Here is a 55254-nt window from a genome sequence, read left to right as displayed (position 1 = left end):
TCGGTAGTTTTAATACTCATTATTGGGGAATTAAAGCCGGTTTTGATTGGTTGAATTTAAGAAATAATTGGATTAATTACAACGGAATTTCAGTCGAGAATCTAAATGCTTCCACATACCCTAAACGCTTTGAAGGTAAAACAAAAATATCCGGTAAAGGCATTGGTATTTATTCTACCTGGTTAAATAAAAATAATGATATTTACATTGATTTAGTCGGTAAGATGATGCGGTATAAAGGAAAATATGACATTGTGAATTATTCTAATGAAAATGTTAAATCAAATAATGCAAATATTAATTCTTACTTATTATCTATTGAGACTGGGAAAAGATCTTATCTTTTACATAAAAAAGAAAAAGCATTTTATATTCAACCTGAAATGCAATTGATTTATCAATTTGTAGATGATTATATACTTCATTCTTCAAATGGTTTGAAATCAATGGCTAAAAATTCAAATAGTTTAATTGGACGTATTGGATTTAGAGCTGGATTAGATTTTTATGGCGATAGTGTGTTAAGCCCTTATATTAAACTTATGTATAATAAGGAATTTTTAGGCTCAGTCCTTAATGATCTAAATACAGCTAAAATAGAAATGAATAATAAGGATGATTGGTTTAATTACGGAGTAGGTATCAGCCATGAAAATAAGAAAAAAGGAAGACAGATTTACTTGGATGTTCAGCGTTCTAATAAACATCTAATTAGACAAGATTGGCAAGTTAATTTAGGATTAAGATACAGCTTCTAATTTGACTAGTTGAGATAAATCATTCTACGTTCTATGCTAATAGCCTTTCTTCGGAAAGGCTTTATTTTTCCCTAATGATTTTTTTCTTCAGCGTATTCCGTTATAATCGCCCGACTAAAATCAATCTAAAAATCCACCGTACTTTATGAAACTTTACGCGAATAATAAATGTCTTGATTTAAGCGTTCCCCAAATTATGGGGATCCTTAATTTTACTCCTGATTCTTTTTCTGATAGCGGACAGTTTTTTAGTTTGGATAAAGCGCTTTTTCAAGTTGAAAAAATGTTGGAAGAAGGTGCGACAATTATTGATATTGGTGGTGAATCTACGCGCCCTAATGCAGATGAAGTATCTGAACAAGAAGAATTGCATCGTGTTGTGCCAGTAGTGGAGGCGGTGCGAAGCCGTTTTGATTGCTGGATTTCTGTCGATTCTTCAAAAGCAGTTGTGATGCGTGAAGCAGCAAGTGTTGGAATGGATTTGATTAATGATATTCGTGCTTTGCAAGAGCCAAATGCGTTAGAAACGGCGGTAAAACTGGCTTTACCTGTTTGTATTATGCATATGCAAGGGCAACCTAGAACGATGCAGGTAAATCCTCATTATGAAAATGTCGTACAAGATGTATTAGCTTTTTTACAGAAACGTACTAATGAATGTCTTTCTGCTGGTGTTAAAAAAGAAAACTTAATTTGGGACATGGGATTTTGTTTTGGTAAGTCTGTACAGCATAATTATCAATTATTACAAAATCTGGATGAATTTTGTCACATAGGCTATCCAGTATTAGCGGGATTATCTCGCAAATCAATGATTGGCGCTGTGCTTGATAAACCCGTCGATCAGCGAGTGATAGGTAGTGCGGCAGGTGCGCTTATTGCAGCGCAAAAAGGTGCAAAAATTTTACGCGTACATGATGTTGCTGCAACATCAGATATGCTCAAAGTTTGGCAGGCAACAGAAAATGCCTGATGGTTTTATAACGATAAAAAATTAAAGGAATTTTATTATGGCAAATCGTAAATATTTTGGAACAGATGGTGTACGTGGAAAAGTGGGCACTTATCCAATCACACCAGATTTCGCATTAAAATTAGGCTGGGCTGCAGGAAAAGTATTGGCTTCCCAAGGTTCTAAAATGGTTTTAATCGGTAAAGATACCCGAATTTCTGGATATATGTTGGAATCAGCCCTTGAAGCAGGTTTGGCTGCTGCGGGTTTATCTGCTGCATTTACTGGCCCTATGCCTACACCTGCTATTGCTTATTTAACCAGAACTTTCCGTGCTGAAGCGGGTATCGTGATCTCAGCTTCACATAATCCTTATTATGATAATGGGATTAAATTCTTTTCAGCAAAAGGGACTAAATTACCTGATGAAATTGAAGAAGCAATTGAAGCGATGTTAGAGCAACCTATGGATTGTGTGGAATCTGCTGAATTAGGTAAAGCAAGCCGTATTAATGATGCGGCAGGACGCTACATTGAGTTTTGTAAAGGCACATTCCCCGCTCATTTAGGCTTGGAAGGTTATAAGATCGTGGTAGATTGTGCGAATGGTGCAACCTACCATATTGCGCCTAACGTGTTGAGAGAGCTAGGTGCGGAAGTCATTGAAATTGGTACAGATCCAAATGGTTTGAACATTAATGAAAAATGTGGCGCAACTGATGTGACAGCATTACAAGCTAAAGTTGTTGAGACTAAAGCTGACGTTGGCTTAGCTTATGATGGCGATGGTGACCGCATTATGATGGTCGATCATTTAGGAAATAAAGTCGATGGTGACCAAATTCTCTTTATTATTGCGCGTGAAGCATTGCGATCAGGTCAATTAAAAGGCGGTGTCGTTGGCACATTAATGAGTAATATGAGCTTAGAGATTGCGTTGAAAATGCTTGGCGTTCCTTTCTTACGTGCAAATGTAGGCGACCGTTACGTATTGGAAAAAATGGTTGAAAACGATTGGACGCTTGGTGGTGAGAATTCAGGACATATTATCATTGCGGATAAAAATACAACTGGCGATGGCATTGTTGCGTCATTAGCTGTATTGGCGGCGATGGCACAGCATAAATTATCATTAAATGAATTAGCGAGTGCGGTTAAATTATTCCCTCAAGTGTTAATCAATGTACGTTTTGCAGGTGGGGAAAATCCACTTGAAAGTGACGCCGTGAAGTCTGTTGCCGCAGACGTTGAAAAACGTTTAGAAGGCAAAGGTCGTATTTTATTGCGTAAATCGGGTACAGAACCACTTATTCGCGTTATGGTGGAATGTCAAGATGCCACACTTGCACAACAATGTGCAGAAGAAATTGCAGAAGCAGTTAAATCTCATTAATTTTTTAACCGCACTTTATTTAGTGCGGTTTATTTTTATCAAATACTTAGGAAAGCAAAATGAATATTTTTATTATGCGTCATGGCGAGGCTGAAGTAATGGCTAATAGTGATAAAGCTCGTCGCTTAACTGCTTATGGTATTAAACAAGCTTTTTCTCAAGGAGAATGGTTAAAACAGCATTTAAGTACGCTATTAATTAATTCACTAGACCGTATTTTAGTGAGCCCTTATGTCAGAGCTCAAGAAACCTTTCATCAAGTTAATCAAACGTTTGATTTGGAGTTAGAAAATAAACTTGAAACTTGGGAGGGAATAACCCCTTATGGCCATGCTAATTTAGTCATTGATTATTTAGAAGTGCTGAAACATGGTGGGGTTAAGTCTGTGTTGATTATTTCTCATTTACCTTTAGTTGGAGAAATCGTTGCTGAACTATATGGAAAACGAAATCCAATACCATTTTATCCTGCAACTATTGCTCAATTATTATGGGATGGTAATAAATCAGAAATATTGATGCATCAAGCATCTAGAGAAATTCATAAGATTGATTAAATCTAAAACATATATTCATATACATTTCTTTATAAAAAATAAAAATTTTCTATGGAACTTTTTTAAAATATATTTAATATCAATGTGTTAATGCTATTTTTTACACTTATGTATTTATCAGAAATGTAAATTTTTTTATTAGCTATTTTCTTTTAATAAAATTTCCGTAAACTACGCCATATCAAAGCAATTGGGCTTTGCCGTAATCAAGATTTATTCTATGGAGAAAATTATGAAAAAATTAACACTAGCATTAGTTTTAGGTTCAGCTTTAGCGGTAACTGGTTGTTTCGATAAAGAAGAAGCGGCACAAAAAGTTGACGCTGCTAAACAAGCGGCAACATCAATGGTTTCTGAAGCAAAGGACGCAGCAACTAATGCTGTTGCTGATGTTAAAGATGCTGCTAAACAAGCTTCAACTGAAGTGAAAAACACTGCAGTAGAGAAAGCTACTGAAGTTAAAGATGCAGCAATGGCACAAGTTGAACAAGTAAAAGATGCTACAGCAGCTAAAGTTAGCGAAATGAAAGATGCTGCTACTTCTAAAATGACTGAAGTTAAAGAATCCGTTTCTGAAAAAGCAACTCAAGCAGCTGATGCAGTAAAAGAAGCTGCAAAATAATGCTTTAATCAATTTAATAAATGATAAAATCCCTGTTAAAGAAATTTAATAGGGATTTTTTATTTAGGAAAACAAAATATGTTATGTGCTATTTATAAAAGTAAAAAGAAACCGGGAAGCTATCTGTATATTGCGAAAAGAGAGGATTTTTCTCAAGTGCCAGAAGTGTTGCTGAGCCACTTTGGAAAACCAGAATTAGTGATGATGTTTAATTTACTTGGGAGCAAGCCTCTACATAATGTAGATTGTAATGAGGTATTGGAAAAAATTAAACAACAAGGATTTTATTTGCAAATACCAAAACAAGATGATGGTTTATTTAATAGCTTGAGTGAGATCAAATAAATTGTTTATTTTTGATACGAAAAAGAGAAAATTTGCGTTATCTCAAATTTTTAAAGAAAAAATTCTTTTAAAATCCACCGCACTTTTTAAAGGAGAGAAAAATGAGCAGCTTTTTTGTTGCGGGGACAGATACAAATGTGGGAAAAACCACGGCAACCCGCGCGATTATTCAAGCCTTGCAAAAACAAGGTGTGCAAGTGGTTGGCTATAAACCCATTGCTTGTTGCGGTGAGGAAAGTATTTACCCTGCGATGCAAGAAGAAAATACATCAGATTATGATAATTTATCAAATTCAGATGTATTAACATTAATGGATTCAACCAAAGAAAATGTGTCCTACAAGGATATTAATAGTTATACCTTTAGCCATAGCGCGCCGATGCTGACACAAGATAGGACGCGTATTAAGTTAGATAAAATTAATCATGATTTAACTCGATTAAATCAAAATTATCAGTCTGTGGTGGTTGAGGGGTCGTTTGGTTTAATGACTCCAATGGCGGAAGGAAAAAGTTTTGCTGATTGGGTTGCACAACGAAAAATGCCTGTAGTTCTTGTGGTTGGTATTAAAGATGGTTGTGTGAATCACGCGTTGTTGACTGTGCAAGCGATTCAACAGCTAGGTGTGCCTCTATTGGGCTGGATAGCTAACCGTGTTAATCCATTATTAAGCCATTATGCAGAAATTGTTGATTTGCTTGTTGAGCATATTGATGCTCCACTTTTAGGTAAAATTCCTTATTTGCATAAAGCAGAAGAGCAAGAATTGGGACATTATTTGACGGATATTGATCGATTAATGTATATGCAAACAGAGTTAGTCAAATAATAAAGTGCGGTTAAAGTTTTTTATATTTAGATAAGGGCGTAAATAACGCCCTTATTTCATGGAAGAAAGATATCTTATCTTTAAGTTATTCTGGTCTTACACCTAACATATGACAAATTGCATAAGTTAATTCACTACGATTTAGTGTATAGAAATGGAAGTCATTCACTCCTTCGCGAGATAAAATTTTCACCATATCCATTGCAACACTTGCTGCTACAAGATTACGAGTAGTTTGATCATCGTCTAATCCTTCATAAGCGTTAACAAGCCATGCAGGAATTTTCACATTAGTGAAAGAAGCCATTTTTTGTAATTGCTTAAAGTTAGTTACAGGTAAAATACCCGGCACGATTTCAGTATCAATACCAATTGATGCACAACGATCACGGAAACGTAGGTAGTTTTCAATATCAAAGAAAAATTGAGTGATAACATGATTTGCACCTGCATCAATTTTACGTTTTAAATTAATCAAGTCTGCTTGTGCTGATTTTGCTTCTGGATGAACTTCTGGATAAGCTGCTACAGAAATATCAAAATCAGCGACAGAGCGGAGTAATTCCACAAGATCTGACGCATAAAATGGTTTTTTAGCATATCCTTTAGGTTCGTCACCGCGTAACGCAACGATGCGACGAATACCACTGTCCCAGTAATCTTTAGCAATTTGTTTTAATTCTTCAGGTGTGGCATCAATACCAGTTAAATGCGGAGCCGCTTCTAATCCAGTTTCTTGTTTGATTGCTTTTACAATGCTATGAGTGCGGTCACGTTCTCCAGAGTTTGCGCCGTAAGTAACAGAAACGAATTTAGGTTTTAACACTTTTAAACGATGAATCGAATCCCATAAAAGCGTTTCCATTTTTTCATTTTTTGGTGGGAAAAATTCAAAAGAAACATTAATTTTTTTATTGAAGTCAGCGATGTGCTGGTTAAGCGTGTCAATTTCTTTAGCGTAGCTCATAAAAATTCCTATAGCTAGTATGATGATATTTGAGTTAACAATAAAATAACTTTATGTATGAGTCAATTTTAATAAATTCATTAAAAATATTAATTTAGTTAATGTAAATAGGTTTCAGTAAAAATACTAAAATTTTGCATAAAAAATTAGCATATATGAAATAAATATGTATAATACACCGACCCTGTAAATGTGCGAATTCCCATCGTACATTATTTTATCGAGATCTCATTCGAAGGGGTGACGATTAAGATCAATGGTTGTGTTCGTAAGAACACTGGGTATCAAACTAATTTTTGGTAATTAATTAATGAAAACTTTTGTAGCAAAACCAGAAACGGTTAAACGCGACTGGTACGTAGTAGATGCGACAGGTAAAACTTTAGGTCGTTTAGCGACTGAATTAGCACGTCGTCTTCGTGGTAAACACAAGGCTGAGTACACTCCGCACGTAGATACTGGTGATTACATCATCGTTATCAACGCAGACAAAGTGGCAGTAACTGGTCGTAAAGAAACAGATAAACTTTACTACTGGCACACTGGCTATGTAGGTGGTATTAAACAAGCGACTTTCAAAGAAATGATCGCTCGCCGTCCTGAAGCAGTGATTGAAATTGCGGTTAAAGGTATGTTGCCAAAAGGTCCATTAGGCCGTGCAATGTTCCGTAAATTAAAAGTGTACGCGGGTGCTGAACACCAACACGCTGCACAACAACCACAAGTATTAGATATTTAATCACGAGGTTTAGAAAATGGCAGAGAATCAAAACTACGGCACAGGCCGCCGCAAAAGCTCTTCAGCTCGTGTATTTATCAAACCGGGCAGTGGTAAAATCACTATCAACCAACGTGAATTAGACGTTTACTTCGGCCGTGAAACTGCACGCATGGTAGTACGTCAACCATTAGAATTGGTTGAGTTAACTGATAAATTAGACCTATACATCACAGTTAAAGGTGGTGGTGTTTCTGGTCAAGCGGGTGCGATCCGTCACGGTATCACTCGTGCATTGATGGAATACGATGAAACATTACGCCCAGCACTTCGTGCAGCTGGTTTCGTTACTCGTGACGCACGTCGCGTTGAACGTAAAAAAGTGGGTTTACACAAAGCACGTCGTCGTCCACAATACTCAAAACGTTAATTTTTATTTTCGTTTCGAAAAAGAAAAGCAGAGAAAAATCTCTGCTTTTTTGTTATCTAACTTATTGATTATAAAACAATAAAAAAGAATTATTTGGCAAATGACTTACGCTTTGTGGTAGAATACACACCCCTTATAAAATATAGAATATTTTTGGATCTTCGGAGGAATAAATGTCCAGCGCATCAAGTAAACGTTCAGTAATGACCCTTTTTTCAAATAAAGATGATATTTACTGTCATCAGGTAAAAATTGTTTTAGCTGAAAAAGGTGTACTTTATGAGAACGAAGAAGTTGATTTGCAAGCATTACCAGAAGATTTAATGGAATTAAATCCGTATGCTACGGTGCCTACGTTAGTTGATCGTGATCTTGTTTTGTTTAGTTCACGAATTATTATGGAATATCTTGACGAGCGTTTTCCGCATCCACCATTAATGCAAGTGTACCCAGTTTCTCGAGCAAAAGATCGTCTTTTGATGTTACGAATTGAACAAGATTGGTATCCAACTCTCAAGAAAGCAGAAAATGGTACAGAAAGTGAAAAAGCTGAAGCGCTCAAACAATTAAAAGAAGAACTTTTAGCAATCACACCAGTTTTCCAGCAAATGCCTTATTTTATGAATGAAGAGTTTGGTTTAGTGGATTGTTACGTTGCGCCATTGTTATGGAAATTAAAACATTTAGGTGTGGAATTTACAGGTCCAGGTAGTAAACCAATTAAGGGATATATGGATCGTGTATTTAGTCGAGATTCATTCTTGCAGTCTGTAGGTGAAGCTGCACCAAAAAATTTGATGGATGATAAATAATGGAATATAAATCTTCCCCTAAGCGTCCTTATTTATTGCGCGCCTATTATGATTGGCTAGTAGATAATAGTTTCACGCCTTATTTAGTTGTTGATGCGACTTACTTAGGTGTGAATGTTCCTGTTGAATATGTAAAAGATGGGCAGATTGTATTGAACTTGTCTGCCAATGCTACGGGCAATTTACAACTGACAAATGATTTCATCCAGTTTAATGCGCGCTTTAAAGGTGTTTCTCGTGAGCTGTATATTCCGATGGGCGCAGCGCTTGCGATCTATGCTCGTGAAAATGGTGATGGCGTGATGTTTGAGCCAGAAGAGGTTTACGATGAACTTAATTCTGAGCCAGATACTGAACAACCAACTAGTTTTCATGAGGCTGTAGATAGCCCTAGAAAACGAGAAGAAAAAAAGAAAACAAAATCAGTTTCCCATTTAAGAATTGTTGATTAAGAAAAAACGCGATGAAGTTACCATCGCGTTTATTTTTATAAATTGTCCTGTTTTGCAATAAAGTTGAGAATTTTGTCTTCAATTCCTTTTGAATCTAATCCCAAATCTTTTAATGCCTCTTGCTGTGTTGCTTGTGGAATAAAATAATCTGGCAAACCAAGCTGTAAAAGTGCTGTTGATTTTCCAGATGAATTTAGTACTTCAGCAACCGCAGAGCCAGCTCCACCTTGAATTGCATTTTCTTCTAATGTAACTAAATAATCATGAGTTTGTGCAAGCACATTAATCATTTCAATATCAATCGGTTTCACAAAACGCATATCGACAACTGTTGCATTGAGTTTTTCTGCTGCCTCTAACGCAGATGGTAACAGGGTACCAAAGTTTAAAATCGCAATTTTTTGACCTTCTCGAATTAAACGTGATTTACCGATAGGAAGCATTTCTAAAGGTGTTAGTTCAACACCAATGGCATTTCCGCGAGGATAACGCACAGCCGCAGGTTTTCCACATTGATAACCTGTATAGAGCATTTGACGGCATTCATTTTCATCACTTGGTGTCATGATAATCATATTTGGAATGCAACGCATAAAGCTGAGATCAAATGCCCCTTGGTGTGTTGGGCCATCAGCCCCTACGATACCTGCGCGATCAATCGCAAATAATACAGGGAGATTTTGAATGGCAACGTCGTGAATTAGCTGGTCGTAAGCACGTTGTAGAAATGTTGAGTAAATCGCAACTACAGGTTTATATCCACCAATAGCAAGTCCAGTGGCAAACGTGACGGCGTGTTGTTCAGCAATCGCCACATCAAAATATTGTTCTGGGAAACGTTGGGAAAACTCCACCATGCCAGAACCTTCGCGCATTGCTGGTGTGATACCAATAATTTTGGAGTCTTTTTCTGCCATTTCGCATAGCCAATCACCAAAAATTTTTGAATAAGTTGGTTTGCTATTATTTTTAGGCAATTCTCCACTGATTGGGTCAAATTTTGGTACGCCGTGGAATCCAATCGGATCTTTTTCTGCGGGCTCGTACCCTTTACCTTTTTTCGTTTTGATATGTAAGAATTGTGGTCCCTTCAGATTACGCATATTCGTAAGTGTTGCCACTAATTCGTCAATGTTATGCCCGTCTACAGGGCCAATATAATTAAAACCGAGTTCTTCAAATAATGTACTTTCTGGCGAGAACATCACTCCTTTCATATGTTCTTCGGTTTTTTTCATAAAGTTTTTTACAGGTGGAACTTTATCGAGAATTTTTTTACTTCCATCTCGTAATGTGGAGTAGATAGAACCAGAGAAAATACGAGCGAGGTGATTATTCAATGCGCCAACATTTTCTGAAATAGACATTTCATTGTCATTTAAAATGACCAGCATATCGGTATGAACCGAACCTGCGTGATTCAAAGCTTCAAAAGCCATTCCTGCAGTAATTGCGCCGTCACCGATTACGCATACCGTTTTTCTACCTGCATTTTCTCGTTCTGCGGCGACAGCAATACCTAATCCTGCACTAATAGAAGTAGAGGAGTGGCCAACGCTTAATACATCAAATTCACTTTCTTCACGCCAAGGAAAGGGATGAATGCCGTCTTTTTGGCGAATTGTGGACATTTGATCTCGACGACCGGTTAAAATTTTATGTGGATAAGCTTGATGTCCAACATCCCAAATTAACTGATCAAATGGTGTTTTATATACGTAATGTAGTGCAACGGTTAGCTCTACAGTGCCTAAACCTGATGCTAAATGCCCGCTAGTTTGACTAACAGATTCTAAAAGATAACCTCGTAATTCTTGGCAGAGTTGTGGTAGCTGATCTTTATTTAAAAGACGCAAATCTTCTGGTGAATTAATCAAAGATAATAAGGGGTAATTGTTCATATTGTTAGTCATTTTAAAAACGTTATAATTTTTGACCGCACTTTGTGAGCATTGATGCGGTCGGTATTAACTTTTTCTAGTAATAATGAATTCAGCTAATGCACGAAGTGCGGTCGTATCAAAAGGAATTTTTTCTAATTCAGACAAAGCACTTTGATATAGATCTTGCGCTTTTTGTTTTGCGCCGCTTAACCCAAGTAATTTTGGATATGTACTTTTATCTAAATCAAGATCGGCGCCGACTTGTTTGCCAATTTCTGCGCTATCACCCTCAATATCTAAAATATCATCTTGAACTTGAAAGGCTAAGCCAATGGCTTCCGCATATTGTGTTAAGGATTGTTCTAACGTTTTATCGGTAAAATGCGAAGAACAAATGAAACCTAATTTTAATGCAGTAATCAGCAATGCGCCCGTTTTGTTACGATGGATTAATTCTAATTCGCTTAAGCTAATTTGTTTATGCTCAGAAATAAGATCTAAACTTTGCCCTAAGCACATTCCTTGTACGCCAGAGCCTTGCGCTAAAATTTGAACTAAAGCCAGTTTTTGTTCAGAAGAAATATTTGGCGTTTTAGTTAACATTTCAAAAGCAAAACTTTGCAGCGCATCGCCCGCAAGAATAGCCGTAGCTTCATCAAATTGGATATGACAAGTAGGATGCCCACGACGTAGATTGTCATCATCCATTGCAGGTAAATCATCGTGAATTAAGGAATAGGCATGAATGGCTTCAATAGCAGCGGCAGCGTAATCTAAGGTTTGTTTCTCAGCCCCAAGCATTTGACCTGTTGCGTAAACTAAAAAAGGTCTAACCCGTTTACCACCAAGTAATAATGCGTATTTCATCGCGTCAAGCAAAGGTGCATTATAACTTTCAATACCCTCAAATTGGGCTTCTAAAAAGCGATTGATACGAGTTTGAACTTGCTGTAATTCTTCAGAAAAGTTACCCATTAAGCATTCCCTTCATAATCATTCAGTGGGGCATCTTCAGTTTTTTGCAATAAGATCTGAATACGTTGTTCTGCTTGTTGTAAACGTTCTTGCCCTAACTTAGCCAGTTGCACACCTTGTTCAAATTCTTTTAACGCTTCTTCTAACGGCAGATCGCCATTTTCTAAATGTGTAACAATATTTTCTAACTGTGCTAACGTTGTTTCAAAATCTTGTGAAGATGCGGGTTTACGCGCCATGGAATTATCCTTTTTCACGGTAAAAATTGCTTGCCATTGTACTGTATTTTACTTGCGTTGTTAAAAAATTATTTCAAGCTAGGACCAGTGGACTTTTCACTATCTTTGCGTAAAATACTCGCCACTTTAAATACCCAAGAAATACCCAAGCTATTCATATGAAATTTATCGTTAAACTTTTTCCTGAAATTATGATTAAGAGCGAAACTGTTCGTAAACGTTTCGCAAAAATTTTAACCTCTAATATCCGCAATATTTTACAGAAATATGACGAAGAAACCGCGGTTGTACGTCACTGGGATTACATTGAAGTGCGGTCAAAAAATGAAGAAAATCGTGAAGAATTAATCGCCTTATTACAACGTATTCCTGGTATTCATCATTTTTTAGAAGTTGAAGAAAAACCGTTTACCGATTTACATCATATTTTTGAATTGACGCTTGCTGACGTCGCTCAACAACTTCAAGGCAAAACCTTTTGCGTTAGAGTAAAACGTAAGGGGAAACATAAATTTAGTTCGATTGAAGCAGAACGTTATATCGGCGGTGGATTAAATCAACATATTGAAAGTGCAAAAGTGCGGTTGAAAAATCCAGATGTGACTGTTCGTATTGATATTGAAGATGACAAAATGATGTTAGTTAAAGCACGTCACGCAGGGATTGGCGGTTATCCGATTGGGACGCAAGAGGATGTGCTTTCTTTGATTTCTGGGGGATTTGATTCAGGGGTATCGAGTTACATGCTGATTCGTCGTGGTTCCCGAGTTCATTATTGTTTCTTTAATCTTGGCGGTGCCGCCCATGAAATTGGCGTAAAACAAATGGCTTATCATATTTGGCAACGCTATAGCTCTTCACATAAAGTACGCTTTATTGCGATTAACTTTGAGGGGGTTGTCGGTGAGATTTTAGAGAAAGTCGATAACGGCCAAATGGGGGTCGTATTAAAACGGATGATGGTGCGAGCCGCAAGTAAAGTCGCTCAACGTTTTAATATTGAAGCGATTGTGACAGGGGAGGCTTTAGGGCAAGTTTCTAGCCAAACTTTAACCAATTTACGCTTGATTGATGAAGCCGCTGATGCCTTAGTATTACGCCCGTTAATTACGCATGATAAAGAACAAATTATCGCGATGGCGAAAGAAATTGGCACTGACGATATTGCAAAATCTATGCCGGAATTTTGTGGAGTGATTTCAAAAAATCCTACAATCAAAGCGGTTCGTGAAAAGATTCTAGAAGAAGAAGGACATTTTAATTTTGAGATTCTTGAAAGAGCGGTACAAAATGCGAAATATTTAGATATTCGCCAGATTGCAGAAGAAACAGAAAAAGAAGTGGTAGAAGTTGAGGCAATTTCTGTATTAGGTGAAAATGAAGTAATTTTGGATATTCGTAGCCCAGAAGAAACAGATGAAAATCCATTTGAATCGGATACACATGAAGTCATTCAAATGCCGTTCTACAAACTTTCCTCTCAATTTGGTAGCCTTGATCAAAGTAAAAATTACGTGTTGTATTGTGAACGTGGTGTGATGAGCAAATTACAAGCCTTATATTTGAAAGAAAATGGTTTCTCAAATGTACGTGTATTTGCAAAAAACATTCATTAATTAGGACATAAAATATGCGTAATCAAACTAAACAGCATCTTGAACAGCTTCAAATTACCATGCAGCAGCTTAATCTATGGCAAACGATGCCACCTGCTGCAGAGGCCTTTTTAAGTGAGGAGCCTTTTTCAATTGATACGATGTCTGCCGAAGAGTGGCTACAGTGGGTATTTATTCCACGCATGCAGGCATTGTTAGAAAGCGGTGCTACTTTACCAAATAAAATTGCTATTTCTCCTTATATTGAAGAAGCAATGAAGGAATTTGATGAGTTACAAAAACTATTAACTCCTTTGGTTGCTTTAGAAGAACTTCTGAACAAGAAAGAATGTTAGAAATTTTATATCAAGATGAGTTTCTCGTTGCGGTGAATAAGCCTGCTGGTATGTTGGTTCATCGCAGTTGGTTAGATCCTCACGAAACTCAATTTGTGATGCAAACCTTGCGAGATCAAATTGGCCAACATGTATTTCCTATTCATCGTTTAGATCGACCGACATCTGGCGTGTTGTTATTTGCATTAAGCAATGAAATTGCGAATTTAATGTGTGAACAGTTTGAACAAAAGTGCGTTCAGAAATCTTATTTGGCTGTAGTACGAGGGTATCTACAGGGAAAAGAGCGGATAGATTATCCACTAAAAATTCAATTAGATAAAATCGCAGATAAATTTTCTCAAGAAGATAAAGAGCCTCAAGAAGCTATTACTGATTATGAAGGATTAAAAATAGTCGAAATGCCTTATCCTGCTGGGCGTTATCAAACGGCGCGTTATTCTTTAGTTAAATTAATCCCTCATACAGGTAGAAAACACCAATTACGTCGCCACATGAAACATATTTTTCACCCAATTTTAGGTGATACGCAATATGGTGATTTGCATCAAAATCGTTCGTTAACTTTGCATCTTGGCTGTTCTCGATTATTTTTACATTCTAATAGTTTGTCTTTTATTCATCCAATAACGAAAGAGCAAATAACAATTACAGCAGGTTTAGATGAACAATGGCATCAATTAATGAATCAATTTGGGTGGGAAAATGTTTGATATTAACTTAACACACGAACAGCAACAAAAAGCAGTTGAACAAATTCAAGAACTTATGGCAAAAGGGATTAGTAGCGGAGAAGCGATTCAAATAGTGGCGAAAGCACTACGAGAAATTCATGAAAATGATAAAAAAACTCCAGAAAATTAAATTTTTTGTGATCTACTTATCATTTTTGAATATTGCTGATTGCATAACCGATCAAAATATTTGAATATAACGTCCATACGAGGTGATAAGGCGATAGTCTTATTGATTTATTGTTTTAGTAGGCGAAGCCTAGAGAGGTCTTTTATGGAAATTGGTGTTGTGAAATGGTTCAATAATGCAAAAGGATTTGGTTTCATTTCCGCAGAAGGCGTGGATGCCGATATTTTTGCACATTATTCAGTGATTGAAATGGACGGTTACCGTTCATTAAAAGCAGGTCAAAAGGTGCAATTTGAAGTTATCCACGGAGACAAAGGATCTCATGCCACGAAAATAATTCCACTTGTGGATAATCAAGAGTAATGCGAATACTCTAAATTTTTTCTCTATTAGTCCTAACTCAAAAAGACAAGAATTGCAGCTTGTCTTTTTTATTTTAATAAATTCTTTAAACTAGTTTTCATTGCTGCCATTTGATTTTCAAATTGCGCTTTGCTTTCTCTTTCGTCAATCATATAGGTAATTGTTTCTGAAAGTGTCATTTTCATTTTGCGAGAATATTTAGAAAGACGTAGCCAAACCGCATATTCCAAATCAATGGATTTTTTCTTTGTATGTTGTTTTTCTCCATTAAAAAAGCGTTTACGGCGTGCACGAATGGCTTGATCAAGCTTAATTGGTAAGGCTGGAGAAAGATGATTATTAATCCATTCTTCAATTTTTTCTGGATAATTTTGGGATTCTAATAATTCTTGCGCTTTGGCCTCTTGTAAACTGCGTTCTTCATAACGCGTGATATTTTCCCCTTCGCGATGTTTACGAATTAGGTAAATCCATTTCCAATTTGCTTCTTGATTTTCGAGTTTTTGGTATTTCATTTTTTTCATTGAGTGACGTGGTAACTGCATTAATATACGTGTTTTTATGCTGATTTTCTAGTGGATTTTCACAAGGCATATTAAATATGCGATAATGTGGCTAATTTTTCTAGAAAGAGACCAGCCGTGAGTTCATTATTTTCTCAACAACAAGCTATTGAGCAATCTTTAAATTGGCAGGCATTGCAACCTGATTTGGCCATTCAAGATTTTCCTTTAGAACCAGTGGATTTCTGGGCATTACAACCGAATGCCAAACAGGCTATCGATTTATTTTTACGCCATCCAACGCGTTCCTTATTGATGATGAAAGTAGGTGAGCCAGTTGAATATGCGGAGTTATTACAAAACTTTATATCGCAAAACCATCATAAAGTGCGGTCAATTTTCGGTGTGAATTATGTGATAGAGCAAGGCGACTCTTTTTCTTTTCCTCATGTTTATACTGAGCCAGCGAAATCTTTAGATGATAATTTTGCCAGTCAAGGGGAGGCGTTAAGCGCGTTGTATTGCGATCAATTCCAGCTTTTTGGTAGTTTTCGGATTCATCCTAGTTCACAAGATATTCAATTAGTGCCAGGATTAGTGCATAAAGCTAATGGCGGAGTTTTGATTTTAAGTGCGGCAACATTGTTATCTCAATTTGATTTATGGGGGCGATTAAAACAAATTCTGCAAACCCAAACTTTTGATTGGTATTCAGCTCATCCATTTAAAAATTTACCTTGTGATATACCAAGTTATGCGTTGAACTTAAAAGTGATTGTACTTGGTAATCGTACCGAATTAGCCACTTTGGCTGAGTTAGAAGAAAACCTTTATTCTTTCGCCGATTATGCTGAAATTGAAAGTTATGTTTCTGTGGCTGAAGTGGGGGAACAAAAAAACTGGGCGGGTTATGTTCACCAAATGGCTCAAGAGCAAAATATTGAGCTAGATTTTTCGGCGTTAAATAAACTCTATCAATTATTAGTTCGTGAAAGTGAAGATCGCTTTTTAATTAACGCGTCTCCTCTAAAATTGAAAGAAATATTACAAGATGCCTCAACTTTTGCTGAAAAAACAGCATTAAGTGCGGAGGATTTTGAGGATATTTTTCAACAAAAATTGGCGCAATATGGTTTCCTAAAAGAACAAACTTATGCCGATATTTTAAATGAACAAGTTTATGTCGAAACGCAAGGCGAAATTGTTGGGCAAATTAATGGCCTTTCGGTGATTGAATATCCTGGTACACCAGTATGTTTCGGCGAGCCTTCACGTATTAGTTGTATTGTGCAATTCGGCGAAGGGGAAGTGATCGACGTTGAAAGAAAAAATGAACTCGCTGGAAATATTCATGGTAAAGGCATGATGATTGCGCAAGCTTGCCTTTCCAATATATTAGATTTGCCATCGCAATTACCATTTTCTGCCTCATTAGTGTTTGAACAGTCTTATGGTGAAATTGATGGTGATAGTGCATCTTTGGCGATTTTCTGTGTGTTAGCAAGCGCTTTGTCCGATTTGCCTTTGCCTCAAAATATCGCAATTACAGGAGCGATTGATCAATTTGGACTTGTTCATTCTGTTGGTGGTGTAAACGATAAGATTGAAGGCTTTTTTACTATTTGCCAACGTCGTGGTTTGACCGGAAAACAAGGTGTCATCATCCCAATGACGACTATTCAGCAACTGAGTTTGTCTGATGAAGTGAAAAGTGCGGTAAAAAATGGTGAATTTTTTATTTATCCGGTGGAAGATATTTATCAAGCTTGCGAATTATTATTTAATCGTGATTTGCTAGATGAAAACAAAGATTATACAGAAAAAAATGAGCCTTTATCTCGTCTCATTCAACGTCGAATTGAGGGGAGAGCTGATTCAGAAAGAAAAGGTTTTTGGAATTTTTTCCGTCCTTAATAGATAAAAAGCGAACATTTGTTCACTTTTCTTTTTTCTATAATATATCAAAGTGACTGCTCCGACAAGTTTTGCGAACAAGTGTTAGCTATTTACACTTTGTTATGTTCTCTTTAGAATGTTTTATATCAGTTTAAAACTGAATTTATCATATATAAAGGAACCTAAAATGCAAAACACTTGTACACCTAATAAAAAAAGTAGCTATTCTTATGATGATTTGCTTGCGTCAGGTCGCGGCGAATTATTCGGTAAAGAAGGGCCACAATTACCCGCACCGACCATGTTGATGATGGATCGCATTATCGAAATGAATGAGGAAACAGGTGATTTTAGTAAAGGGTATATTGAAGCTGAACTTGATATTAAACCTGAATTGCCGTTCTTTGGTTGTCATTTCATTGGCGATCCAGTAATGCCAGGTTGTTTGGGATTGGATGCTATGTGGCAGCTTGTTGGGTTTTATTTAGGCTGGATTGGTGGCAAAGGAAAAGGGCGAGCATTAGGGGTTGGCGAAGTAAAATTCACAGGGCAAATTTTGCCGACGGCTAAAAAAGTGGTGTACCGAATCCATATGAAACGAGTTATTAATCGTAAACTAGTTATGGGAATGGCTGATGGTGAAGTTGAAGTAGATGGTCGTGTTATTTATACAGCAACAGATTTAAAAGTTGGGTTATTCCAAGATACCTCAGCATTTTAATTTTTCTTTATTAATTCATACAAAAGTGCGGTGAAAATTTTTCTTAGATTTTCACCGCACTTTTTTATCCTTCTATCAATAAGCAACGTTCAATTACATCATACGAATGTTATTAGAACATGCTCGTCTCTAAGGAAAGTTGTCCTTTTTCTATACGGATTTCTTTAGCAAATTTTTTTATAAGCACATCACGCATATTGTTTTTATCTAATGTATAAACAGGAATATGTTCCAGTAATTTAGCGACATTTTCATTTAAAAAAGGCATGATTGTTTGCATTTGTTGCATATATTGTTGTGGTTCTCCTGACCAACGTAAAATACGCATTTTCTTTAAGTAAACCGCGCCTTCTTCGGGATTATAATAAGGAATTGTATCGAAGGTCAGATTTAATTTTCCTGGCAATTTTTTATTGCCAAATTGAAATAAACCCTCTAAAGTACCGCTCATTTCTACACGTTTATCATTAGTTTGCCCAATTTGGGTACTCAAATTTCTTACTTGATAATCAAGAAAAAATAATCCTGGTAAGCCAAATTTATCCGCAATAGCGCCTTTCTCTTGTAGATATTGATTAATTTGATATTCAGTTATTGAAAAAGGTGAAGCCGATATATTAGGGGATACCGTTAAAGTTAAAATAGACGTTAACGTAAGAAATAATAATTTAATTTTTTTCATATTTAATTTTTAGTTAAGTTAAAAGCAAAATAAAAATAGTGGATAAATATACCACAAATAGCAATGGAGTGATGTAGTAATGAGCCCTGAATTTAAAGAATATGTTAACCAATTAGTTATAGCACATCGTGATGAAAGAATTTATCCTTTTCAATATGAAGGCAAGAAATTTTGGTTGAAGCAACCTGAAAAATTGAAAGGGATTTGGTTATTATTGAAACCGTATCCGAAGCAATCTTTTAAAAATGAACTACAAACTTTGTTAAATCTTGCTGAAAAAAATGCACCTGTTCCAATAGTCTCTTATCATGATGAGGATTTTTTTGTTTTGGAAGATGCGGGAGCCACTGTATCACAATGGCTATGTGATAAGAAGATAGATGATCAGCAAAAATTTTCGATTATTTATGACGCTTGTCTCGCTTTGATTGATTTACATACTAAAAATCTGGTGCATGGTCGTCCTGCTATTCGAGATATTACTTGGGATAAGGGAAAAGTTACTTTTCTTGATTTTGAATCTCGTTCAAGTAGTCAAAATCAAAATTGGTTAATCGTTCGAGATATGCTATTTTTCTTTGATAGTTTATGTCGAGAAGAAGATATTTCAGATGATTTTATTCAAAAAGTAGCATTGTATTATAAAGCACATTGTGAGGTACAAAATTGGCATAATATGATTATGTATTTGCAGCGTTTTCGCTGGATTTACTATCTTTTGTTACCTTTTAAACCTATTGCAAAGACAGACTTAATTGCCGTTTATCGATTATTTGAAATTTTATTAATAAAGTAAAAATGATGAAGAAAACACTTTTTATTATTGTATTATCAAGCATATTAGCTGCTTGTACTGTAGGTGGTGGCGTCAGCGCTGGTGGCGGAAGTAACGGCGTTGGATTAGGACTAGGGATTGGCTCTGGTATTCGATTCTAGTGATGATGAAAAGTGCGGTAAGTTTTAGTAAAGTTTTTAAGGAACTTAGTAAAACTTCTTGCATTTTAAATTTTTACCACTATAATGCACCTCATATTTCGGACGCGGGGTGGAGCAGCTTGGTAGCTCGTCGGGCTCATAACCCGAAGGCCGTCGGTTCAAATCCGGCCCCCGCAACCAATAATAAGTTCAGTAAAAGAACCCCAGTTTTGGGGTTTTTTTCTATAAGAAATTTAATAAAAACTGGGCTTAGGTTCCTGTGAACCTAACCCTTTTTTTATGCCTAAAATTTTTTGTAGAAGTTTTTAGATTAATCAAAAGAAGTAATTTTGACTAAAAACTGACACTACAGTATAGGAGTAGAAATTGGCTACATTAGAACAAAATTTACAAGAAATGCTACAAGACGCAGTAGAGGATTTAGGTTGTGAACTTTGGGGCATTGAATGTCAACGCGCAGGTCGTTTTATGACTGTGCGTTTATTTATTGATAAAGAAGGTGGCGTAACTGTCGATGATTGTGCTGATGTAAGTCGTCAAGTGAGCGCAATTTTAGACGTGGAAGATCCAATTGCGGATAAATACAATCTAGAAGTGTCGTCACCAGGTTTAGATCGTCCACTATTTACCTTACCGCAATTTGAACGCTATATTGGGCAAGATATCGCAGTGCATTTGCAAATTCCAGTGATGGAACGCCGTAAATGGCAAGGTAAGTTAGAGCGTATTGAAAATGATATGGTTACTTTAATCGTTGATGGACAGGAACAAGTTTTAGTCTTTGGTAACATTCAAAAAGCGAATGTTGTTGCAAAATTTTAAAAGGAGCAAAAGAAAAAATGAGTAAAGAGATTTTACTGGCGGCAGAAGCCGTATCCAATGAAAAGTTATTACCACGTGAGAAAATTTTTGAAGCGTTAGAAAGTGCAATTGCGCTTTCTACTAAGAAAAAATATGAATACGAAACAGATATTCGTGTATCAATCAACCCAAAAACAGGTGATTTTGATACTTTCCGTCGTTGGTTAATCGTTGATGAAGTCAAAGTGCCAACGAAAGAAATCACTTTAGAAGCGGCACAATTTGAAGATCCAAATCTTCAACTAGGCGATTATGTAGAAGATCAAATCGAATCTATCGCATTTGATCGTATTGCAATGCAAACTGTACGCCAAGTAATCAGCACTAAAATCCGTGAGGCTGAGCGTGCAAAAGTTGTAGATCAGTTCCGTGCTGAAGAAGGCAAAATTGTAACGGGTACTGTGAAAAAAGTAAGTCGTGACAGTATCATCTTAGATCTTGGTAATAAAGCAGAAGCGATGATTGCTCGTGAAGATATGTTGCCACGTGAAAATTTCCGTCCAGGTGACCGTGTTCGTGGTGTACTTTATAAAGTAAATCCTGAAGGCAAAACTGCACAATTATTTGTGACACGTTCTAAGCCAGAAATGTTGATTGAATTATTCCGTATTGAAGTGCCTGAAATTGGCGAGGAAATGATTGAAATTCGTGGTGCGGCTCGTGATCCTGGTTCTCGCGCTAAAATTGCGGTGAAATCAAACGATAAACGTATTGACCCTGTTGGCGCTTGTGTGGGTATGCGTGGTGCGCGTGTTCAAGCCATTACCAATGAACTTGGCGGTGAGCGCGTAGATATCGTGCTTTGGGATGATAATCCAGCACAATTTGTGATTAATGCAATGGCACCAGCTGATGTGTCTTCTATCATTGTTGATGAAGATAATCATTCTATGGATATTGCAGTTGAAGCAGCTAATCTTGCGCAAGCAATTGGTCGTAATGGTCAAAACGTGCGTTTAGCAACACAATTAACAGGTTGGACACTAAACGTAATGACGACTGATGATTTAAATGCAAAACATCAAGCAGAAGATAACAAAGTTTTAAACTTATTTATGAACGCATTAGAACTTGATGAAGAATTTGCACAAATCCTTGTAGAAGAAGGCTTCACAAGTTTAGAAGAAATTGCTTATGTGCCAATGAATGAATTGACAGCAATTGATGGTTTAGAAGATGAAGATCTTGTCGAAGAGCTTCAAACTCGAGCTAAAAATGCGATTACAGCTGCAGCAGTTGCTGAAGAAGAAGCATTGAAAAAAGCGAATATTGAAGATCGCTTATTGAATTTAGATGGTATGAATCGCCATGTGGCATTCAAATTAGCTGAAAAACAAATTACTACTCTCGAAGAACTCGCCGAACAGGGTGTAGATGATTTAGCAGATATTGAAGAATTAACAGCAGAACAGGCAGCAGATTTAATTATGGCTGCACGTAATATCTGTTGGTTTGGCGAAGAATAAGGAGAGCAGTAATGACTGAAGATGTTAAGGCTGATGCGCCAAAAAAATTAAGCATTCAACGCAGAACAAAAACAACAGTTAGCAGTACCACAACTAGCGGTAAAAGCAAAGAAGTACAAGTAGAAGTACGTAAAAAACGAACAGTAAAAACTGATATTGCTCAACAAGAAGAAGTAAAATTAAAAGCACAGCAAGAAGCTGAGGCGAAAAAAATTGCTGAACAAAAAGCAGCAGAAGAAAAAGCTCGTTTAGAAGCTGAAAAAGCGGCAGCTAAGAAAGAAGCTGATGAAAAAGCAAAAGCTGAAAAAGCGAAAGTAGAAACAGCTAAGCCAGCAAAAAGTGCGGTAGATTCTAAAGCTAAATCTGTTGATCCTGAAAAAGAGAAACGTAAAGCAGAAGAGGCTGAACTTCGTCGTAAGGCTGAAGAATTAGCTCGTCAAAAAGCTGAAGAACAAGCTCGCCGTGCAGCAGAAGAAGCAAAACGTTACGCTGAAGCAGATGATTCAGACAATGAATCTTCTTCAGAAGACTATTCTGATTACAACTTAAGTTCAAGATATGCACTTGAAGCTGAAGATGAAGAAGATCGTCGTAACGAAAATCGTGGCCGTGGCAAAAATAAAGTAGCGAAAGCGAAAAAAGGCGGTCGCGACGATGAAAATAGCAAAAACTCGAAAAACGAGCGCGAATCTAATCGTAAAAATCAAAAAGACGCTAAGTTTGGTAAAGGTAAAAATGGCAAAAAAGGTGCCGCACTTCAACAAGCCTTTACTAAACCAGTTCAAGCTGTAAAAGCAGATGTTGTCATTGGTGAAACCATCACCGTTGCTGAATTAGCGAACAAGATGGCTGTAAAAGCGACTGAAATCATCAAAACGATGATGAAGATGGGCGAAATGGTTACTATCAACCAAGTTATCGACCAAGAAACCGCTCAATTAGTAGCGGAAGAACTTGGTCATAAAGTAATTCTTCGCAACGAAAATGAGCTTGAAGAAGCAGTATTAGGCGATCGCGATGTAAACGCAGAAAAAGTAACGCGTGCGCCAGTTGTAACCATCATGGGTCACGTTGACCATGGTAAAACCTCTTTACTTGACTATATTCGTAAAGCGAAAGTTGCTGCAGGTGAAGCGGGTGGTATTACCCAACATATCGGTGCGTATCACGTAGAAATGGATGATGGAAAAATGATCACCTTCTTGGATACTCCGGGGCACGCCGCATTTACTTCTATGCGTGCACGCGGTGCAAAAGCAACAGATATCGTTGTTCTTGTTGTTGCTGCCGATGATGGTGTGATGCCTCAAACTATCGAAGCAATTCAACACGCAAAAGCAGCGGGTGCACCTTTAGTGGTTGCAGTAAATAAAATCGATAAACCAGAAGCAAACCCAGACCGTGTTGAGCAAGAATTATTACAACATGATGTAATTTCTGAAAAATTCGGTGGTGATGTGCAATTCGTTCCAGTATCAGCGAAGAAAGGTACAGGGGTTGATGAGTTATTAGATGCAATCTTACTTCAATCTGAAGTACTTGAATTGACCGCTGTAAAAGACGGCATGGCAAGTGGTGTAGTCATTGAATCTTACTTGGATAAAGGTCGTGGCCCTGTGGCAACTATCTTGGTTCAATCAGGTACATTACATAAAGGTGACATCGTACTTTGTGGTTTTGAATACGGCCGTGTGCGTGCAATGCGTGATGAAAACGGAAAAGAAGTGGATGAAGCTGGTCCTTCAATTCCGGTTGAATTATTAGGTCTTTCAGGCGTGCCTGCTGCGGGTGATGAAGCAACCGTTGTACGTGATGAGAAAAAAGCACGTGAAGTGGCGTTATATCGTCAAGGTAAATTCCGTGAAGTGAAATTAGCTCGTCAGCAAAAAGCGAAACTTGAAAATATGTTTAGCAATATGTCTGAAGGCGATGTGGCTGAATTGAACGTTATTGTGAAAGCAGACGTACAAGGCTCTGTAGAAGCGATTGTTCAAGCGTTAAATGAACTTTCTACCAATGAAGTAAAAGTTAAAGTTGTTGGTTCTGGTGTAGGTGGTATTACTGAAACTGATGCAACTTTAGCAGCAGCATCTAATGCTATCATTGTTGGCTTTAACGTTCGTGCTGATGCATCTGCACGTCGTGTCATTGAAGCGGAAAACATTGATTTACGTTACTACTCAATCATCTATGAATTGTTAAATGAAATTAAAGCAGCAATGAGCGGTATGTTAGAGCCTGAATTTAAACAAGAAATTATTGGCTTAGCTGAAGTTCGTGATGTATTCCGTCATCCGAAATTTGGTGCAATCGCAGGTTGTATGGTGACCGAAGGTGTAGTGAAACGTAACAACCCAATCCGTGTATTACGTGACAACGTCGTTATCTTTGAAGGGGAATTAGAATCTCTTCGTCGTTTCAAAGATGATGTATCTGAAGTTCGTAACGGTATGGAATGTGGTATCGGCGTGAAAAACTACAACGATGTAAAAGTCGGCGACCAAATCGAGGTGTTTGAAGTAGTTGAAGTTAAACGTTCAATCTAACCTTTAACAAAACAAAGGGCGGTTAAAAATCATAGTGTTTTTAATCGCTCTTTTTGTATCAGCCTTATGAAATAAGGCTTATTTTCGATAAAAGTATCTCTTATGGTTATATTCAATTTCTTTACAAACAGCATCATGCTGAAAGGGATTTTTGCGTGCTAAATCCAATGATTTCCAGTAGAATGGAGCGCTTTTATAAATAAGGAATAACTATGGCAAGAGAATTTAAACGTAGCGATCGCGTCGCTCAAGAAATACAAAAAGAAATAGCAGTCATTTTACAACGCGAAGTGAAAGATCCCCGTATTGGTATGGTGACAGTTTCTGATGTGGAAGTGTCGAGTGATTTATCTTACGCAAAAATCTTCGTGACTTTTTTATTCGATCATGATGAAACGGCAATTGAGCAAGGTATGAAGGGCTTAGAAAAAGCATCGCCTTATATTCGTTCGTTGCTAGGCAAAGCGATGCGTTTACGTATCGTGCCAGAGATTCGCTTTATTTACGATCAATCCTTAGTGGAAGGGATGCGTATGTCAAATCTTGTGACAAATGTTGTGCGTGAAGATGAGAAAAAACACGTTGAGGAAAGCAACTAATGTCTAGACCTCGTAAACGCTGGCGTGATGTTGATGGTGTGTTTTTGTTGGATAAGTCACAAGGCATGTCATCAAATGACATTATGCAAAAGGTAAAGCGTTTATTTCAAGCGAACAAAGCTGGGCATACTGGCGCGCTCGATCCGTTGGCTACAGGGATGTTGCCGATTTGCTTGGGCGAAGCAACTAAGTTTTCACAATTTTTGCTTGATGCAGATAAGCGTTATCTTGTTACAGCAAAATTAGGCGAACGTACTGATACTTCCGATGCGGAAGGGCAAGTCGTGGAAACTCGTGAAGTTCATGTTGAAACTCAGCAAATTTTGACCGCACTTGAACAATTTCGTGGCGATATTTTACAAGTGCCGACAATGTTTTCTGCACTAAAACATAACGGTAAACCGCTTTATGAATATGCGCGTCAAGGTATTACGGTTGAGCGTGAGGCGCGTCCAATAACGATTTTTGAACTCAATTTTATTGAATATCACGCACCTTATTTAACCTTAGAAGTGCATTGTTCAAAAGGCACTTATATTCGCACTTTAGTAGATGATTTGGGTGAAGTGCTAGGTTGTGGCGCGCATGTGACAATGTTACGCCGTACAGTCGTAGCGGATTACCCCGTAGCGGAAATGATGCCAATCGATGAGTTACAACTGCTCGCTGAAAGTTTTCCATTAAGTGAGTTAGATCGTCTATTACTACCAACCGATACTGCAGTAAGTAAATTGCCTGCTTTTCATTTGAATGCAGAGCAGAGTAAAGCGATTGGTTTTGGTCAGCGAGTGAAATTTGCTAACGACGAGCAATTAAGCGGTCAAGTGCGGTTATTTTCAGCGGAGAATTTATTCTTAGGCGTGGCATTGATCGATGGAAATATCATTCGCCCACAACGGTTAATTACGCAATCCACATAACTTAATTGCCTTTCCTATAAAATTCTAGTAATCTCATCTGTAATTAATTTTTTACAATATATGTAAACTAAATTTTTCAGGTGAGTTTTATGGAAGCCCTAAAGGATTTACGTTCTGAAATTGATTCGCTTGATCGCGAACTTATCCAACTTTTTGCTAAACGTCTTGAGTTGGTTTCTCAAGTCGGTAAAGTTAAACATCAACATGGATTACTTATTTATGCGCCTGATCGTGAAATAGCAATGCTCCAAGCGCGTCGTTTAGAAGCTGAAAAAGCAGGCATTTCAGCCGATTTGATTGAAGATGTTCTACGTCGTTTTATGCGCGAATCCTATGCCAATGAAAACCAATTTGGCTTTAAAACCATCAATCCTGATATTCACAAAATTGTTATCGTGGGCGGTTATGGTAAATTGGGTAGTTTATTTGCCCGTTATTTACGTGCATCTGGCTATCCAATTTCTATTTTAGATCGTGAAGATTGGACGGTAGCTGAAAGTATTTTAACAAATGCTGATGTTGTGATCGTTTCCGTTCCCATCAATATTACTTTGGAAACGATTGAGCGACTAAAACCTTATTTAACGGAAAATATGTTGCTTGCAGATTTAACTTCTGTTAAGAGAGAACCGTTAGAGAAAATGCTTGAAATCCATACTGGTGCTGTTTTAGGTTTACATCCAATGTTTGGGCCAGATATTGCAAGTATGGCAAAACAAGTGGTTGTACGTTGTGATGGCCGTTTCCCTGATCGTTACGAATGGTTACTTGAGCAAATTCAAATTTGGGGCGCAAAAATTTATCAAATCGATGCCACAGAACACGATCATAATATGACTTATATACAAGCCTTGCGCCATTTTTCAACTTTCGCGAATGGTTTACATCTTTCCAAACAGCCCGTTAATCTTGCTAATTTATTGTCGCTTTCTTCCCCTATTTATCGCTTAGAACTTGCGATGATTGGTCGCTTATTTGCGCAAGATGCAGAGCTTTACGCAGATATTATTATGGATAAGCCAGAAAATTTATCGGTAATTGAAACACTAAAACAAACTTACGAAGAAGCTTTAACTTTCTTTGAAGATAATGATCGTCAAGGTTTTATTGATGCTTTCCATAAGGTACGAGACTGGTTTGGCGATTATTCAGAACAATTCTTAAAAGAAAGCCGTCAGCTATTGCAGCAGGCAAATGATTTGAAGCATGGGTAAGGGAAAGTGCGGTGAAATTTCACCGCACTTTTCTTTTACTGTCTCGCCAATCTTAAATTTTCAGGTAAATTATCAAAATTAGAACGGAATGGGTTGATATCTAATCCGCCACGACGAGTATAGCGTGCGTAAACAGTGAGTTTTTCTGGTTTTGCGTAGTGCATTAAATCGCAAAAAATACGTTCAACGCATTGTTCGTGGAATTCATTGTGTTGACGGAACGATACAACGTAACGCAATAATTTTTCGTGATCGATTTTTTTACCAACATAATGAATATGTAATGTTCCCCAGTCTGGCTGATTGGTAATCAGGCAGTTAGATTTCAATAAATGGCTGACTAATTTTTCTTCGACAATTTCATCAGATACGCAATCTTTCAGCCAATCAGCGTTAAATTCGTAGCTGGTAATTTCAATATCTTGTTTATCAATACAATCGCCTTGTAAATGATCAATTTTTTGAGAATTATAAACTGCCACTGGATTTAACCGCACTTTTACATCACCTTGCGCACATTCACTTAAATCGCGTTGCATAGTTTGTTGAACAGCATTGAAGTCGGCAAATTTGCTTTGGTTGAAGCTATTTAAATAAAGTTTAAAACTTTTTGATTCAATCAAATTTTGGCTTTGATAATCCAGATAAATGTCTGCGATAGCCACTTGTGGCAAGCCTTTTTCGTTGAGCCACGAGATTTCATAAGCCGTCCAAATATCGGCGCCGATAGTAAATGGTTGGTTTTGAGTAATGCCCAATCCATCACGATTTAACGCACGTGGCACAGGCTGTAATAACGTGCGGTCATATTGAGAGGCGTATTCCGTTTTTTGACCGAGTTTTAAGGATTTTAAGCTGTTGTCTTGGTAATTCATCTTTTCTCCGATTAGGTGTTCGAGTTTTGCAAATTTCGACACTTTATAAATTAATTACAAAAAATTCCACGATAGATTCGAAACTAATCGACAGGTATCGCATTTAAAATGAAAAGTATCAAAAATCGCGTTTTTTAGACCCCAGTTTGCACCACAAGAAGGGCAGCAACGGGATTTTTCAGATTCTAAAGATTGCCCACCTACACGATATAAATAATAGTAAGTCGGTATGCCGGTTTCTTTTTCTATTTCTTGAGCTAAATATCGTCCGTGTTTTGAAAGCGTGCTTTCATGATCCGAAATTTCTGCCAAAGATTGTTGTTCTAATACCGCACCATTCATTTGTAGTTGATCACAGGCTTGCCAATTTTCTTGCCATTTAATCAGATCTTGGCTTAAGTGCGGTTGATTTTTCAACTGTTTATACAACGGAATTGGTGCGAAATTTTCTCCGCTATGAATCGGCGAGCAACTTTGTAAATGGGTTGTGTAAAGCACTTGCCAAGCTGGCGACGCATTTTCTGCCGTTTGATCTGAATTGAAATCATCGCCCACAAGTTGAAAACCATCAAAAATTACACCGCACTTTTCTGCTTCTTCTAATGCCCGATTTACTTCTGCGTTATTATTTTGCGGGAAAAGACTATCTTGCTCAGGGCAAATGACACGCATAGCAAAGCCTTGCGCACCATCTTCTTCCGCTAAATATAAAGGAATTTCACGTCCGATAACTTGCCCGTTATACCGCCATTGATCGATCGCGGCATTGAGTAAACGGCTTTGTGATTCAATGTTATTTTCAAGGGCAGTTAGGCGAAAATAGGTTTCGATTAAATACATAAATTTTTTAATTGCTGTCCGATTTGGTTTAACCCGTTTAAACGCGTTTCGCTTAAACGTTGTGAAATGCCGAGTTCGCTAAAAAATGCAGTAATATCAAATTTATTCAATTCATCCGCTGTTTTGCCATTGATTTGATTGAGTAAAATTGAAAGCAAGCCATTCATAATTCTGGCTTCGCTAAATCCGTTGAATTGAAAAGTGCGGTCATTTTTAGGCATAATTTGAAACCACATTTGTGCTTCGCAGCCAGTAATAGGTTGCATTTGAGCAAGTTCATCATCGCTTGGGCGAGATAAATGTTTGCCAGCTTGAATAATCAAGCGATAGCGATCTTCCCAATTTTTAGCTTGTTTTAATTGTTCTATCATTGTAATAAATCCAGAGCTTTATCTAAGGCGGTAAAAAATGCCTCTGCATCTTCCTGTGTATTATAAGGAGCAAAAGACAGGCGCAATGTGGTACGTTCGCCTAAGCGTGCCAAATAAGGCTGGGCACAATGTTCTCCCACACGAAGCGCAATATTTTGTTCGCTTAAGAGCGTTGAAAGATCGGAACAGTCAATGCCGTCAAATACAAAGCAAACGACAGTGCTTGGTTGAGGAGAATTGAATAATCTGCAATTCTCGTAAGATTTTAACCGCACTTTGACGGATTCAGCCAAAGATATAGCATGCTGTTCTGCTGCGGTAAAATCCCATTTTTGTAGCCAATTCAGTATGGCATTAAAGCCAATAACCCCAGCAATATTGGGTGTGCCTGCTTCTAAACGATAAGGTAATTCGGCAAAAGTAATACGATCATTTGATACACGATCAACCATTTTTCCACCGAAAAAGAGCGGTTGAAGTTGAGAAAGTGCGGTCAATTTTCCTGTTAAAACGCCAAGCCCATTTGGGCCATAAATTTTATGGGCAGAAAATGCGAGGAAATCAGCATCTAAATCTTGTAAATCGATTTTAATATGACTAATCGCTTGTGCAGCATCCACTAAAACCAACGCATGACTATGTTTTCTAATAAGTTGAATCAGACGTTTAATCGGCTGTTCTGTGCCCGTGACATTTGAAACAAAATTCAGCGCAACGAGTTTTGTTTTTTCAGAAAGGGCTGATATAAGCGCATTTTCATCAATTAGCCAATTATCTAAAATCGGTAAAACTCGAATTTTTGCACCGCACTTTTTCGCCGTTTCGTGCCAAGTGACAAAATTAGCATGATGATCTGCTTGGCTAATCAGAATTTCATCTTCTGCGTTTAATTGCGGCAGCAATCCATTTGCCACTAAGTTAATTGCGTGAGTTGTACCCGAAGTCCAAATAACAGCGCGTTTATCTTCAGCATTAACCCATTCTTTAACTTGTGTACGAGCCTGTTCATATTGCGCAGTTTGGGCCGCCTCATATTGGCTGCGATGCACCGAACCCGCAGAAGCATAAAATTCGACAGTGCGATCAATTAACACTTGAGGTTTCAACGCAGTGGCGGCGTTATCTAAATAAACAACCGCATCTTCACGTTGGAAATAGGGAAATTCTTGACGGAAAGTTTGATAATCAAAAGCCATATTGATTTTTCTCTTGTCTGCGCCATTGACTTGGTTCAATCGGATTATTGTCCGCCCAAAGACCAATTCGTTTGGCTTGTGCATTTTCTTGTGCTTGAAGATAAATCGGATCATGGGAATATTGCTTATAGGCCCATGCCATACCTTGTTTAACCATTTCTAAATTAATATTTTTATCTTGATAATAAACAATCGCCAATGTGCGTTGATAGCGATCTTGGCCTTTTAAAGAAAGACGCACATCACGAAGATAGACCATATCAGACAACGCTTTTTTAGATTTTTGTCCAAAAGCTTGTTTTTTCTCTGGTGCATCAATTTCAGCTAGCCGCACTTTGATTTGTCGATTATTTTTAGCAAGGCAGGTAAGTGTATCGCCGTCACTAATGCCAACGACACGGCAAGTATTTTCTTCACTAGAGCACGCCGAAAGTGCGGTAAAAATTAGTAATAGAATAGCAAATAGCGATTTTCGATTTATCATTTTGCAAGGTTCTTGATCTAAGTCTAGTTATTTTACCGAAAAAAACTGGTCAATTCAGAAAAAAAAAGCGTAAAATAATTTTGAAACATTGTGAGAAAAGTTGAAAAAAAAGGTTGTATATGATTCAAAAATCATTTTTATTGGTCCGTTCGTTGGTCATTTTATACATTATGTTATATCTCGGAAATCTTATCGCTCATTATGTGCCGGCCGGTGTACCTGGGAGTATTTGGGGATTGTTATTGCTCTTTTTAGGTTTAACGACACGATTAATTCATTTAGATTGGATTTATTTAGGCGCGAGCTTATTAATTCGTTTTATGGCGGTGCTTTTTGTGCCAGTGAGCGTTGGAATCATTAAATATTCAGATTTATTAATAGAACAAGTGAATATTTTACTGATTCCTAATGTTGTCAGCACTTGCGTAACTTTGGTCATCATGGGCTTGTTAGGGAATCATTTATTCCATTTACAATCTTTTACACATAAACGTAAAAAAGTGATTAAACGCCGTGAGAGCCAAGCTAAACAAATGAATGAATCAGCTTAATATAGTGGGAAAGTTTTATATGCAGCAGTACATTATTTATCTTTATACATTTTTGACAATTTTCGGATTTTGGCTCGCACTACAAATTAGCAAACGTTGGAAATCAATGATTTTTAATACTTTTATTTTAACAGTATTAATTTTGGTTGCGATTTTAGTGATAGGTAAGATTCCTTATGATGATTATATGGCAGGAAATGCGCCTATTAATAATCTACTTGGCTTGAGTATCGTCGCTCTTGCATTACCTCTTTATGAACAACTTCGCCAAATTGCTAAACAATGGAAGATTATTTTATCTATTGTGGTGATTGCGTCTTTTTTCTCGATGTTAAGCGGGGCGGTATTAGCGCTCATACTTGGTGCATCGCCTGAAATGGTGGCGACGGTATTACCAAAATCAATCACTACACCAATTGCGATGGAAGTTTCGCATAATCTAGGTGGGATTCCGGCCGTAACCGCCGTTGGGGTCGTTGTTGCAGGTTTGCAAGGCTCTGTATTTGGTTATTTAGTGTTGAAAAAATTACGCGTTAAACATCAAGAAGCGATTGGATTATCTGTTGGGGCTGTGTCCCACGCACTTGGTACGGTAAGTTGTATGGAAACTAACCCAACCGCAGGCAGTTACAGTTCTATTTCTCTTGTGCTTTGTGGGATTATTAGTTCTATTCTCGCCCCATTTGTATTTAAGCTCATTTATTTCTTTGTTTAAATATCAATAAAAATTAAACTGCACTTTATTCATTCTAGATTTTATTTGTTCCAGATAAAGTGCGGTTGTTTTTTGTGCTAAATGATTAGATAATGCAGAAAAATGAAATAAAACAAAGCGATATGAAACCACTTATCATTGATTCTTCTTGGACAGAACGTTTTCTCCCCGATCCTCCACGCGAAAAAGATAATCGTCCACCATTTCGTCGCGATCGTGGGCGAATTTTACATTCTGCCGCCTTTCGTTGCTTACAAGCGAAAACTCAAATACACGCGATTGGTGAAAATGATTTTTATCGCACTCGCTTAACTCACTCCTTAGAAGTTGCACAGATTGGTAGTAGTCTCGTTGCACAGCTTAAATTTTTAGAAACCTTTGAAAGCCTTTCGCGAACATTAAATATTGATAAAAACGAGTTGCAAAAACAATTAAAACCGTTATTGCCGAGTAACGATCTTATCGAAAGTTTGTGTTTTGCGCATGATATTGGGCATCCACCTTTTGGGCATGGTGGCGAAACGGCATTAAATTATATGATGGCAGAGCAGGGCGGTTTTGAAGGCAATGCTCAAACCTTTAGAATTTTAACGAAACTTGAGCCTTACACTGAAAATGCAGGGATGAATCTAACGCGTCGAACACTATTGGGGGTAGTGAAATATCCCGCGTTGTTAGATGTGGCCTCGCCTCAGTATTCAGAACTTAATTTTTCTCGCAATATTGATCCGCGTTTTGTGCGTATTCATGATTGGATTCCGGGAAAAGGCATTTTCCGCGATGATTTAAAAATGTTTAATTGGTTGCTGGAAAACCTTTCTGAAAATGACCGCACTTTATTCTGTCAATTTAAAAAAGTACGGGAAAATCTAGCTGAATCTTTACATACTCGGTTTAAATCGCTGGATTGCAGCATAATGGAATTGGCGGATGATATTGCCTATGGCGTGCATGATTTAGAAGATGCTATTGTGACTGGCGTGGTAAATCCTCATCAATGGCAAGCGGCATATTCCGCATTAAAACAAATTCCGTCAGCTTGGTTGCATGAAAATATTGATTCAATTAGCCAACGACTTTTCTCTGATAAACATTTTGAGAGAAAACAAGCTATTGGCGCATTGGTGAACTTTTTTATTACCAATGTGCGGTGGAAATTAACGGCAAATTTTGATGAACCTTTGTTACGTTATAACGCAGAGTTGCCACCTGAAGTGATTGCTGCACTTGGTGTATTTAAAAAATTCGTTTGGGATTATGTTATTCGCAATGTGAATACTCAACGAATCGAATATAAAGGGCAGAGAATGTTGACAGAAATGTTCCAGATTTTTGAATCAGACCCAGAGCGTTTATTACCGCGAAATACTGCAAATCGTTGGCGTAATGCACCAGAAGAAGGTAAGAAGCGGATTATTTGCGACTATATTGCAGGTATGTCGGATGCACACGCATTGCGGGTATATCAACAACTTTGATTTAAGAGAGAATCCCATTGAATTGATGGGATTTTTTATGCAAACCGTATAGAATAGTGCGGTTAATTTTCACTGAATTTTATGGGGCAGTTGTGGCATTAATTAGTTTAACCAATGGATATCTTTCCTTTAGTGATGCACCTTTATTAGATCACGCAGAACTACATATTGAACCGAATGAACGCGTTTGTTTAGTTGGGCGTAACGGCGCAGGTAAATCAACTTTATTGAAAATCATCGCAGGCGATGTGCTTATGGATGATGGCAAAATCCAATACGAAAAAGATCTTGTGGTTTCTCGTTTAGAGCAAGACCCACCGCGTAATGCGCAAGGCAATATTTTTGATTATGTCGCGGAAGGTGTGGGTCATTTAACGGATTTATTGAAGGAATATCATCATATTTCTGTTCAATTGGAAGAAAATTACAGTGATCAAATTTTAAGTCAATTAGAGCAAGTTCAAGCTAAATTAGAACATGCTGATGGCTGGCGATTTGAAAATAAAATCAATGAAGTGCTGTTAAAACTGGGCTTAAATCCAAACACAAAATTATCCGCACTTTCGGGCGGTTGGTTGCGCAAAGCGGCACTAGCACGAGCATTGGTGTGCGATCCTGATGTGTTATTACTTGATGAACCAACCAACCACTTGGATGTGGAAGCTATTGAATGGTTGGAAAATTTCTTATTGGATTTTCAAGGCAGCATTGTATTTATTTCCCATGACCGTTCTTTTATTCGAAAAATGGCAACACGCATTGTGGATTTAGATCGCGGTCAATTAGTGTCTTATCCAGGCAATTACGATCTATATTTAACCACGAAAGAAGAAAATCTACGCGTTGAAGCTTTGCAGAATGAATTATTTGATAAACGCCTTGCGCAGGAAGAAGTGTGGATTCGCCAAGGTATCAAGGCTCGCCGTACAAGAAATGAAGGGCGAGTGCGAGCATTAAAAGCGATGCGAGAGGAACGCCGTCAACGCAGTGACGTAATGGGAATAGCTAAATTACAATTAGATACCTCAAGCCGTTCAGGCAAAATTGTCTTTGAAATGGAAGAGGTGAGCTATGAAATCGCAGGAAAAACCTTGTTAAAAGATTTTTCAACAACGATTTTACGTGGAGACAAAATTGCGCTTGTTGGGCCAAATGGCTGTGGGAAAACCACATTCATTAAATTATTGTTGGGTGAAATTCAGCCAACATCAGGAAAAATTCGTTGTGGTACCAAATTAGAGATTGCTTATTTTGACCAATACCGTGCTGATTTAGATCCTGAAAAAACTGTAATGGATAATGTGGCAGATGGTAAACAAGATATTGAAGTCAATGGTGTAAAACGCCATGTGCTAGGGTATTTGCAAGATTTCTTGTTCCCGCCAAAACGTGCAATGACGCCAGTTAAAGCCTTATCGGGGGGAGAACGAAATCGTTTATTGCTTGCAAAATTGTTGCTCAAACCAAATAATTTATTGATTCTTGACGAACCAACCAATGACCTTGATGTAGAAACATTGGAGCTTTTAGAAGAAATTTTGACTGATTATCAGGGCACATTGTTAATTGTGAGCCATGACCGTCAATTTATCGATAATACTGCGACAGAATGTTATTTATTTGAAGGTGAAGGGCGTTTGAATAAGTATGTGGGTGGATTCTTTGATGCTAAGCAGCAACAAGCCAATTTCTGGGCAAGCAAAGCAGTGGAAGAGCAGGCTAAAGCTAAGAAAACTGAAGCGCTAAAAGAAGAAAGTGCGGTGAAAAATGACCGCACTTCTAAGCCTAAATCAGTGAAACTTTCTTATAAAGAACAACGTGAGCTAGAACAACTTCCACAACTTTTGGAAGAGTTGGAAACTAAAATCACCGTACTTCAAACTGAAATAGCCGATCCAGCATTTTTCCAACAGGCTCATGATATTACCGACGCTAAATTAAAAGCATTAGCAGATACTGAAGCCGAATTAGAAACAGCATTTTTACGCTGGGAAGAATTGGAAGAAAAGAAAAATTTGGCTGAAGGTAAAGCTTAAAAAAACAACGCCCGAAAGGGCGTTTTTTTATGTATTTTCAAGATGATCTTTTTTCAAAATATTTTCTTCATCAAGTATTGATAAACGAGCGATAGCGTTTCGATAGGAAATTTCAAGGGTTTCTCTACTGGTTGCCATTACGCCTTGATCCACTAAAAATCCATCATTTACATCATATACCCAGCCGTGCAATGAGAGTTTTTGTCCGCGTTCCCAAGCACTTTTTACAATTGATGTGCGCCCTAGATTGTAAACCTGTTCCGCTACGTTAATTTTAGTCAACATATCCGCGCGTTTTTCTGGGGAAAGGTTACCGAGAAGATGACCGTGTTTAAACCAAATATCACGAATATGAAGAAGCCAGTTGTTGATAAGTCCTAAATCTTTATCTGCCATAGCTGCATGAATACCACCGCAGTTGGTGTGGCCACAGATAATAATATGTTCAATTTTCAGCACATCGACGGCATATTGCACAACAGAAAGGCAATTAAAATCTGTGTGAATCACTTGGTTAGCAACATTACGGTGTACAAAAAGCTCGCCCGGTTCAAGATTCGTCAATTTCTCAGCGGGTACACGGCTATCAGAACAACCAATCCAAAGGTAATGTGGTGTTTGATGATCCGCTAGTTCTTTGAAATAAGTAGAATTTTCTTCCTTCATTCTTTGCGCCCAACTGTAATTGTTGGCAAAGAGTTGTTTAATTTTATCCATTTTACTTTCCTTAAAATTCTGAAAAAATTGACCGCACTTTGGCGTAAGTGCGGTCAATATTAACGTTAAATTGAATTAGAAATTCGCATTTCTTGGCGCGCGAGGGAATGGAATTACATCACGAATGTTTTGCACGCCAGTTACATAGACGATTAAGCGTTCAAAACCAAGACCAAAACCAGAATGTGGAACGCTACCATATTTACGAAGATCGCGATACCACCAATAATCATCTGGATTTAATCCCATTTCTTCCATACGTTTATCAAGTACATCTAAACGTTCTTCACGTTGCGAACCACCGATGATTTCACCAATTCCTGGTGCTAACACGTCCATTGCCGCTACAGTTTTTCCATCATCATTTAAACGCATATAGAATGCTTTAATGTCTTTTGGATAGTTTTTCACTACAACTGGTGATTTAAAATATTCTTCCGCTAAGAAACGTTCGTGTTCAGAAGAAAGATCGATACCCCAAGAAACAGGGAATTCAAATTTCTTACCAGATTTTAATAACACATCAATGGCGTCAGTATAGTCAATTTGCGCAAAATCCGAGTTCACAAAGTTTTCTAGACGCGTAATAACATCTTTATCTACATGTTTTTCAAAGAATTGTAAGTCGTCTTTACGCTCAGCTAATACTGCACGGAATACGTATTTCAACATATCTTCGGCAAGTTTTGCGTTATCTGCTAACGTTGCAAATGCTACTTCGGGTTCAACCATCCAGAATTCAGCTAAGTGACGGGTAGTATTAGAATTTTCTGCACGGAATGTTGGGCCAAAAGTATAAATTTTGCTTAATGCACAAGCATAGGTTTCTCCGTTTAACTGACCTGAAACCGTTAAAAATGATTCTTTACCGAAGAAATCTTGGCTGAAATCAACTTTTCCATTTTCACCACGTGGAAGATTTTCTAAATCAAGAGTAGAAACACGGAACATTTCACCCGCACCTTCAGTATCTGATGCAGTAATTAATGGTGTTGCCACCCAATAGAAACCTTGCTCATGGAAGAAACGGTTAATTGCTTGAGATAAGCAATGGCGAACACGTGCAACTGCACCAATAATATTGGTACGAGGGCGTAAGTGAGCAACCTCGCGTAAATATTCAATAGAGTGGCGTTTTGCTGCCATTGGGTAAGTATCAGGATCTTCAACAAACCCTGTCACTTCCACTTTTTCTGCTTGTAATTCAACTGCTTGTCCTTCTGCAGGTGATTCAACGACTTTACCTGTTACAATTACAGAACAGCCTGTTGTTAAACGTAAAATTTCGCTTTCGTAATTTTCAATATCGTTATTAATAATTGCTTGAATTGGATCAAAGCAAGAACCGTCATAAACCGCTAAGAAAGATAAACCTGCTTTAGAGTCGCGACGGGTACGAACCCAACCACGCACAGTGACGGTTTCACCAATCGCCACTTTTCCTTGTAATACATCAACAATAGATGCCACTTTAGACATATTAAACCTCTGTAACTGAATGTAATTCACATAAAATTGGCGATAGTTTACCTTAATGAAGGAAATTTTCCATAAAAATATAGTGTTGGTGCGGGCTATTAACAATTAAATAGCCTTAAAAATGAGCCCTAAATAAAATAGGGTAAAGCCTTATTAATATTGAATATACGCGATTTTATGCTAAAATCTCGGGTCAAAATCATTATGGCTAATAATAGGAAAAAATATGAAAGTTTTAGAAGGCTCAGTCGCAGCACCTAATGCAAAAGTTGCAGTAGCAATTGCTCGTTTTAACAGTTTTATTAATGAAAGTTTATTAGAAGGCGCAATTGATGCATTAAAACGTATCGGCCAAGTGAAAGATGAAAATATCACTATCGTGCGTGCTCCAGGTGCGTATGAGTTGCCATTAGTTGCTCGTCGTTTAGCTGAAAGTAAAAAATTTGATGCGATTGTGGCATTAGGTACAGTTATCCGTGGTGGTACTGCGCACTTTGAATATGTAGCAGGGGAAGCAAGCAGCGGTTTAGGAAAAGTTGCAATGGATGCCGAAATCCCAGTCGCTTTTGGTGTATTAACCACAGAAAATATTGAACAGGCGATTGAACGTGCTGGTACTAAAGCGGGTAATAAAGGTGCAGAAGCAGCCTTAACCGCACTTGAAATGGTTAATCTTATTCAACAAATTGATGCGGCATAAATCATGACAGAACAAAAACAAGTGAAAAAGCCTTCTGCTCGTCGTCGTGCGCGTGAATGTACTGTTCAAGCCTTGTATTCTTGGGCGGTATCTGGCAATACTGCAGAGCAAGTTGAATTAGCCTTTGTGTTAGATCAAGATATGGATGGGGTAGATAAACCTTACTTCCGTAAATTATTTCGTCAAACAGTAGAAAATATTGAAGCCGTTGATTTTTCAATTTCGCCTTATATTGACCGCGCTTTTGATGAGCTTGATCCTATTGAAACTGCAATTTTGCGTTTGGCTGTCTATGAATTGCGCTTTGAATTAGATGTTCCATATAAAGTGGTTATCAATGAAGCGATTGAAGTAGCAAAAGTATTCGGTGCAGATGAAAGCCATAAATATATCAATGGCGTACTTGATAAAATCGCACCAGCATTAGGGCGTAAGTAATCCTTTTAAACTGAAAATGGCGCGCGTTTTTAACGCGTGCCTTTTCTTTTATAAGATAGGTGAAAATGGCAATGGGTGAATTTGATTTAATTAAACGATATTTTCAGCAACAAATATTAGTTGATGATTCCGTTCAATTATCTATTGGCGACGATTGTGCGCTGGTTTCCATGCCAGAGAATTATCAACTTGCCATTACGACGGATACCATGGTGGAAAATACACATTTTTTACCGACCATTTCGCCTGAAGATTTAGCTTATAAGGCTGTTGCAACAAATTTAAGTGATATTGCTGCAATGGGGGCACAGCCAAAATGGGTTTCTCTGGCATTAACTTTGCCAAATGTAGATAAAAATTGGATTTCAATATTTAGTCAAAGTTTATTGCACACGTTAAAACAATACAACGTCACATTAATTGGTGGCGATACCACAAAGGGCAACTTATCTATTACGATTACAGCACAAGGTTTTGTCGAAAAAGGTAAAGGAATTTGTCGGCATAAAGCGCAAGTTGGTGATTTAATTTATGTTTCAGGCACTTTAGGCGATAGCGTATCAGGTTTAACACAAATTTTATCGGGCAAAAGTGCGGTTGATTCTGATGATGTTTTTCTGCAACAACGTCATCTTAGACCCACACCTAGAATAGAACTTGGACGGGCGTTAATTGATATTGCTCACGCTGCCATTGATCTTTCCGATGGGTTAATCTCTGATTTAGGGCATATTCTTGAACGAAGTCAATGTGGCGCAGAAGTTGAACTTTCTGCTTTACCTCTTTCATCCGCGATTTTGCATAAATATGATCGCGCTCAAGCGGAACAATTTGCCTTAAGTGGTGGAGAAGATTATGAACTTTGTTTTACCATACCGCCCGAATCTAAAGATGAATTAGAATTACGCTTGAAAAAACTGAACGTGTCTTGTACTTGCATTGGTAAAATCACAGAAAAGTGCAGCGACTTTTCGCCACGTTTTTTACGTGATGGAAAACCTATGAATATAACTTTTTCAAGTGGTTTCGATCATTTTAAGGAATCAAAATGACAGAAAATAATCCTCTTAAAAAAATCTCTCTTTTAAATCCTATTCATTTGCTTGCCGTTGGTTTTGGCTCGGGCTTAATTCATCCAGCTCCAGGCACGTGGGGGAGTTTAGCCGGAACAACTTTAGGCGTGATTTTGCTTTCTTTGTTAGGTGTAAAAACCTTTTTAATTTTCACTGCACTTTGTTTTCTACTCGGTTGCTACCTTTGTCAAAAAACCACAGAAGATATGGGCGTACACGATCATGGTTCTATCGTCTGGGATGAATTTGTCGGTGTATTTATTGTATTAGCGGCGATACCGTCATTATCTTGGCAATGGATTTTGGCTGCTTTTGCGTTATTTCGCTTTTTCGATATTTTAAAACCGTTTCCAATTCGTTATTTTGACGAAAAACTCGAAAGTGGTTTTGGCATTATGGTCGATGATGTATTAGCGGCAATTTATGCCGTGATTATCGTATTTGCTATTCAGTATTGGATGTTGTGATGCTGAATTTAATCATTGTGCATTTTTTTGGATTAATGACGCCAGGGCCTGATTTCTTCTATGTAAGTCGGATGGCGGCAAGTAACTCTCGTCGTAATACAGTTTGTGGCATTTTAGGCATAACGCTTGGCATCGCCTTTTGGGGAATGCTTTCTATGTTGGGATTGGCGGTGTTATTCGTTACTATTCCTGCATTACATGGCGTTATTATGTTGCTAGGCGGTAGTTACCTAGCATATCTCGGTTTTTTAATGGCTCGCAGCAAAAAACACGCTCAATTTGAACCGCACTCTGATACTGAATTTAATCAGCAAACCACGATCAAAAAAGAAATTGTGAAAGGGCTTTTAGTGAATTTATCCAATGCAAAAGTCGTGGTGTATTTTAGTAGCGTGATGTCGCTTGTATTAGTAAATATCACTGAAATGTGGCAAATTATCTTGGCTTTTATGGTAATTGTGGTTGAAACATTTTGTTATTTTTATGTGATTTCATTGATTTTTTCACGTAATATTGCCAAGCGTTTATACAGTCAATACAGCCGTTATATTGATAATATGGCAGGTATTGTATTTTTATTTTTTGGTTGTGTGCTTGTTTATAGCGGCATCAACGAAATAATTCATTAATAAAAAAGGAAGTAACATGACATTAAAAATTGCAATCGCAGGTGCTGGCGGAAGAATGGGGCGCCAATTAATTCAAGCGGTTCATTCTGCGGAAGGTGTAGAACTAGGTGCAGCTTTTGAACGCAAAGGATCATCTCTAGTCGGGACGGATGCGGGAGAATTGGCGGGAATTGGTCAACTTGGTGTAACAGTTTCAGACGATCTTGAAAGCCAAAAAGATAAATTCGATTTATTAATCGATTTTACTCGACCAGAAGGCACCCTTGAACATATTGCATTTTGCGTAGCGAATAATAAAAAAATGGTGATCGGTACAACAGGTTTTGATGAAAATGGTAAAGCGGCGATTAAAGCAGCTTCAGATAAAATTGCTATTGTGTTTGCATCAAATTTCAGTGTTGGCGTGAATTTAGTCTTCAAACTTTTAGAAAAAGCGGCAAAAGTGATGGGGGATTATTGTGACATTGAAGTGATTGAAGCACATCACCGTCATAAAGTCGATGCGCCATCTGGCACCGCACTTTCTATGGGCGAACATATCGCGAAAACCTTAGGTCGTGATTTAAAAACGCACGGCGTATTTTGTCGTGAAGGAATCACAGGCGAACGTAAACGTGATGAAATTGGTTTTTCTACTATTCGTGCTTCGGATGTTGTGGGAGAACACACGGTGTGGTTTGCTGATATTGGCGAGCGTGTAGAAATTTCCCATAAAGCATCAAGTCGTATGACTTTCGCTAATGGTGCAGTGCGTGCTGGTAAATGGTTAGAAAATAAAGCGAATGGCTTATTTGATATGACAGATGTATTAGATTTAAATAATTTATAAATCAATTTCAATGTCACTTTCTACGTGACAGCAGCATAATAAAATCTCATCAGGTTGAATAAAGGCAAGGGGCGTATCTTTATAGGATACCTTGCCTTTTTTGATCTTCACACGACAAGAACCACAATAGCCACTACGACATTGATATTCATGATGAATATTATTTTTCTCGAGATGATCGAGTAAACTTGTTTCATTATTGAATTCTAATGTGGTTTTACTGTAGATTAGATGAATTTTCATAATAACAATGCAGTGAAATTTGCTGGGCATTATATAAGGAAAATCCATATGTTAAAAATACTGTGTTTTATAACCGCACTTTTTATTACGGCTTGTGCTTCTATTAGCAAAGAACCCGTGAAGACAGTGGATGTTTATATCAAACCTTATTATTCTGCGGAAAATGGAAAAGCAGAAAATGTATTTGTACATAAAGAAATTGATCCTATGCTACGTGAAAATACGGTAAAAGGTTATGAAAGTGCGGTGAAATTTGTAGAAGAAAATCCAGCTCGTATTTCACCCATGACGATGTTCACGTTAGCTGCGCGGGCGTACGATTTTGGCTTAAGAGATGAAGCTGTTACTTGGTTTTATCGTGGGCAAAATCGTTTGATCACCGCACTTTATGTGTTAGATTTGCCAAAACAAACGGTGCAAGATAATACAGGGTTTAGCCACGTAGTGGGGCAGTTTGTTAATGCTTATGCGTTTTGCAATTTTGATAAACAAAGTATTGCTGCCCAAAATGCGGTGAAATGGACAATTGTGCATCCTTATGAAGTGATTTTCTTACCAGCATTGCCCGCAAAATTTGCAGATCGTCAAAAAGCGTTAAAAGAAGCAGAAGAAAAATTAATTCAACGTTTACAGGAACAAGCACGTTTTTTTGCCAATCCAAACAATAAAGAAAAATGGCAAAAAGAGCGGTCAGAAAATTTTGTGAATGAACGATTTTGTTGGTAACAAGAAAAAATGGAATAGCGATAACGTTATTCCATTTTTATTTTTGATAAACCAATGATTTTTCGTATTATTCTTTTACTTTTTAAGTACTTGGTATTATCATTACTCGGTTTTTTATTTTATAGAGAAAAGAGAAGCAGGGGAAACTATGCAACATCTGAACGAGCTTGTCGAGAAAGCGAAATTAGCGATTGAATCCATTCAGGATAAAAGTTTAACGGCGTTGGATGAAATCCGTGTCGAATATTTTGGTAAGAAAGGGCATTTTACTCAATTAATGCAAGAATTGCGTAACGTGTCAGCTGAAGAACGTCCAGCTATGGGCGCAAAAATTAACGAAGCAAAACAAGCTGCGTTAGAATTTTTAAATGCAAAAAAAGCGGAGTGGGAACAGGCTGAACTTAACGCAAAATTAGAAAAAGAACGTGTAGATGTCAGTTTACCTGGTCGCAAAGTTGAAACTGGTGGTTTACACCCAGTTACCATGACGATTAATCGTGTAACAAAATTTTTCTCAGAACTTGGCTTTTCAGTTGAAAATGGTCCTGAAATTGAAAGTGATTATTACAACTTCGATGCGCTAAATATTCCTAAACATCACCCTGCACGTGCGGATCACGATACTTTCTGGTTTAATCCAGAATTATTACTTCGCACTCAAACTTCTGGCGTGCAAATTCGTACTATGGAAAAAATGCAGCCACCAATTCGTATTATGGCTCCAGGACGTGTATATCGTAATGACTATGATCAAACGCACACGCCAATGTTCCATCAAATTGAATTGCTTTATGTGGATAAAAAAGCAAATTTCACAGAATTGAAAGGTTTATTGCACGATTTCTTACGTGCTTTCTTTGAAGAAGATTTACAAGTACGTTTCCGTCCATCTTATTTCCCATTCACCGAGCCTTCAGCCGAAGTGGATGTGATGGGTAAAAACGGTAAATGGTTAGAAGTGTTGGGCTGCGGTATGGTGCACCCAAATGTGTTACGTAACGTGGGTATTGATCCGAATGAATATTCTGGTTTTGCCGTGGGAATGGGCGTTGAGCGTTTAACAATGTTACGTTATAACGTAACAGATTTACGTGCGTTCTTTGAAAACGACTTACGTTTCTTAAAACAATTTAAGTAATTTCTCGGATTTGAATTAAAAGGATAACAACAAATGAAATTTAGTGAACAGTGGGTAAGAGAATGGGTGAACCCTGCGGTGTCCACCGAGCAATTATGCGAGCAAATTACCATGCTTGGCTTAGAAGTCGATGGCGTGGAAAGCGTTGCGGGTAAATTTAATGGTGTCGTTGTGGGTGAAGTGGTGGAATGTGCACAACATCCAGATGCGGATAAATTACGTGTAACTAAAGTGAACGTAGGCGGTGATCGTTTATTGGATATCGTGTGTGGTGCACCAAATTGTCGTCAAGGCTTAAAAGTCGCTTGCGCAACAGAAGGTGCGGTATTACCGGGCGATTTCAAAATTAAGAAAACGAAATTACGCGGTCAACCATCAGAAGGAATGCTTTGTTCATTTTCTGAATTAGGTATTGATGTTGAAGCTGACGGTATTATTGAATTGCCACTTGATGCACCAATTGGTACAGATTTACGTGAATATTTAGGTTTAAATGATAATGCCATCGCAATTAGCTTAACACCAAACCGCGCGGATTGTTTGAGCATTGCGGGTATTGCGCGTGAAATTGGTGTGGTAAATAAACAGCCAGTAAATCAACCGCACTTTGAAGCGGTGCCAGCAACAATTTCTGATAAAGTTCAAATTGATTTACAAGCACCAGAAGCGTGCCCACGTTATTTATTGCGTGTGGTGAAAAACGTTAATGTGAAGGCTGAATCGCCAATGTGGATGCAAGAAAAATTGCGTCGTTGTGGTATTCGTTCTATTGATCCTATTGTTGATATTACTAACTATATTTTGCTTGAGCTTGGTCAGCCAATGCATGCGTTTGATGCGGCTAAAGTTGCACAACCTGTTCAAGTTCGTTTAGCAAAAGAAGGTGAAGAATTAGTATTATTAGATGGCTCAACTGCAAAACTTCAATCAAATACTTTATTAATTGCCGACCAAAATGGGCCTTTAGCAATGGCAGGGATCTTTGGTGGTGCAGCGAGTGGCGTAAATAGTGAAACGAAAGATGTGATTTTAGAATCCGCATTTTTCGCTCCATTAGCTATTGCAGGCCGTGCAAGACAATATGGTTTACATACTGATGCATCACACCGTTTTGAACGTGGTGTGGATTTTGAATTAGCGCGTAAAGCAATGGAACGAGCAACCGCATTATTACTTGAAATCTGTGGTGGTGAAGCGGGTGAGATTTGTGAAACAAGCAGTGAAGCTCATCTTCCTAAAGTTAATACTGTTCAACTCCGCCGTAGTAAATTAGATGCACTTTTAGGTCATCATATTGAAACAGAAAGCGTAACAGAAATTTTCCATCGTCTTGGTTTCGATGTTACTTATGCAAATGATATTTGGACGGTAACTTCTGCAAGCTGGCGTTTTGATATTGAAATTGAAGAAGATTTAATTGAGGAAGTGGCGCGTATTTATGGTTATAACAGTATTCCAAACAATGCGCCATTAGCGCATCTCCGCATGCGTGAGCATAAAGAATCTGATTTAGATTTAGCTCGAATTAAGACCGCACTTGTGGATGCTGATTATCAAGAAGCCATTACTTATAGCTTTGTGGATCCAAAAATTCAAAGTTTATTACATCCACATCAAGAAGCACTTGTATTACCAAACCCAATTTCTGTGGAAATGTCAGCAATGCGCGTGTCTTTGATTAGTGGTTTATTAGGTGCTGTGCTGTATAATCAAAATCGTCAACAATCTCGTGTTCGTTTATTTGAAACTGGATTGCGTTTTGTGCCAGATGCCAATGCTGAATTTGGCGTGCGTCAAGAATTTGTTTTAAGTGCGGTGATTACTGGAACGGCAAAATCTGAACACTGGGCAGGTAAAGCAGAGTCTGTTGATTTCTTTGATCTTAAAGGCGATTTAGAATCAGTACTTTCTTTAACAGAAGGTGGTAATAGAGTTCGTTTTGTTGCAAAACAATTTGATGCATTACACCCTGGCCAATCTGCTGCTATTGAATTAGATGGTCAAGAAATTGGTTTTATTGGTGCAATTCATCCATCTATTAGCCAAAAACTTGGCTTAAATGGCAAAACTTTTGTATTTGAAATTCTTTGGAATGCAATTGCGGCACGTAATGTGGTGCAAGCAAAAGAAATTTCTAAATTCCCAGCAAACCGTCGTGATTTAGCTTTAGTCGTAGCAGATAGCGTACCAGCAGGGGAATTAATCGCGGCATGTAAACAAGCAGGCGGCGAAAAATTGGTGCAAGTGAACTTGTTCGATGTATATCAAGGTGTGGGCGTCGCTGAAGGCTATAAAAGTTTAGCGATTAGCTTGACTGTCCAAGATAATGAAAAAACACTTGAAGATGAAGAAATTAATGCAGTGATTTCAGCAGTATTAGCGGAGGTAAAACAACGCTTTAATGCTGAATTAAGGGATTAATATGGCTACGATAACCAAAATTGATATTATTGAATATTTAAGTGATAAATATCAGTTATCTAAACACGATACGAAAAATGTGGTGGAGAATTTTTTAGAAGAGATTCGTTCATCACTAGAATCTGGTCATGATGTGAAATTATCAGGATTTGGTAATTTTGAACTACGTGATAAGTCATCTCGCCCAGGGCGTAACCCAAAAACAGGTGATGTTGTGCCAGTTTCTGCGCGCCGAGTGGTGACATTTAAGCCAGGGCAAAAGTTACGTGCTCGCGTAGAAAAAACTAAATAGTAAGCAACAAAAAGTGCGGTGAATTTCTACCGCACTTTTCATATGAAAAGGTATGAAAGTATATAAATCATTTTTAATCGCTACTGCCTCGCTGTTTTTATTCGCTTGTTCTAGTTTTCAAAATGATGATTATGCGATGAACTATAAAGGCCAAATCGGTGATCCTATTATGGCCATAGCCATGTTGAGCGAACAACAACATGAATGGGCGGGTACACCTTATGTGCTCGGCGGTGTTTCACGCCGTGGCGTAGATTGTTCTGGTTTTGTGCAGAAAACTTTCTTCGATCGTTTTAATCTTCGTTTGCCAAGAAGTACAACTGAACAAGCCAATTATGGTAAACATGTACGCAAAGAAGATATTCAAACTGGCGATTTAATTTTCTTTAAAACTGGTCGTGGCCCTAATGGCTATCATGTGGGAATTTATGTAAAAGAAGACAAATTCCTTCATGCTTCCACCAAAGGGGGAGTTGTCTATTCTTCAATGAATAACCCTTATTGGTCGAAAGCCTTCTGGCAAGTCAGACGGATTTAGAAAGTATAATGCTGGAATTTTCCAGCATTTTTTATAATGATTTTTTTCAAATTTGGGAGATAAAATGTCCTCAAACTTAACCGCACTTCAAATTCAACTTGAAATTTTACGCCTTATTCCGAAAACACGTTTTATTATTGCAGAAGAAATCTTACAAAAACTTGCTGATATTGGCGTTCAACGTGATATTCGTTCAATTCAACGCCAGCTAGAAAGTTTGTCTCAACAGTTTGAAATTGAACGTGATATGCGTGATAAACCTTATGGCTACCGATGGAAATCAAATGCTAAAGGATTAGATTTACCGATTTTAAATGAACAGCAATCACTTGTGCTTATGCTTGCTAAACAATATCTCAATGGCATTTTGCCTTCTAGCATTATGAGTTCAATGGAGGCATTCTTTCAACAGGCCGAATATAATTTGGTTTATGACAGTCATAAAAAATCAGGGGCTGAATGGCTTAATAAAGTTGCTATTGCGCCAACTAGTCAGCCTTTATTACCTGCCAAAATCAATCCAGAAATTTTTTCTCAAATTAGTACCGCACTTTACCAAAATCGATTTTTAAAGGTGCATTATCGGAGTATTCACGGTAAAGAACATAAGGCACAGGTCAAGCCATTGGCTTTGGTACAACAAGGGCCAAGTAGCTATTTAGTCGCACAATATGAGAATGGCGATATTTTACACCTTGCTTTGCATCGCTTGCTTAAGGTAACAGTGAGTACAATGATATTTGAACGCCCTGATTTTAATTTGAAATCTTATGTAGAAAGCCAAAAGTTCGGTTTTACCTATGGTCGAAAAATTCGATTAACTTTCCGCATTAATAAAGATATTGGTGGCTTTTTAACAGAAACACCATTATCAACAGATCAAACAGTAAAAGATTCTGGCGATGATTATGAAATTTCAGCAACTGTGATCGAAAGTCAAATGCTGGAGTGGTGGATAGCTCACTTTGGTGAAAATTATCAAGAAATTGGGCGGGTATATTTAGAAGAAACAGTATAACGACATAAATTGTCGCTTTGCGCTTTATGATAAATCTATCTGAAGAGAGGACATTCAAATGAAACAGATTGTGTACATTGATATGGATAATGTGATGGTAGATTTTCCATCAGGTATTGCAAAACTAGATGATAAAACCAAGCGAGAATATGAAGGTCGATATGATGAAGTTGAGGGTATTTTTAGCTTAATGGAACCCATGCCGAATGCGATTTCTGCTGTGCATAAATTGATGAAAAAATATCATATTTATGTGCTTTCTACTGCTCCTTGGCATAATCCTTCCGCTTGGAGTGATAAAGTAAAATGGATTCAACATTATTTCGGTGAAGAAAAAGGTTCAGCCTTATACAAACGATTGATTTTATCCCATCATAAAAATCTCAACCAAGGTGATTATTTAATTGATGATCGCACTAAAAATGGTGCTGGCAAATTTCAAGGCGAACATGTTCATTTTGGTACAGAACAATTTGCTAATTGGAATTGTGTCTTATCTTACTTAGGCTGTGGGCCTTTTACACCAAGTGATGTGTTGCAAGATTGTTTGAAAAAGCCAGCCGCCCTAGTTCAAGTTGAAACTGAGGAGCAAAGCCGAGTCATTGGTGCTTTTGCAGATCGCTATAAATGGCAAGTGTTTAATTTGGCATGTGTTTATACGGATGAAACAGCAACCGAACAGAAAACGGTCTATTTAATTATCAGTCCTGATCTCAGTGATGAATTTAAAATGCGTATTGAAGCTATGTGTGCTCATATTCAAGCGGAATATGAAGTGCTATTACGCTCAAAATCACAGCTAAAACAATATTTCCAACGCCTTTCAGAGAAGCCATTCTTGTACATTGAAAGCTATACTTATCAACCCCTTTATAAAGCGGGGAATATATTTGGCATGATGGCTAGAGATAGACAGGTTGATGAAATTTTAGAACAAACAAAAAGGAGCCTGAAAAATGACAGCAAAAAATAAACCAATTTGCGTAGTATTAACCGGTGCTGGCATTAGTGCCGAAAGTGGTATTCCTACTTTTAGAGCGGAAGATGGATTGTGGGCTGGGCATAAAGTAGAAGAAGTTTGTACGCCCGAAGCCTTAAAGAAAAACCGTGCAAAAGTATTAGAGTTTTATAATGAACGACGTCGTAATGCTCAAGCTGCAGAGCCTAATACAGCACATTTGGCTTTGGTTGAGTTGGAAGAGTTTTATGAAGTTCATATAATCACTCAAAATGTGGATGATTTACATGAGCGAGCAGGAAGTACTAACGTACTCCATTTACATGGTGAACTGAACAAAGCTCGCAGTAGTTTTAATACCGATTACATTGTTCCATGTTTGGGTGATCAACGATTAGAGGATAAGGATAATCACGGTCATCCAATGCGTCCACATATAGTCTTTTTTGGGGAAAATGTACCCCTGTTTCCTAAAGCAGAAAAGTTAGTGAAAAAGGCAGATATTGTGATTGTTATTGGCACTTCATTACAGGTTTATCCCGCTAATGGATTGGTAAATCTCGCTCCATATGGTTCACTTATCTATTTGATCGATCCGAATCCCAATACAGGATTTGTCCGTAAGAAAGTGATTGCCATAAAAGAAAAAGCGGGTGAGGGTGTTCCGAAAGTGGTCGCCGAGTTATTGGAGAAAATTAAAAAATCATAGAAAAACAACCGCACTTTTTAAACAAATAGCGACTTCGGTCGCTATTTATCATTTTTTCTCTTGCTTAAGCATATGCATAATAAGCCTAATAAGCGTTTCTTTTTGTTTCGGATCAGATTCTGCAACTAATAAAGTGAGTGCTGCAAGTCCAGTATCATTGATAACTGGATGCCCATTATGATCCAACAAACGCCCATTTCTATGTAAGAAATCCACAAATAAAAATGCGCCACTACGTTTATTACCATCTGAAAAAGGATGGTTCTTGACGACAAAATAAAGTAAATGTGCCGCTTTTGCTTCAATGCTTGGATAAGCAGGTTCACCAAATACACTTTGATCTAAATTACCTAGAATCGCAGATAAGCCATTATCTCGTTCACGTCCAAACAGATCACTTGCTTCACCTTTTGCCATCAGCTGTAATTTTAACTCTGCTAGTGCAGAACAGGCCTCAGCATAAGTCGGTAATGTACCGCCTTGCTGTGTTTGTGGTTCGGTAAGTAAACCTTCATCATATTGTTGTAGCCATAAAAACGTATGCGTATAACGGCTGACAATATCCACTAATCCACGACCACTTTCTAGCGTTAATTCCGATGAATTTGCCGTTTTTTGAATAAGCGCAAGTGCTTGTTCTAATTCGTGAGCATTTTGCTGCAAACGCTTTTGGTTAATGGTATAGCCTTGAGTCAGATATTCTTTTAAACGTGCAGTTGCCCAACGGCGGAAACTAATGCCTTGTTTAGATTTTACTCTATAACCAACAGAGATAATCATATCTAAATCATAATGCTCAATTTCACGATTGACTTGGCGTTTACCTTCTTGGCGAACTATCCGGAATTTCCGGATAGTTGATTCTTTCTCAAGTTCTTCGTCATCAAATATATTGGTAATGTGCTCATTAATGGTGCGAATATCTTTACCAAATAACATAGCCATCTGCGCTTGGGAAAGCCAAACGGTGTCATTTTCAAATCTTACTTCCACTTGCGTTGTGCCATCTTGAGCTTGGTAAATTTCAATCGGATTTTGGTTATTCATATTTTTTCCTTAATAAAGTTGTATGTATATATAACCAGATAAATATGCATATTGCAATAAGGATAATCTTATTTGTAAAAGATCTTTTAAAAATAACCGCTTTCAACATTCGCAAACGACACAAATTGTCGCTTCCTTTCATATAATTTCTCCATAAAGAGAAATTCTTTACTTCTTACATATTTATAAAGCCTTTAATTAAGAAAAAGGAGCAAATAATGGCAATGAAAGTAATTATGGCAAGAGATCCACTTTTTGAGGATGTAAAAAAATTTGTGCAACAACAAAAAGTTGCATCTTGCTCGATGATTCAACGCAGATTTATGTTAGGTTTTAATCGAGCTGGACAAATTTTAGAACAGTTAGAACAAGCGGGTATTATTTCACCAATGAAAAATGGACAGAGAAAAGTATTATGAAAAATGATTTAAATTATGCAGTAGAACTTATCCGCAAAGCGGATGGCATTTTAATTACAGCTGGTGCGGGTATGAGTGTGGATTCTGGGCTTCCCGATTTCCGCAGTGTTGGTGGATTTTGGAATGCTTATCCTATGTTTAAAGAACATAATATATCTTTTGAAGACATCGCGACGCCACTAGCTTATAAGCATAATAAGAAACTTGCCTATTGGTTTTATGGGCATCGATTAGTTCAATACCGAAATACTATTCCTCACGAAGGGTATCAGATTTTAAAACGCTGGGCGGAAGCTAAATCTCACGGATATTTTGTTTTTACCAGTAATGTGGATGGGCATTTTCAAAAGGCTGGTTTTGATGATAGCCATGTTTATGAAGTACACGGTACTTTGGAACGTCTTCAGTGTGTCAATAATTGTCGAGGATTAAGTTGGTCTGCATCAAGTTTTCAACCTGTCGTGGATAATGAAAACTTATGTTTAACCAGTGAAAAACCACATTGTCCTTATTGTGGGGGCTTTGCTCGTCAAAATGTACTAATGTTTAATGATTGGAGTTATGCAAGCCAATATCAGGATTTTAAAAAAGTGCGGTTAGAATCGTGGTTAAAAGAAGTGCAAAATCTCGTCGTCATCGAACTGGGTGCGGGGAAAGCCATTCCAACTGTGCGTCGCTTTTCTGAACGTACGGCGAAAGCAAAAAAGGGCGGATTTATCCGTATTAACCCACAAGATGCAGGCGTGCCGAAAATGCACTTTTTAAGTCTCGAAATGAAGGCCTTAGATGCGCTAAAAGCGATTGATCGCCTGCTAAATCCTTCTCAACAAGCGGTTGAATAATGGAAAATTTTTGCGAAATTACCTTCTGCCAACAAATTGGTAGCAACAAGCGACACAACCAAGATGCCCTTTTTAATGGCGAGGCGGTGTTTCAATATAAACTCAAAACGGCTGAAAAACGTCTTGAAAACCGACCGCACTTTATTGTGGGCGTGGCAGATGGTATTTCTAATAGCAACCGACCTGAAAAAGCGAGCAAGTTGGCTATGCAATTATTAAGCCAAATGGAAAGCCTAAGTCGCCAAACGATCTACGATTTACAATCCTATTTATCAGCAGAATTAGCCGAGGATTATTTTGGCTCAGCAACCACATTTGTGGCAGCTGAAATTGATCAAATAACTCGTAAAGCCAAAATTCTCAGCGTAGGCGATAGTCGAGCTTATTTAATTGATGCCCAAGGAAAATGGCAACAAATTACCCAAGATCATTCTATTTTGTCTGAATTATTGGCGGATTTTCCCAATAAAAAAGAAGAAGATTTTGCCACGATTTATGGCGGTGTTTCTTCTTGTTTAGTTGCGGATTATTCCGAATTCCAAGATAAAATTTGTTATCAAGAAATTGAAATTCAACAAGGGGAAAGTTTATTACTGTGTTCTGATGGATTAACAGATGGATTTTCTGCTGAGGTAAGAGAAAAAATTTGGAAACAATATGATAATGATAAATCTAGATTGACGGTGTGTCGTAAATTAATTGAGAAACAAATAGCTTATGATGATTTATCGGTTATAATCTGTACATTTTGATTTATATTATAAAAATATTCTAAGAGATCCCAATTATTATGAGTGAAGAAAAAGCAAAAATACTCAAGATTGATGATGTATTCAAATTAAATTTGAGTATTCCAGACTATCAAAGACCATATAAATGGACAATAAAACACGTTCAACAATTACTTGATGATTTACTTACCCATTTTCGTAATCAGGAACAAGTTTATCGTATCGGGACAGTTGTGATACATAAATATGGAAAAAATTTTGATATTGTTGATGGCCAACAACGTTTAATTACGCTTTCATTATTACTTTATTATTTGAATAATGAAGAAAAATTCACGGATAAGTCTTTATTAGATAAAAGTGTAGCACATACTCTTAGCGAGAGTAATATAATTAATAATTATAATTTTATTAAAAATTATTCTATTTCCAATAAGGAAGCATTTAAAAAATATATTTTAGAAATTTGTGAGATAGTTTATGTTGAATTAGATGATTTAGACGAAGCCTTCCAATTTTTTGACTCACAAAACTCAAGAGGGAAACCTTTAGAATCTTATGATTTGCTGAAAGCTTATCATTTACGAGAAATGAAAGATAAGCCCAAAGAGATTGTTCATCACTGCGTTGAGCGTTGGGAGAAATCTGCACTTTCTCAAGAAATTAATAACTTAGATAAAATTATCAACTATATTCTTTTTAGATTACGCCGATGGCACTATCAAGAAAGCGGAGAGGTTTTTACATCGGACGAGCTAGAGACATTTAAAGGTGTATCAGAAAGTACTAACTATCCTTATCTTAGCCCACTGTTTGCAACAAAGGCTGTAGAGAAATTAGCACAACAAAATCCTATGCTTTATCATCCAAGATTTGTGAAGACAAGTTTTCAAACAATACAAACTCTAATAAATGGAGAGCAATTTTTTGATTATGTTCAGTATTATTCTGAGCTCTATGAAAAATTATTTAAAGAAGGAAGTGGACTTGTTGATAAAGTGACAAAAATTAACGGTAAAGATCTAGGGAAAGGCGTAAATACTTTTCTCAATAATCAAGATTATTGCTATCGAGTAGGGGATAAGTATTTAAAAAATTTATTTGAATGTATAGTGTTATTCTATTTTGATAAGTTTGGTAAAGTACATTTAGATGAATTTATAAATAAAGCATTTTTATGGGTTTATCGAATTCGTTTTGAATATCAGCGTATTACTTTCAAAACTATAGAAGATGAAGCTCACTCAAAAAATGGATTATTTAATCATATAGAGAAATCCTCTACACCAATACAAGTGCTGAGATATACCTCAGCAATACGTGAATATAAGTTTAGTAATATAGATAATAAAATAAAGGAAGTTTTTTAGGTAAAAAAATGAGCAATGCTAAAGAATATGTAAAAATATTAACCGTGTCTGATTTATTTGATAATGAGAATAAATGTAACTATATTATTCCAATCTACCAACGTAATTATGCTTGGGGTGACGATGAAATTAGTTCATTACTTCAAGATATAAAAAATGCTTGTGAAAAAAATAAAGAACAAGATAAAAATTATTATATTGGAAGCTTAGTTGTTTATTGCCGAGACAATGGTGATTTTGAAGTAATTGATGGCCAGCAAAGACTAACAACACTTACGTTAATAATGCATCATCTTGACAAATTAGTTTTTAGAAATGTTTCTTTTGAACATCGAGATGAATCTGAACAAGCATTATCTAATCTTAATTCTGAAACCTTACTAAGCAATTTCTCACAAGCATTAAAAACAATTAAGAAAGTATTTGATGAATGGGGAAATAATAAAGATGAAATTGTAAAATTCCTTTT

Annotated in this window: 64 protein-coding genes and 1 tRNA gene (1 of these 65 cut by a window edge); 50 read left to right on the top strand and 15 right to left on the bottom strand. The window is 37.4% G+C overall.

The features are described 5' to 3' along the window. From DV417_RS08000 to bioD, 7 genes are all read left to right on the top strand, one after another. Positions 1 to 758: autotransporter outer membrane beta-barrel domain-containing protein (locus tag DV417_RS08000; protein ID WP_118879314.1), on the top strand; the 758-nt coding region annotated here is incomplete at its 5' end. A 145-nt stretch (positions 759 to 903) separates the two neighbouring features. Next, positions 904 to 1731, top strand: a complete 828-nt coding sequence (gene folP / locus DV417_RS07995; RefSeq protein WP_118879313.1) for a dihydropteroate synthase — start codon at positions 904 to 906, stop codon at positions 1729 to 1731. Between the two features lie 37 nt (positions 1732 to 1768). Beyond that, positions 1769 to 3103, top strand: a complete 1335-nt coding sequence (glmM, locus tag DV417_RS07990) for a phosphoglucosamine mutase (RefSeq protein ID WP_118808529.1) — start codon at positions 1769 to 1771, stop codon at positions 3101 to 3103. Positions 3104 to 3162: 59 nt separating this feature from the next. Beyond that, a complete protein-coding gene (sixA, locus tag DV417_RS07985) occupies positions 3163 to 3660 on the top strand; it encodes a phosphohistidine phosphatase SixA (RefSeq protein WP_118879312.1) in 498 nt (165 codons plus the stop codon). 220 nt (positions 3661 to 3880) lie between these two features. Further along, a complete protein-coding gene (locus DV417_RS07980; RefSeq protein WP_118879311.1) occupies positions 3881 to 4282 on the top strand; it encodes a hypothetical protein in 402 nt (133 codons plus the stop codon). Positions 4283 to 4360: 78 nt separating this feature from the next. Next, positions 4361 to 4627 (top strand): YcgL domain-containing protein, encoded by a 267-nt coding sequence (locus DV417_RS07975; protein WP_005637899.1) that lies wholly within the window; start codon positions 4361 to 4363, stop codon positions 4625 to 4627. Between the two features lie 101 nt (positions 4628 to 4728). Beyond that, positions 4729 to 5457 (top strand): dethiobiotin synthase, encoded by a 729-nt coding sequence (bioD, locus tag DV417_RS07965; RefSeq protein WP_009500562.1) that lies wholly within the window; start codon positions 4729 to 4731, stop codon positions 5455 to 5457. A gap of 85 nt (positions 5458 to 5542) precedes the next feature. Here bioD and metF read toward each other — a convergent pair whose 3' ends face one another. Continuing rightward, complete coding sequence (gene metF, locus DV417_RS07960) at positions 5543 to 6424, bottom strand: methylenetetrahydrofolate reductase (protein WP_053465565.1); 882 nt, start codon at positions 6422 to 6424, stop codon at positions 5543 to 5545. 310 nt (positions 6425 to 6734) lie between these two features. Between metF and rplM the strand changes: the two genes are divergently transcribed. The 4 genes from rplM (at position 6735) to DV417_RS07940 (ending at position 8836) form a co-directional block, all read left to right on the top strand. Beyond that, positions 6735 to 7163 (top strand): 50S ribosomal protein L13, encoded by a 429-nt coding sequence (rplM, locus tag DV417_RS07955; RefSeq protein ID WP_005628896.1) that lies wholly within the window; start codon positions 6735 to 6737, stop codon positions 7161 to 7163. A 16-nt stretch (positions 7164 to 7179) separates the two neighbouring features. Next, positions 7180 to 7572 (top strand): 30S ribosomal protein S9, encoded by a 393-nt coding sequence (gene rpsI / locus DV417_RS07950; protein WP_118879309.1) that lies wholly within the window; start codon positions 7180 to 7182, stop codon positions 7570 to 7572. A gap of 173 nt (positions 7573 to 7745) precedes the next feature. Beyond that, positions 7746 to 8384 carry a stringent starvation protein SspA gene (sspA, locus tag DV417_RS07945; RefSeq protein ID WP_111407396.1) on the top strand — a complete coding sequence of 213 codons (639 nt, stop codon included), beginning with the start codon at positions 7746 to 7748 and terminating at the stop codon, positions 8382 to 8384. Then, complete coding sequence (locus DV417_RS07940) at positions 8384 to 8836, top strand: ClpXP protease specificity-enhancing factor (protein ID WP_042593399.1); 453 nt, start codon at positions 8384 to 8386, stop codon at positions 8834 to 8836. The genes sspA and DV417_RS07940 overlap by 1 nt, the downstream gene beginning before the upstream one ends. A gap of 35 nt (positions 8837 to 8871) precedes the next feature. Here DV417_RS07940 and dxs read toward each other — a convergent pair whose 3' ends face one another. From dxs to xseB, 3 genes are read right to left on the bottom strand one after another with little or no spacing between them, the layout of a single operon-like run. Next, on the bottom strand, positions 8872 to 10749 hold the full coding sequence (gene dxs, locus DV417_RS07935) for a 1-deoxy-D-xylulose-5-phosphate synthase (RefSeq protein WP_118879308.1): 1878 nt from the start codon (positions 10747 to 10749) through the stop codon (positions 8872 to 8874). Positions 10750 to 10803: 54 nt separating this feature from the next. Beyond that, a complete protein-coding gene (gene ispA / locus DV417_RS07930; RefSeq protein ID WP_118879307.1) occupies positions 10804 to 11694 on the bottom strand; it encodes a (2E,6E)-farnesyl diphosphate synthase in 891 nt (296 codons plus the stop codon). Then, entirely contained in the window at positions 11694 to 11933 is a 240-nt protein-coding gene (xseB, locus tag DV417_RS07925) for an exodeoxyribonuclease VII small subunit (protein WP_005628882.1), read from the bottom strand. The genes ispA and xseB overlap by 1 nt, the downstream gene beginning before the upstream one ends. A 158-nt stretch (positions 11934 to 12091) precedes the next feature. Between xseB and thiI the strand changes: the two genes are divergently transcribed. The 5 genes from thiI to cspD all read left to right on the top strand — a co-directional run bounded on the left by thiI (position 12092) and on the right by cspD (position 15111). Then, positions 12092 to 13549: a tRNA uracil 4-sulfurtransferase ThiI gene (gene thiI, locus DV417_RS07920; RefSeq protein ID WP_118879306.1), complete on the top strand. Its 1458-nt coding sequence runs from the start codon at positions 12092 to 12094 to the stop codon at positions 13547 to 13549. Between the two features lie 14 nt (positions 13550 to 13563). Then, a complete protein-coding gene (locus DV417_RS07915; protein ID WP_053465572.1) occupies positions 13564 to 13884 on the top strand; it encodes a YqcC family protein in 321 nt (106 codons plus the stop codon). Then, positions 13878 to 14597: a tRNA pseudouridine(65) synthase TruC gene (truC, locus tag DV417_RS07910; protein ID WP_118879305.1), complete on the top strand. Its 720-nt coding sequence runs from the start codon at positions 13878 to 13880 to the stop codon at positions 14595 to 14597. Before DV417_RS07915 ends, truC begins: the two co-directional genes overlap by 7 nt. Further along, complete coding sequence (locus DV417_RS07905; protein WP_118879304.1) at positions 14590 to 14748, top strand: YoaH family protein; 159 nt, start codon at positions 14590 to 14592, stop codon at positions 14746 to 14748. The genes truC and DV417_RS07905 overlap by 8 nt, the downstream gene beginning before the upstream one ends. Before the next feature lie 144 nt (positions 14749 to 14892). Further along, positions 14893 to 15111, top strand: coding sequence for a cold shock domain-containing protein CspD (gene cspD, locus DV417_RS07900; protein WP_005628872.1), 219 nt, complete (start codon positions 14893 to 14895; stop codon positions 15109 to 15111). Between the two features lie 68 nt (positions 15112 to 15179). On the opposite strand, the gene matP is transcribed toward cspD, so the two are convergent. After that, complete coding sequence (gene matP, locus DV417_RS07895) at positions 15180 to 15626, bottom strand: macrodomain Ter protein MatP (protein ID WP_112084105.1); 447 nt, start codon at positions 15624 to 15626, stop codon at positions 15180 to 15182. A gap of 126 nt (positions 15627 to 15752) precedes the next feature. On the opposite strand from matP, the gene DV417_RS07890 reads away from it, so the two are divergent. Both DV417_RS07890 and fabA read left to right on the top strand, forming a co-directional pair. Continuing rightward, positions 15753 to 17528 (top strand): AAA family ATPase, encoded by a 1776-nt coding sequence (locus DV417_RS07890; RefSeq protein ID WP_192878573.1) that lies wholly within the window; start codon positions 15753 to 15755, stop codon positions 17526 to 17528. A gap of 169 nt (positions 17529 to 17697) precedes the next feature. After that, positions 17698 to 18231 carry a bifunctional 3-hydroxydecanoyl-ACP dehydratase/trans-2-decenoyl-ACP isomerase gene (gene fabA, locus DV417_RS07885; protein ID WP_005637872.1) on the top strand — a complete coding sequence of 178 codons (534 nt, stop codon included), beginning with the start codon at positions 17698 to 17700 and terminating at the stop codon, positions 18229 to 18231. A 112-nt stretch (positions 18232 to 18343) separates the two neighbouring features. Here fabA and DV417_RS07880 read toward each other — a convergent pair whose 3' ends face one another. Beyond that, a complete protein-coding gene (locus DV417_RS07880) occupies positions 18344 to 18913 on the bottom strand; it encodes a YceB family lipoprotein (protein ID WP_065249560.1) in 570 nt (189 codons plus the stop codon). A gap of 79 nt (positions 18914 to 18992) precedes the next feature. Here DV417_RS07880 and DV417_RS07875 point away from each other — a divergent pair, with 79 nt between their 5' ends. The 9 genes from DV417_RS07875 (at position 18993) to tyrA (ending at position 27455) form a co-directional block, all read left to right on the top strand. After that, on the top strand, positions 18993 to 19709 hold the full coding sequence (locus tag DV417_RS07875) for a BUD32 family EKC/KEOPS complex subunit (RefSeq protein ID WP_005631619.1): 717 nt from the start codon (positions 18993 to 18995) through the stop codon (positions 19707 to 19709). A gap of 2 nt (positions 19710 to 19711) precedes the next feature. Then, a complete protein-coding gene (locus tag DV417_RS07870) occupies positions 19712 to 19849 on the top strand; it encodes a hypothetical protein (RefSeq protein WP_009500549.1) in 138 nt (45 codons plus the stop codon). A 103-nt stretch (positions 19850 to 19952) separates the two neighbouring features. Further along, a tRNA-Met gene (locus DV417_RS07865) sits at positions 19953 to 20029 on the top strand. A gap of 186 nt (positions 20030 to 20215) precedes the next feature. Beyond that, positions 20216 to 20671: a ribosome maturation factor RimP gene (gene rimP, locus DV417_RS07860; RefSeq protein WP_118879302.1), complete on the top strand. Its 456-nt coding sequence runs from the start codon at positions 20216 to 20218 to the stop codon at positions 20669 to 20671. Between the two features lie 17 nt (positions 20672 to 20688). Next, positions 20689 to 22176: a transcription termination factor NusA gene (gene nusA, locus DV417_RS07855; RefSeq protein ID WP_118879301.1), complete on the top strand. Its 1488-nt coding sequence runs from the start codon at positions 20689 to 20691 to the stop codon at positions 22174 to 22176. A gap of 11 nt (positions 22177 to 22187) precedes the next feature. Next, positions 22188 to 24722, top strand: coding sequence for a translation initiation factor IF-2 (gene infB / locus DV417_RS07850; RefSeq protein ID WP_118879300.1), 2535 nt, complete (start codon positions 22188 to 22190; stop codon positions 24720 to 24722). A 212-nt stretch (positions 24723 to 24934) separates the two neighbouring features. Further along, positions 24935 to 25321 carry a 30S ribosome-binding factor RbfA gene (gene rbfA, locus DV417_RS07845; RefSeq protein ID WP_005628626.1) on the top strand — a complete coding sequence of 129 codons (387 nt, stop codon included), beginning with the start codon at positions 24935 to 24937 and terminating at the stop codon, positions 25319 to 25321. Next, the gene (gene truB / locus DV417_RS07840) at positions 25321 to 26241 is read left to right on the top strand and encodes a tRNA pseudouridine(55) synthase TruB (RefSeq protein ID WP_118879299.1); all 921 of its coding nucleotides are present in this window, start codon (positions 25321 to 25323) and stop codon (positions 26239 to 26241) included. Before rbfA ends, truB begins: the two co-directional genes overlap by 1 nt. Before the next feature lie 89 nt (positions 26242 to 26330). Beyond that, the gene (tyrA, locus tag DV417_RS07835) at positions 26331 to 27455 is read left to right on the top strand and encodes a bifunctional chorismate mutase/prephenate dehydrogenase (RefSeq protein WP_192878572.1); all 1125 of its coding nucleotides are present in this window, start codon (positions 26331 to 26333) and stop codon (positions 27453 to 27455) included. A gap of 35 nt (positions 27456 to 27490) precedes the next feature. Here the strand turns inward: tyrA and queF are convergent, their stop codons facing one another. The 5 genes from queF to DV417_RS07810 are packed head-to-tail and all read right to left on the bottom strand — an operon-like array spanning position 27491 to position 31221. Continuing rightward, positions 27491 to 28330, bottom strand: coding sequence for an NADPH-dependent 7-cyano-7-deazaguanine reductase QueF (gene queF, locus DV417_RS07830; RefSeq protein WP_118879297.1), 840 nt, complete (start codon positions 28328 to 28330; stop codon positions 27491 to 27493). A gap of 54 nt (positions 28331 to 28384) precedes the next feature. Continuing rightward, positions 28385 to 29170: a Zn-ribbon-containing protein gene (locus DV417_RS07825; protein ID WP_118879296.1), complete on the bottom strand. Its 786-nt coding sequence runs from the start codon at positions 29168 to 29170 to the stop codon at positions 28385 to 28387. After that, on the bottom strand, positions 29161 to 29541 hold the full coding sequence (locus DV417_RS07820; RefSeq protein ID WP_118808551.1) for a SufE family protein: 381 nt from the start codon (positions 29539 to 29541) through the stop codon (positions 29161 to 29163). Before DV417_RS07820 ends, DV417_RS07825 begins: the two co-directional genes overlap by 10 nt. Further along, entirely contained in the window at positions 29538 to 30737 is a 1200-nt protein-coding gene (locus tag DV417_RS07815) for a cysteine desulfurase (RefSeq protein ID WP_118879295.1), read from the bottom strand. The genes DV417_RS07820 and DV417_RS07815 overlap by 4 nt, the downstream gene beginning before the upstream one ends. Next, positions 30727 to 31221 carry a thermonuclease family protein gene (locus tag DV417_RS07810; protein ID WP_005628640.1) on the bottom strand — a complete coding sequence of 165 codons (495 nt, stop codon included), beginning with the start codon at positions 31219 to 31221 and terminating at the stop codon, positions 30727 to 30729. Before DV417_RS07810 ends, DV417_RS07815 begins: the two co-directional genes overlap by 11 nt. Positions 31222 to 31340: 119 nt before the next feature. On the opposite strand from DV417_RS07810, the gene DV417_RS07805 reads away from it, so the two are divergent. The 4 genes from DV417_RS07805 (at position 31341) to DV417_RS07790 (ending at position 36001) form a co-directional block, all read left to right on the top strand. Beyond that, positions 31341 to 31772 (top strand): CidA/LrgA family protein, encoded by a 432-nt coding sequence (locus DV417_RS07805; RefSeq protein ID WP_118879294.1) that lies wholly within the window; start codon positions 31341 to 31343, stop codon positions 31770 to 31772. A 19-nt stretch (positions 31773 to 31791) separates the two neighbouring features. Beyond that, positions 31792 to 32487, top strand: coding sequence for a CidB/LrgB family autolysis modulator (locus DV417_RS07800; RefSeq protein WP_053465178.1), 696 nt, complete (start codon positions 31792 to 31794; stop codon positions 32485 to 32487). Positions 32488 to 32579: 92 nt separating this feature from the next. After that, positions 32580 to 33965 (top strand): anti-phage deoxyguanosine triphosphatase, encoded by a 1386-nt coding sequence (locus DV417_RS07795; RefSeq protein ID WP_118879293.1) that lies wholly within the window; start codon positions 32580 to 32582, stop codon positions 33963 to 33965. Between the two features lie 92 nt (positions 33966 to 34057). Beyond that, positions 34058 to 36001 carry an ABC transporter ATP-binding protein gene (locus DV417_RS07790; protein ID WP_118879315.1) on the top strand — a complete coding sequence of 648 codons (1944 nt, stop codon included), beginning with the start codon at positions 34058 to 34060 and terminating at the stop codon, positions 35999 to 36001. Positions 36002 to 36028: 27 nt separating this feature from the next. Here DV417_RS07790 and can read toward each other — a convergent pair whose 3' ends face one another. Next, positions 36029 to 36718 carry a carbonate dehydratase gene (gene can / locus DV417_RS07785; protein ID WP_118879292.1) on the bottom strand — a complete coding sequence of 230 codons (690 nt, stop codon included), beginning with the start codon at positions 36716 to 36718 and terminating at the stop codon, positions 36029 to 36031. Between the two features lie 75 nt (positions 36719 to 36793). Further along, complete coding sequence (asnS, locus tag DV417_RS07780) at positions 36794 to 38197, bottom strand: asparagine--tRNA ligase (RefSeq protein ID WP_118879291.1); 1404 nt, start codon at positions 38195 to 38197, stop codon at positions 36794 to 36796. A 226-nt stretch (positions 38198 to 38423) separates the two neighbouring features. Between asnS and ribH the strand changes: the two genes are divergently transcribed. The 6 genes from ribH (at position 38424) to dapB (ending at position 42333) form a co-directional block, all read left to right on the top strand. Beyond that, positions 38424 to 38897 (top strand): 6,7-dimethyl-8-ribityllumazine synthase, encoded by a 474-nt coding sequence (ribH, locus tag DV417_RS07775; protein ID WP_005628657.1) that lies wholly within the window; start codon positions 38424 to 38426, stop codon positions 38895 to 38897. A 3-nt stretch (positions 38898 to 38900) separates the two neighbouring features. Further along, positions 38901 to 39335 carry a transcription antitermination factor NusB gene (nusB, locus tag DV417_RS07770; RefSeq protein ID WP_118861077.1) on the top strand — a complete coding sequence of 145 codons (435 nt, stop codon included), beginning with the start codon at positions 38901 to 38903 and terminating at the stop codon, positions 39333 to 39335. Between the two features lie 65 nt (positions 39336 to 39400). Continuing rightward, complete coding sequence (gene thiL / locus DV417_RS07765) at positions 39401 to 40387, top strand: thiamine-phosphate kinase (RefSeq protein WP_118879290.1); 987 nt, start codon at positions 39401 to 39403, stop codon at positions 40385 to 40387. Continuing rightward, complete coding sequence (locus tag DV417_RS07760) at positions 40384 to 40875, top strand: phosphatidylglycerophosphatase A family protein (protein ID WP_118879289.1); 492 nt, start codon at positions 40384 to 40386, stop codon at positions 40873 to 40875. The genes thiL and DV417_RS07760 overlap by 4 nt, the downstream gene beginning before the upstream one ends. Then, positions 40875 to 41504, top strand: a complete 630-nt coding sequence (locus tag DV417_RS07755) for a LysE family transporter (RefSeq protein WP_192878571.1) — start codon at positions 40875 to 40877, stop codon at positions 41502 to 41504. Before DV417_RS07760 ends, DV417_RS07755 begins: the two co-directional genes overlap by 1 nt. 16 nt (positions 41505 to 41520) lie before the next feature. Beyond that, positions 41521 to 42333 (top strand): 4-hydroxy-tetrahydrodipicolinate reductase, encoded by an 813-nt coding sequence (gene dapB, locus DV417_RS07750; RefSeq protein ID WP_118879287.1) that lies wholly within the window; start codon positions 41521 to 41523, stop codon positions 42331 to 42333. Here the strand turns inward: dapB and yfaE are convergent. Next, the gene (gene yfaE, locus DV417_RS07745; protein WP_044232385.1) at positions 42328 to 42576 is read right to left on the bottom strand and encodes a class I ribonucleotide reductase maintenance protein YfaE; all 249 of its coding nucleotides are present in this window, start codon (positions 42574 to 42576) and stop codon (positions 42328 to 42330) included. The two genes, dapB and yfaE, sit on opposite strands and share 6 nt — an antisense overlap. Before the next feature lie 48 nt (positions 42577 to 42624). Here yfaE and DV417_RS07740 point away from each other — a divergent pair, with 48 nt between their 5' ends. The 8 genes from DV417_RS07740 (at position 42625) to DV417_RS07705 (ending at position 50376) form a co-directional block, all read left to right on the top strand. Further along, on the top strand, positions 42625 to 43302 hold the full coding sequence (locus tag DV417_RS07740) for a hypothetical protein (RefSeq protein ID WP_239990491.1): 678 nt from the start codon (positions 42625 to 42627) through the stop codon (positions 43300 to 43302). 148 nt (positions 43303 to 43450) lie between these two features. Continuing rightward, positions 43451 to 44440, top strand: coding sequence for a phenylalanine--tRNA ligase subunit alpha (gene pheS, locus DV417_RS07735; protein WP_118845273.1), 990 nt, complete (start codon positions 43451 to 43453; stop codon positions 44438 to 44440). A gap of 33 nt (positions 44441 to 44473) precedes the next feature. Further along, positions 44474 to 46861, top strand: a complete 2388-nt coding sequence (gene pheT / locus DV417_RS07730; RefSeq protein ID WP_118879285.1) for a phenylalanine--tRNA ligase subunit beta — start codon at positions 44474 to 44476, stop codon at positions 46859 to 46861. A gap of 1 nt (position 46862) precedes the next feature. After that, complete coding sequence (locus DV417_RS07725) at positions 46863 to 47153, top strand: integration host factor subunit alpha (protein ID WP_005628676.1); 291 nt, start codon at positions 46863 to 46865, stop codon at positions 47151 to 47153. A gap of 52 nt (positions 47154 to 47205) precedes the next feature. Next, a complete protein-coding gene (locus DV417_RS07720) occupies positions 47206 to 47691 on the top strand; it encodes a C40 family peptidase (protein WP_111689078.1) in 486 nt (161 codons plus the stop codon). 64 nt (positions 47692 to 47755) lie between these two features. Next, entirely contained in the window at positions 47756 to 48709 is a 954-nt protein-coding gene (locus tag DV417_RS07715) for a helix-turn-helix transcriptional regulator (protein ID WP_118879284.1), read from the top strand. A 58-nt stretch (positions 48710 to 48767) separates the two neighbouring features. After that, positions 48768 to 49682 carry a 5' nucleotidase, NT5C type gene (locus tag DV417_RS07710; RefSeq protein ID WP_118879283.1) on the top strand — a complete coding sequence of 305 codons (915 nt, stop codon included), beginning with the start codon at positions 48768 to 48770 and terminating at the stop codon, positions 49680 to 49682. Then, a complete protein-coding gene (locus DV417_RS07705; protein ID WP_118879282.1) occupies positions 49666 to 50376 on the top strand; it encodes an SIR2 family NAD-dependent protein deacylase in 711 nt (236 codons plus the stop codon). Before DV417_RS07710 ends, DV417_RS07705 begins: the two co-directional genes overlap by 17 nt. Positions 50377 to 50424: 48 nt before the next feature. Here DV417_RS07705 and DV417_RS07700 read toward each other — a convergent pair whose 3' ends face one another. Continuing rightward, positions 50425 to 51423, bottom strand: a complete 999-nt coding sequence (locus DV417_RS07700) for a virulence RhuM family protein/type II toxin-antitoxin system death-on-curing family toxin (RefSeq protein WP_118879281.1) — start codon at positions 51421 to 51423, stop codon at positions 50425 to 50427. 218 nt (positions 51424 to 51641) lie between these two features. Here DV417_RS07700 and DV417_RS07695 point away from each other — a divergent pair, with 218 nt between their 5' ends. The 5 genes in view from DV417_RS07695 to DV417_RS07675 are tightly spaced (at most 38 nt apart) and all read left to right on the top strand, a layout consistent with a single transcriptional unit that may run on beyond the window. Continuing rightward, a complete protein-coding gene (locus tag DV417_RS07695; protein ID WP_038439774.1) occupies positions 51642 to 51842 on the top strand; it encodes a DNA translocase FtsK in 201 nt (66 codons plus the stop codon). Next, positions 51839 to 52684 (top strand): SIR2 family NAD-dependent protein deacylase, encoded by an 846-nt coding sequence (locus tag DV417_RS07690; RefSeq protein WP_118879280.1) that lies wholly within the window; start codon positions 51839 to 51841, stop codon positions 52682 to 52684. The genes DV417_RS07695 and DV417_RS07690 overlap by 4 nt, the downstream gene beginning before the upstream one ends. Further along, the gene (locus DV417_RS07685) at positions 52684 to 53436 is read left to right on the top strand and encodes a PP2C family protein-serine/threonine phosphatase (RefSeq protein WP_118879279.1); all 753 of its coding nucleotides are present in this window, start codon (positions 52684 to 52686) and stop codon (positions 53434 to 53436) included. Before DV417_RS07690 ends, DV417_RS07685 begins: the two co-directional genes overlap by 1 nt. 38 nt (positions 53437 to 53474) lie before the next feature. Then, a complete protein-coding gene (locus DV417_RS07680; RefSeq protein WP_118879278.1) occupies positions 53475 to 54785 on the top strand; it encodes a DUF262 domain-containing protein in 1311 nt (436 codons plus the stop codon). A gap of 8 nt (positions 54786 to 54793) precedes the next feature. Next, on the top strand, positions 54794 to 55254 hold the 5' portion of the coding sequence (locus tag DV417_RS07675) for a DUF262 domain-containing protein (RefSeq protein WP_118879277.1). The gene runs 1570 nt beyond the window's last position; 461 of the gene's 2031 nt are visible here — the first part of the coding sequence; its start codon is at positions 54794 to 54796; the stop codon falls past the right edge of the window.

The organism is Haemophilus haemolyticus (genome assembly GCF_003490935.1).
Taxonomy (GTDB): Bacteria; Pseudomonadota; Gammaproteobacteria; order Enterobacterales; family Pasteurellaceae; genus Haemophilus; species Haemophilus haemolyticus_M.
This window is presented reverse-complemented; position numbering and strand designations above follow the sequence as displayed.

Coding starts and splice junctions, on each gene's coding strand:
- folP (WP_118879313.1), top strand. CDS start 904: ATGAAACTTTACGCGAATAATAAATGTCTTGATTTAAGCGTTCCCCAA.
- glmM (WP_118808529.1), top strand. CDS start 1,769: ATGGCAAATCGTAAATATTTTGGAACAGATGGTGTACGTGGAAAAGTG.
- sixA (WP_118879312.1), top strand. CDS start 3,163: ATGAATATTTTTATTATGCGTCATGGCGAGGCTGAAGTAATGGCTAAT.
- DV417_RS07980 (WP_118879311.1), top strand. CDS start 3,881: ATGGAGAAAATTATGAAAAAATTAACACTAGCATTAGTTTTAGGTTCA.
- DV417_RS07975 (WP_005637899.1), top strand. CDS start 4,361: ATGTTATGTGCTATTTATAAAAGTAAAAAGAAACCGGGAAGCTATCTG.
- bioD (WP_009500562.1), top strand. CDS start 4,729: ATGAGCAGCTTTTTTGTTGCGGGGACAGATACAAATGTGGGAAAAACC.
- metF (WP_053465565.1), bottom strand. CDS start 6,424: ATGAGCTACGCTAAAGAAATTGACACGCTTAACCAGCACATCGCTGAC.
- rplM (WP_005628896.1), top strand. CDS start 6,735: ATGAAAACTTTTGTAGCAAAACCAGAAACGGTTAAACGCGACTGGTAC.
- rpsI (WP_118879309.1), top strand. CDS start 7,180: ATGGCAGAGAATCAAAACTACGGCACAGGCCGCCGCAAAAGCTCTTCA.
- sspA (WP_111407396.1), top strand. CDS start 7,746: ATGTCCAGCGCATCAAGTAAACGTTCAGTAATGACCCTTTTTTCAAAT.
- DV417_RS07940 (WP_042593399.1), top strand. CDS start 8,384: ATGGAATATAAATCTTCCCCTAAGCGTCCTTATTTATTGCGCGCCTAT.
- dxs (WP_118879308.1), bottom strand. CDS start 10,749: ATGACTAACAATATGAACAATTACCCCTTATTATCTTTGATTAATTCA.
- ispA (WP_118879307.1), bottom strand. CDS start 11,694: ATGGGTAACTTTTCTGAAGAATTACAGCAAGTTCAAACTCGTATCAAT.
- xseB (WP_005628882.1), bottom strand. CDS start 11,933: ATGGCGCGTAAACCCGCATCTTCACAAGATTTTGAAACAACGTTAGCA.
- thiI (WP_118879306.1), top strand. CDS start 12,092: ATGAAATTTATCGTTAAACTTTTTCCTGAAATTATGATTAAGAGCGAA.
- DV417_RS07915 (WP_053465572.1), top strand. CDS start 13,564: ATGCGTAATCAAACTAAACAGCATCTTGAACAGCTTCAAATTACCATG.
- truC (WP_118879305.1), top strand. CDS start 13,878: ATGTTAGAAATTTTATATCAAGATGAGTTTCTCGTTGCGGTGAATAAG.
- DV417_RS07905 (WP_118879304.1), top strand. CDS start 14,590: ATGTTTGATATTAACTTAACACACGAACAGCAACAAAAAGCAGTTGAA.
- cspD (WP_005628872.1), top strand. CDS start 14,893: ATGGAAATTGGTGTTGTGAAATGGTTCAATAATGCAAAAGGATTTGGT.
- matP (WP_112084105.1), bottom strand. CDS start 15,626: ATGAAATACCAAAAACTCGAAAATCAAGAAGCAAATTGGAAATGGATT.
- fabA (WP_005637872.1), top strand. CDS start 17,698: ATGCAAAACACTTGTACACCTAATAAAAAAAGTAGCTATTCTTATGAT.
- DV417_RS07880 (WP_065249560.1), bottom strand. CDS start 18,913: ATGAAAAAAATTAAATTATTATTTCTTACGTTAACGTCTATTTTAACT.
- DV417_RS07875 (WP_005631619.1), top strand. CDS start 18,993: ATGAGCCCTGAATTTAAAGAATATGTTAACCAATTAGTTATAGCACAT.
- DV417_RS07870 (WP_009500549.1), top strand. CDS start 19,712: ATGATGAAGAAAACACTTTTTATTATTGTATTATCAAGCATATTAGCT.
- nusA (WP_118879301.1), top strand. CDS start 20,689: ATGAGTAAAGAGATTTTACTGGCGGCAGAAGCCGTATCCAATGAAAAG.
- infB (WP_118879300.1), top strand. CDS start 22,188: ATGACTGAAGATGTTAAGGCTGATGCGCCAAAAAAATTAAGCATTCAA.
- rbfA (WP_005628626.1), top strand. CDS start 24,935: ATGGCAAGAGAATTTAAACGTAGCGATCGCGTCGCTCAAGAAATACAA.
- truB (WP_118879299.1), top strand. CDS start 25,321: ATGTCTAGACCTCGTAAACGCTGGCGTGATGTTGATGGTGTGTTTTTG.
- tyrA (WP_192878572.1), top strand. CDS start 26,331: ATGGAAGCCCTAAAGGATTTACGTTCTGAAATTGATTCGCTTGATCGC.
- queF (WP_118879297.1), bottom strand. CDS start 28,330: ATGAATTACCAAGACAACAGCTTAAAATCCTTAAAACTCGGTCAAAAA.
- DV417_RS07825 (WP_118879296.1), bottom strand. CDS start 29,170: ATGTATTTAATCGAAACCTATTTTCGCCTAACTGCCCTTGAAAATAAC.
- DV417_RS07820 (WP_118808551.1), bottom strand. CDS start 29,541: ATGATAGAACAATTAAAACAAGCTAAAAATTGGGAAGATCGCTATCGC.
- DV417_RS07815 (WP_118879295.1), bottom strand. CDS start 30,737: ATGGCTTTTGATTATCAAACTTTCCGTCAAGAATTTCCCTATTTCCAA.
- DV417_RS07810 (WP_005628640.1), bottom strand. CDS start 31,221: ATGATAAATCGAAAATCGCTATTTGCTATTCTATTACTAATTTTTACC.
- DV417_RS07805 (WP_118879294.1), top strand. CDS start 31,341: ATGATTCAAAAATCATTTTTATTGGTCCGTTCGTTGGTCATTTTATAC.
- DV417_RS07800 (WP_053465178.1), top strand. CDS start 31,792: ATGCAGCAGTACATTATTTATCTTTATACATTTTTGACAATTTTCGGA.
- DV417_RS07795 (WP_118879293.1), top strand. CDS start 32,580: ATGCAGAAAAATGAAATAAAACAAAGCGATATGAAACCACTTATCATT.
- can (WP_118879292.1), bottom strand. CDS start 36,718: ATGGATAAAATTAAACAACTCTTTGCCAACAATTACAGTTGGGCGCAA.
- asnS (WP_118879291.1), bottom strand. CDS start 38,197: ATGTCTAAAGTGGCATCTATTGTTGATGTATTACAAGGAAAAGTGGCG.
- ribH (WP_005628657.1), top strand. CDS start 38,424: ATGAAAGTTTTAGAAGGCTCAGTCGCAGCACCTAATGCAAAAGTTGCA.
- nusB (WP_118861077.1), top strand. CDS start 38,901: ATGACAGAACAAAAACAAGTGAAAAAGCCTTCTGCTCGTCGTCGTGCG.
- thiL (WP_118879290.1), top strand. CDS start 39,401: ATGGCAATGGGTGAATTTGATTTAATTAAACGATATTTTCAGCAACAA.
- DV417_RS07760 (WP_118879289.1), top strand. CDS start 40,384: ATGACAGAAAATAATCCTCTTAAAAAAATCTCTCTTTTAAATCCTATT.
- DV417_RS07755 (WP_192878571.1), top strand. CDS start 40,875: ATGCTGAATTTAATCATTGTGCATTTTTTTGGATTAATGACGCCAGGG.
- dapB (WP_118879287.1), top strand. CDS start 41,521: ATGACATTAAAAATTGCAATCGCAGGTGCTGGCGGAAGAATGGGGCGC.
- yfaE (WP_044232385.1), bottom strand. CDS start 42,576: ATGAAAATTCATCTAATCTACAGTAAAACCACATTAGAATTCAATAAT.
- DV417_RS07740 (WP_239990491.1), top strand. CDS start 42,625: ATGTTAAAAATACTGTGTTTTATAACCGCACTTTTTATTACGGCTTGT.
- pheS (WP_118845273.1), top strand. CDS start 43,451: ATGCAACATCTGAACGAGCTTGTCGAGAAAGCGAAATTAGCGATTGAA.
- pheT (WP_118879285.1), top strand. CDS start 44,474: ATGAAATTTAGTGAACAGTGGGTAAGAGAATGGGTGAACCCTGCGGTG.
- DV417_RS07725 (WP_005628676.1), top strand. CDS start 46,863: ATGGCTACGATAACCAAAATTGATATTATTGAATATTTAAGTGATAAA.
- DV417_RS07720 (WP_111689078.1), top strand. CDS start 47,206: ATGAAAGTATATAAATCATTTTTAATCGCTACTGCCTCGCTGTTTTTA.
- DV417_RS07715 (WP_118879284.1), top strand. CDS start 47,756: ATGTCCTCAAACTTAACCGCACTTCAAATTCAACTTGAAATTTTACGC.
- DV417_RS07710 (WP_118879283.1), top strand. CDS start 48,768: ATGAAACAGATTGTGTACATTGATATGGATAATGTGATGGTAGATTTT.
- DV417_RS07705 (WP_118879282.1), top strand. CDS start 49,666: ATGACAGCAAAAAATAAACCAATTTGCGTAGTATTAACCGGTGCTGGC.
- DV417_RS07700 (WP_118879281.1), bottom strand. CDS start 51,423: ATGAATAACCAAAATCCGATTGAAATTTACCAAGCTCAAGATGGCACA.
- DV417_RS07695 (WP_038439774.1), top strand. CDS start 51,642: ATGGCAATGAAAGTAATTATGGCAAGAGATCCACTTTTTGAGGATGTA.
- DV417_RS07690 (WP_118879280.1), top strand. CDS start 51,839: ATGAAAAATGATTTAAATTATGCAGTAGAACTTATCCGCAAAGCGGAT.
- DV417_RS07685 (WP_118879279.1), top strand. CDS start 52,684: ATGGAAAATTTTTGCGAAATTACCTTCTGCCAACAAATTGGTAGCAAC.
- DV417_RS07680 (WP_118879278.1), top strand. CDS start 53,475: ATGAGTGAAGAAAAAGCAAAAATACTCAAGATTGATGATGTATTCAAA.